This is a genomic window from Streptomyces sp. NPDC044033 (genome assembly GCF_056434425.1).
Genome location: NZ_JBWKFF010000016.1, coordinates 147,710 through 204,357 on the forward strand (window position 1 = coordinate 147,710; position 56,648 = coordinate 204,357).

The window sequence follows — 56,648 nt, forward strand, 5'->3', positions numbered from 1 at the left end:
AGGTCCCTCCTCCCCACAGTTTTCCTCCCCCGTTCTTTTCCCACAACCCGTAGATTCCCCCCTCCCCCTCCTCTTGCGCGTCGGGGGGGGGGGGGGTTTTTTTCTCCCCCCCCCCCCCCCCCCCCCGACGCGCCAGTCCAGCGCGTCTCACTCGTTCTCGCCCGCGGCGTGGGCGTAGAGCTTCAAAACGGGCACGCCGACCTTGTGGCGGGCGCGGGAGGCCCAGTCCCGGTGGAAGAACTCCTCGACCAGGTGCGGAGCGGTGAGGACGATCACCTCATCGGCACCGGTCTCCTCGACGACGGTCCGCAACAGGTCCAGCGGGTGCCCGCCGACGATCTGGCCGACGGCTTCGCTGCCCGATTCGCGCAGCATGTGCAGGGAGTAGTTGAGTGCCTGTGCGGCCGGGCGGGCCGCCTCTTCGCCCTCGGGTTCCTCCGATTCGTGGGCGGCCTGTTCCAGCTCTCCGAGGGCGACGTCGTCGATCGCCCGCAGCAACCGGTCCTCGTCCCCCCTCGGCCGCATGAGGACCACGAACGACATCTGGTCGTCGTGGAGGGATGTGACGAAGTCGACGTCCGTGGCGGTCAGCGGTTGTTCGATCATCAGTACGCTCGTGAACACGGTGGGAGCCCCTCTCCTACGTGGGCCACCGGGCCCAACAGAAACCATCCTGCGCGCGCCTCGTGGGCACGCCTGACTCAATTCTGCCCGCCGGAAGCTAACCGGAACGGGAAATTCCGCTGATTGTCAGATTCGACGGTAGCGGGTGAAAAGGAAGCCGGCCTCCTCCATGACGGATGCGAGGACGAATCGTTCCGGCACCGCGAGCGGCGGCCCGTTCATGATGCGCGGCGCCGCTCCCGCAGCGACCATCGGGGCGAGCGAGAGACACAGTTCGTCGAGTGCCCCCGCCGACGCGAACTGACCGAGTGTTTTCGGCCCCCCTTCCGTCAGCAGCCTGGTGAGCCCGCGCTCCGCGAGCACCCGCTTGACCCGGCCCGGTTCCACCCGCGCCGAGTCCTCCGCCACGACCACCTCCGCCCCCGCCTTGCGTGCCGCGGCCACCCGGTCCGGCGCGGCTCCCGCGCCGGTCAGCACGATGGTCGGCACCAGCGCTTCCGTGAACAGCGGCAACGAGAAATCCAAGTCCAGACCGGCACTGATCACCGCGATCACCGGGGCCGTCGGCTGACCCAGCGCCGCGCGCCGGGCCGCGAACGCCTCACGGGCGCGTGCGGGCCGGTACCCCTCCTGGCGTACGGTCTCCGCGCCCACCACCACCGCGTCGGCGAGCCCGCGCAGCGTGCCGAAGATCCGCATGTCGGCGTCGGAGGAGAGCGGCTGCGACCTGCCGTCGTGGTGGGCCGCGCCGTCCAGCGAGGAGACCATGTTGGCCCGTAGCCAGCCGGTGTCCCGGCCCTCGTCCGGGCGGTCGCCGCGGTCGGCGCTCGCCGGGTCGTCATCGCGGTCGGCCGGATAGGCGTACACGTCCGCCAGCTCGTCCAGACCCCATTGGCGGTTGTCGAGATCGGATGGTTCGTGAGAGGCGGGGAGCAGGCGTCGCATACGCGGCAGTGTGACATGGCTCGCTCACCGCGCCGAGTCCCCGTGCGGAGCGACTAGGCTGGACGGCTGTGTCGCCCTCAACCACGTCCGAGTCCAGCACCTCCCCCGACTCGCCTCCGATAGCCGGTGCGCCGGCCGATGGTGCGCCCATCGCCCTCACCGCCCGTGCACCGCAGGTGCCCGCCGACCGGCTGGTCGCCGAGATGGTGCCGCCGCCGCGCTTCGGGTCCGCGCGCTTCGACACGTACATCCCGGACCCGAACCAGCCGAGCCAGGCCGAGGCCGTAACGGTGCTGAGCGCCTTCGCCGCCGGGCTCGGCGGCGGGGCGAGCCCGGCGGCCGGGGGCAAGAAGCGCTGGTTCCGGCGCGGCGGACCCACCGCGCCCACCGGGCCGCGCGGCGTCTACCTCGACGGCGGGTACGGCGTCGGCAAGACCCACCTGCTGGCCTCGCTCTGGCACGCCACGCCGGCGGCCCCCGAGCACAAGGCGTTCGGCACCTTCGTCGAGCTGACCAACCTGGTCGGGGCGCTCGGCTTCCAGCAGACCGTACGGACGCTGGGCGGCCACCGCCTGCTGTGCATCGACGAGTTCGAACTCGACGACCCCGGCGACACGGTGCTGGTCTCCTCGCTGCTGGGCAGGCTGGTCGAACAGGGTGTCGCGCTCGCCGCGACCTCCAACACCCTCCCCGGCAAGCTCGGCGAGGGCCGCTTCGCCGCCGCCGACTTCCTGCGCGAGATCCAGGGCCTGTCCGCGCACTTCCGCCCGCTGCGCATCGACGGCGAGGACTTCCGCCACCGGGGCCTGCCGCAGGCCCCGGCGCCGTACGACGACGAGACCGTCACCAAGGTGGCGTACCGCACCAAGGGCGCGTCCCTCGACGACTTCCCCTCCCTCCTCGAACACCTCTCAGAGGTCCACCCGAGCCGCTACGGCGCCATGTGCGACGGCCTCCGGGCCGTCTGCCTGACCGGGGTCGAGCCGATCCCGGACCAGTCCACGGCGCTGCGCCTGGTGGTGCTCGCCGACCGGCTGTACGACCGGGAGGTGCCGGTGCTGGTCTCGGGGAAGCCGTTCGACGAGCTGTTCAGCGAGGAGATGCTCAAGGGCGGCTACCGGAAGAAGTACTTCCGCGCCATCTCCCGCCTCACCGCGCTCGCACGCGACGCCAAGGGGCTCGTGGAGGGGTAGGCGTACGGGCAGGGGGCGCCCTCCTCCCCGTACCAGGCCCGTCTCCGATCCGAAGCGCGCACGCGCAGCGGGGTGCGGGCATTCGGGCGCGCAGGCGCTCAGGCGCTCAAGACCCCGCGGCCGTCAGATAGCGGGTGAGCATCGCGACGAGTTCGTTCTCGAACCGCTGGACGTCGATGGGGTTCGGTTCGGCCACGAGATGGTGGACGAGGTGTTCGATCGAGGTGACGGCGAGGCGGGCGGCGGTCTGCGTGTCCTCGACCCGGACCTCGGGGTGACGGTCCAGCAGCGCCTTGGTGTAGTCGACGCTCGCTTCCTCGTATTCGTACACCATCTGAAGCAGTTGAGGTGTGCGGGGAGCCTGTTCGAACAGCACCCGGAGCAGTTGCGGGTGGACAAGGTGGTTGCTGATGGCGGCCCGTACGAACAGACGGAGGATGTCTTCGAGCGATTCGGGCAGCTCACCGGCCCGGTAGCGCTGCACGACGGCCAGGCCGGCATCGAGGTGAGCGGTGGTCAAATCGCCCAGGATGGAGTCCTTGTTCGGGTAGTACTGGTACAGCGACCCGATCGAGACCCCCGCCCGCTCGGCGATCCGGTTGGTGGTGCCCGCGGCGTATCCGTAGTCGGCGAAGACATCGGCGGCCGCCGCCAGGATGCGCTGGCGCGTGAGCTCGGCGCGTACCTGTTTGGGCTGCTTGCGCGGCTGGATCCGCCGCTGGCCGGACGTCATGGCGACTCCCTCGGTGGTACCCCTCGGCGGTGTCCCTCAGTGATGCCCCTCAGAGGTCGAGGGCCGACGACTGCCGCACTAAGCGAGTAATTGCTCAGAATCATGCCGTGGCCTGGCCGGGAATGACAAAACCCGTCCCTCGCCGAGACCCCCGACGAGTCCGCCCCCTACCGCCCGCCGAGGAATCGTCACGCACCGTGCTTCCAGTCGGCCGGAGGCACGTGCTACACACAGGCGCGTCACACTCCTGTCCGCCTGCTCCTGTTCGCTTGCTCCTGTCCGCTCGCTCCTGTCCGCCAGCAGGGAGTCGTCTCATGTCCACTACACGACGTCAGATTCTGGCCAGAACCGGTGCACTGGGTACGGGCATCGCCTTCGCGGGCGCCGTCCCGGAGCTCTTCGCCGGCACGGCCGCCGCGGCCCGCGGCCCCCAGGGGCCCGGCCGGACCGGTTACGGTCCGCTCGTCCCCGACCCCGATGGCCTCCTCGACCTCCCCGAGGGCTTCCGGTACCGCGTCCTGTCGCGGGAGGGCGACCCGCTCCGCTCCGGCGAGGGCAAGGTGCCGAGCCACCATGACGGCATGGCGGCGTTCCCCGGCCGCGGGCGCCACGCGAGCGGCCGCGACCGGCGCGTACACCTCGTGCGCAACCACGAGAACCGCCCCACCGCCGCCCACCGCGTCCCCGCCGTCGACGGCCTCACCTACGACCCGATGGGGATGGGCGGCTGTACGGCCCTCGAACTCGACGCGGACCACCGCGTCCTCGGCGAACGCGTCGCCATCGCCGGCACCTCCACCAACTGCGCGGGCGGCCCCACCCCCTGGCACACCTGGCTGACCTGCGAAGAGAACGAGGAGAAGGCCGGGACCAACGGCTACACCAAGGACCACGGCTTCATCTTCGAAGTCGACCCCTACGATCCGCGCCGCACCGGCGCCGTACCGCTGACCGCCATGGGCCGCTTCCAGCACGAGGCCATCGCCGTCGACCCGGACAGCGGCGCCGTCTACGAGACCGAGGACGCCTTCGACCGGCCCTTCGGCCTCTTCTACCGCTTCCACCCCCACAAGCCGCTCGGCGGCCGGGGCTCGCTGCGCGCCGGAGGCCGCCTGGAGGCGATGCGGGTGCCGGACGTACCCGACCTGTCGGTCGTCCAGGAGCCGGGGACGGTCTTCGACTCCGTCGAATGGGCGCCCGTGCCCGACCCCCTCGCCCGCCACACCCCCGTACGCCTCCAGGACTTCGGCCGCCGGGGCATCACCCACGCCCAGAAACTCGAAGGCTGCTACTGGGGCGGCCGCAGCGTCTACTTCGTCTCCAGCTTCGCCAAGCGCGCCAACGGCTCGGCGGCGGACCACTTCGGCCAGGTGTGGCGGTACGACCCGAAGCGCCGCCGCCTCACGCTCGCCGTCGTCTTCGGCCCCCGTACGGACGTACAGCTGCCGGGCGAATCCCCCGACAACATCACCCTCGCGCCCGGCGGCGGCCTCATGGTCTGCGAGGACGGCGAGGGCGCGCAGTACGTCTACGGGGTGACCCCGGGCGGCGTCGTCTACCCGATGGCGCGCGGACGGCAGAACATCGGCACCCCGGACAAGCCCGAGTGGGGCGAGTTCGCCGGCGTCACCTTCTCCCCCGACCACCGCACGATGTACGTCAACGTCTACACACCCGGCACGACCTTCGCGGTGACCGGGCCCTGGCATCGCTGAGCGGCGACGGGGCGCCGCGGAACGGAGCTGCGCCCCGTAAGCCGGGAGAAGACGGAACAGACCGTCAGGCCGTGCACGCCACTGAGATACGGGCCTGCCGGCCGCGTCAGCTTCCCAGGAACCGCAGGACCGCCAGCACCCTGCGGTTGGTGACGTCGTCCCGGGGCAGCCGCAGTTTGTCGAACACCGCGTTGGTGTGTTTCTCCACCGCGCTCCGGGAGACGAACAGTTGCTGCGCGATGGACGTGTTGGTGTGCCCCTGGGCCATGAGCGTCAGCACTGTTCGCTCGCGGTCCGTCAGCAGGCCGAGATCGTCGGCGTGGCGCGAGCCCGCCAGCGCGCCGGCCCGGAAGCGGCCGTCCACGCGCCGGCTGCCAGCAGGAACAGCGCTCCGCCGCCGAGCATCCCCACGGGGAGGCGGCACCACAGGTAGGCGGCGGCCCGTCGCGGCTCGATGCCGCCCGGGGACTCGGTGGTGCCCGGAGACTCGATGCCGCCCGGAGACTGAGCGGCGCCCGGGGGCTCGGTGGCACCCGGAGACTCGCCGGCTCCGCCGAGCAGGACGGCGACGCGCCGCTGTTCCAGCGCGGCCAGGCGGACCACGGGTCCGGTGGACCGCGCCAACGCCCCCGCGGCGAGAACGGCCGGCACGGCGAGCGCCGAGGCTGCGCCGAGTGCGATGCCGGCAGCGGCGCGCAGGGGCCTCACGCGCGATGCCGGGCGCTCGGGCGACGACGCAGCCGGATCAGGAACCAGCGACCGACGACCAGGACCGCCACCGCCACCAACCCCTTCGACACCCATCCCCCGTACTCCTCCACCAACCGCCAGTTGTCGCCCAGCCAGTATCCCAACAGCTCTGCCAGAGCCGGATGGACCCGCCCCGCGTCGATGGTCGTGATCCAGTACGCCGCGACACCGGTCACGGCAAATGGATCTCCTGGGGTGATCCGCCCGATGGCGGCACAGTCGACACCGCACGCCACGGCGGCACGCTGAAGCGGGCCCGGTCATATCGGTCGGTAGGAATGGACTGGATCAGCCCACCCGCCGAGCCGTCGGCTGATCCCGAAGCGTGCCGGGAGCCACGGACGCCTTCGGACGTGTCGCTCGCTTACGGCTGACCATCGGGGACCCGAGAGGTCTTCCACCCCCCACCAGGTCTTCACCGCTTTGCTCCCATTCAACTTCAGCAACGGCCAACGCGGCAGATGCAGTCCGACAAAGAACATCGATACGTCATCGCCGCACTTTGTCGTGTAGAAGTACTTCTCGGCATCTGTGTAGGTGGCGCCCAGCCCACACTCAAGGCCCATAGTTCCACCGAGCCACGTCAGAGCCAGCTTGTCGCCAACCGGGATCGATGGGACCAGCACGGGGTTGAACCACTGTTCCCCATTCAAGCCGCGCGTGAGCGAGGTTCGTTCAGCCTGGGCAACGACGATGTTGGTAGCGGGGCCGGTCCCGACATTGACCAGCCACCACTTCGGCTCCCCAGTACCGTCTTGCCCGCTCTCCCACATGAACTGAAGAACAGGCATGTGAGACCGGCGGCTGGATGCGTATCCAACGCCCAACGATCCCAGCGAGACAAGAACAGCCAAGATCGAAACTAAGAGTGCCAGCACTGTTGCTCCCCCTACGCGACAACGTTTCCACCGGACATACCCAGGAGCGTGGCCAAACCCCCGGCATCACCCCAAGCCGATGCAGACACGCACTCTTGACAGGACTCTCCCCTCTCGCCGCGGCTGCGGATCCACCCCATACGCGCCACTACGCTCTCAACCACACGCGAGTTCCGCCCCGTTCACGTGCAGGAATCCGCGAACCCGCGCGCTTCCAAGCCGGGCGGGATCGCTTACCACCACGTCTCGGACACCTACATCGCATTGTTCACGCACTACATCCCGTGCGGGGTATGGGAGGCCGTCTACATCATCGAGGGCCTGCTGAAGACCATCAGCGGGGTGCAGCCGACCACCGTGCACGCGGATACCCAAGGCCAGAGCTTCCCTGTCTTTGCGCTCGCCCACCTGCTGGGCTTCGACTTGATGCCCAGGATCAGGAACTGGAAGGAACCGACCTTCTACCAGCCCTCCAAGCAGACGGAGTACGTGCACATCGACGCCCTGTTCGGCGAACCGGGCAAGAACGTCATCGACTTCGACCTGATCGAGTCCCAGTTCCACCACCTGATGCGCGTGGCTACCGAGTGGATTCACTGGCAGTCCGGCACCGCCCAGCTGCTGCCCGGCCTCATCGCCCGCCGTACCCGCGCTCCGCTGTTCCTCATCGACCGCAAAGCCCCGGCCGGAATGCCGACGCCCGACGTGTGCCCGGAGGCCGGCCGAGCCCGGCTCTCCTACCGCCGCGCCGAGGGGAACTTCGAGGAGGACACGGGCTGCCGGCCAACCCCCTCACCTCACCTGACGACATCGAGGACCTGGACGGGTGGACGCTCCACCGGCTACATCACAGTGCCCTGACACACGACGCGGAGGACGGCACCTCGCCCCCGATGCTGCTGGCCCGCTCCCGCCACGCCGCCGTCCACTCCCTGGAGCGGTACGCCCGCCCCGGCGTCGACTCGGTCGCCCGGCACTCGCCGGGCGCGACCCCGCCGCACGTCGCCGCACGTCGCCGCACATAAATCCGAGCGGATCAGGGCTTCAAGATCACCCCGTCGCCCCCTTCGGCGCGTGTCCCGGTCACACCCCTCGTTGGCACGCGGATGGCCGATCGCGCCCTTGAGGATCATCACGCGAAGGCCGGGCTCACCGCGTCCTGCGTCATCAGTCGCCTGCCGGCACAGCCTCCTGCCAGGACGGTCTGCGGCCGTTCCGCTCACGAACGGCGGGAGCTGAGCGCGCAGGCGATCGCCGTGGCCCCGGCGGCGAGCAGGGCGGTCGCCGCCAGTGGCAGCAGTGGTATCGCGACCCGGCCGCTGAGGGAACCGGTGACGAGCCCGGTCACGGCGGCGTTGGCGGGCGAGCCGTCGACCACCAGGACCAGCAGCGCGGCGAGCATCGTCGACGGCACGGCCCAGCCCGTACCGCGCAGCAGCGGCCGGTTGCAGAGTGTGCCCACCGCCGTTCCGAGCAGCGCGCACGCGAGCGCGGTGAGCAGACCGGCCAGGGTCGCGGGCCCGACCTGGACGTCGATCTGACGGTTGGAGCTGCGCGGATCGCTGATGACCGCGACGAGCGCGGTTCCGATCGTCCCGAGGACGACCGAGCACGTGAGCGCGGTGAGCACGCTCGCCAGATGGACCCGGGCGGGGCTCGTCGCGGCGGCGGCGACGTGCCGGGCCGCCGGGGGCTCGTTGGTCACGCAGATCCGTACGAGCCAGGCGGCGACGAACAGCAGCGCGACCCCGGCGTAGCCGAACGAGTCGAGGATCGGCTGTCCGCCCTGCACGCCGATGGCCATGAACAGCGCGTACAGGAGCAGCGGCGGCAGCAGGCGGTGCGAGCGGATGAGGAGCGCGGCCTGGTAGCGGTACAGAGCGGTCATGTGCGGTCGGGCCTCGTGGTCGGGGAGGGGTGCGGCACCGGGGAGGGGTGCGGGGCCGACGAAGGCTGAGGGGGCCTGTGTTCGGGGCCGGGGTGGTCGGCGGCTGCCTGTCCCGGCGGGCCCGCCGAGCCCGCCGCTCCCCCGGCCCGTACGGTCGTCACCCCTCGGATGTGCCAGGCGGGCCGGGCCGTGAGGAGCACGCTCAGCACGGCATCGGAGTGGGTGGCGGAGACGGTGAGCCCGATCGCCCCGTCACGCTCCGGTTCACACGTGGGCGCGCCGGGCAGGTCCCGTGGGAGCGTGGCGTGGGGCGGCCCCTGGACCTCGATGCGTACGCGCGGGCCGACCGCGCCCGCGATCGTATCCGCGCCGTCCCGAACCCCGGGCTCCGCGGCGGCGACCCGCCCGTCGGCCGCCACCCGGTACACCGCGTCGGCCGCGCCCGCCAGCCGCCGCGGGTCGTGGTCGACGAAGACGACGGCGCCGCCCTCGGCGACCCGGTCCCGGACGGCCGCGTCGAGGAGGTCCCGGGCCGTGCGGTCGAGGCCGGTCCACGCCTCGTCGAGGACGAGGAGTTCGGGGGCGGCGAGCAAGGCCTGGGCCACGGCGACCTTCTGGCTGGTGCCCTTGGAGAGCTCTGCCAGGGGCGTACGGGCGTGGGCCCCGGCGCCGAACCGCTCAAGCCAATCGGTCGCGGCGCGCTTGGCCGCGGCACGGCCCAGGCCGTGCACGCGCCCGATCATCGACAGATAGCCGACGGTGGAGAAGGGGAGGGCCGGGGGAAAGCGCTCGGGGACGTACGCGGTGCGCGGGCGGCCGGTGACGCTGCCGGCGCTGGGCGCGTCGATGCCGGCGAGCAGGCGCAACAGGGTGGACTTGCCGGTGCCATTGGCGCCTTCGACCCGCGACAGGGAGTGCCCCGGCACATCGAGGTCGACGCCGCGCAACACCCATGGTCCGCCGAGTCCGTACCGGCGGCCGACCCCTCGCAGCCTCATGTCCGTACCACCCATACCGCCCATACCGCTCTACCGCCCAGTCGGCTCACGCTGCCCTGCCGGTCGACAGTGGCCGGTCAGTTGCTCGTCTTCTCCGGCTTGGCCTCGCTGGGCCGTACGATCACGAACCCCTCCCCCGACAGCATGAGCTGAACCGCCTCGCCCGACCCGCCGCGCAGCATGGAGCCGAGGCTCTGGGAACGGTGCAGGGAGGTCTGGAGGCGGTCGCTCCAGCCGACGACGGCGTCGGTGTCGACGTACACGGGGGACTGCGGGCCGACGGGGATGACGATGGGGGTGCCCTCGCAGATGATGCCGAGCTTGCCGTGGCCGGTGAAGACGGAGTTGAAGAGCCCGCCGCCGGTCATGCCCGCGCCCTTCACGACCGAGATCTCGTAGGAGAGCGTGGGGTCGAAGCACAGGATGTTGCGGCCGTTGACCGTGAGGCCGTCGCCGGGGGCGAGGTCGACTATGAAGCAGTTGGCGGCCTCGTGCGCGAACCAGACCTCGCCCTGGCCGCGGACCGCCATGAGGGCCAGCCCCTCGCCGGTCACGGCGCGCTTGAGGAACTTGCCGACGCCCTGGCCCTGCTTCTCGAACTGGAGGTCCCCGCGGTACGCGACCATGGCGCCCTGGCGTGCGTAGCACTCGCCCTGGACCGCGTACTTGATCGACTTGGCGTTCTGTACGGTCATGCCGGGCGTGGTGGCGGGCTGCGCCATGTGTTCGGCGGCGAAGAGGTCACTGTGCATGGCCAATGATCACCCGGAACCGATGGCTCCGCCAGGGTGCGCGGGGACGGCTGGCAGACTGTACGGATGACCAGTTCCAGCGCCGCGACCAGTCCGTTCCGACACGAGGAGCCGGACCCGGACGCCGCGCCCGAGTACGTGCTCCCCCTCGTCGTCCGGATCGAGAAGTCCGCGCCCCCGGCCCGTACGGACGCTTTGGAGACGGCGGCGCGCGCGGTGCTCACTCTGCTCTCGGACGAGCGCGCGACGGCCGACGACGGCGAATGGGCGCAGGCCATGCGGGACTGGCAGGACACCCGTATCCGCAAGGTGGTACGCCGGGCGCGCGGCGCGGAGTGGCGGCGCGCGGAGACCCTGCCCGGCATCACGGTCCGGGGCCGCGCCGCGGAGGTCCGCGTCTACCCGCCCGTACCGCTGGACGGCTGGCCCAAGGAACTGGTCAAGCTCCAGGTCTCGGGCACGGACCTCGATGACCCGGAGCCCCCGCCCGCCGCCGGCCCCGACGGCCCGGTGCTCTGGTTCAGTCCGGAACTCGACATGTCGGCGGGCAAGGCCATGGCCCAGGCGGGCCACGGCGCCCAGCTCGCCTGGTGGGAGTTGAGCGCCGGGGAGCGCGCCGCCTGGCACGAGGCGGGGTTTCCGCTGTCCGTACGGACAGCGGCGCCGCGCGCGTGGGCGGCCCTGACCAGCAGCGGGCTGCCGCTGGTACGCGATGCCGGCTTCACCGAGATCGCCCCCGGATCCTGCACCGTGGTGGCGGATCACCCGGCGCTGCGGGCCCGGTAGTCGACGACCGGCGGGCGGCGCGCGCCAGGCGACGGGCTGTCAGTACCTCACGGCCCGTGTGGTGATGACGGCTTATCAGGTGGTGACGGCCTATCAGGTGGTGACCGTGGCGACGGGGTCGAGGTTGTAGGTGCGCGCGTAGCCGTTCTCGGTGCCGACGAGGAGTTCGACGACCTCGAAGTAGCGGTCCCAGAACGGGGTTTCGCGCAGCGCGTCGATGAGGAGCTGGTAGGCGTTGTGGTCGTCGGCCTCCCAGACCCAGACGTCGGTGACGCGGGTGGAGTAGAACTCCGTGTCGTAGAAGCGCGACCGAATGCCGGTGGTCCTGGCCTTGACGACGGACATGACCTTGGTGGTGAAGGCGTCCACCCGCTCATGGGGGGTCATGGCAAGCCACTCGGGCATGGTCTTGATGAGCATGAAAGCGGTGACGGGCGGAGCGGTTTCCTCGGCGGACATGAAGGGTGCCTCCAGAGCGGCAGATATTGATGATCACGAAGACCTCGCGGGTCGCGCCGATCGGTACGCACCGGATCGGCACGGATCGGATCAGCACGACCCGGATCGGTATGCCTTCATCCTGCGGAGGATCACCGAGTTGCCACAATGGGAACATCAGCAACGGATTATTGCCTGAAATGGAATTTCGCTGGTGAGCGACGCGCGCAGCCCGAATGTCCCGCACGGCCCGAGCGGTCCGCACGGCCGGACCGGCCCGATTGGTCCGAACCACCCGAACAGCGCGAACAGCGCGAACGGCCCGAAGAGCAGTCCGGAGTCGGCGATGGACGCCAACCTCGCCGTCGCGTTGCACGTCCTGCTGGCCGAGCAGAGCGTCACCCGCGCCGCCGCGCGACTGCACACCTCCCCCGCCGCCATGAGCCGCACCCTGGCCCGCCTCCGCCGGGTACTCCAGGACCCCCTCCTGGTCCGGGCCGGACAGGCCATGGTCCCCACCCCTCGCGCCCAGGCCCTGCGCGACGAAGCCGCCACTGTGGTGCGCGGCCTCGGAGCGCTGCTCTCCCCCGGGGCCGGCGTCGACCCCGCGGCCCTGCGCAGCACCTTCACCCTCCAAGCCGCCGACCTGGTCGGCGCGGCACTGGCCCCCGGACTGCTGCGGCTGGCCCGGCAGGAGGCGCCAGGGGTTTCGCTGCGGTTCCGGGCCGAAGACCTGGAGGCCGGGCCGGCCCTCCGCGACGGCCGGATCGACCTGGAGGTCGGTTCCATCGACCACGTCGACCCCGAGACCCAGGTCGACGAGATGGTCACCCTCCGGATGGCGGCGGCCGTCCGGCCCGGTCACCCCCTCACCGAAAAGCCCCTCACCCCGGCCCTGCTCGCCGCCGCCGAGCACGTCGCGGTCAGCCGCCGCGGCCGGTTCACCGGCCCCCTGGACACCGCCCTCGCCGAACTGGACCTCCACCGGCGGGTCACCGTCGTCCTCCCCAGCCACCTGGCCGCGATGGCCCTCGCCGCCGGCAGCGACGTCGTCTGCCTCATCCCCACCGCGCTCCCCGGCGCCGCCCTCTCCCCCCTCACAGACACCGCCACCGCCCTCGGCCTGCGCCTCCTCGACATCCCGCTGCCCCTGCCGCCGGTGACCATCGGCATGGCCTGGCACCCCCGCCACGCCGCCGACGGAGCCCACCACTGGCTCCGCGACGCCGTCCGCCGAGCACTTCGCGCACCTGGGGCCTCGCCCCCGTGACACAGCCGGTGCGCACAGGCAGACCGAGCCCCACGACGTACGAACCGGGGGCGCCGCCGGGGCACTTGGGGTAATCGGCCCCGCGCGGCAACGTGCTCACCGGAGCGTGCGCCTCCACGATGCCCCTGCCGGCGTCGGCCGCTGTCGGAGGTGGCCCTTGCCGTTGTCTACGAACGCGGTCAGCCGCCCGGGACAAGCGGCGGCGTCAGGGGATGCCGGGAGTGCGGGCGCCCTTGGAGAAGACCTTGCAAGGGTGTCGAATGCCGCGGAGTTTCCCGCGGACTCAGCAGACTCACCGGTCGGCTGATGCCGGTCGCGACGCCCCCGTTCGCAAAGTCAGCCGAGCCCCGGCGCGTACCGGGAATTGCGCCGCCACAATGTCAGTAGGGCGGCCGAACCGGTAGGTGCCGGCCGTGCCGGGCAGATGTCGAAATGGCTGATGCGGCAGGTGTCCGAAGGGACGGCGGAGCCGAGATTGACGGCCGTGCCGTCACCGGCAATGCGCCAGCGCTTGCCCGCGGGAATGGCGGGCAGCGGCCAGGTGCCGGGCTCCATGAGAATCCAGCGGCCGCGCACCGTGCGGTGCCAGGCCGCCGCGCCGCCGCACCGCTTGCAGGCCGTACGGGCGCTGGGCCGGGCGGCCTTGGGGTCGGGGACGGGGGTCGCGGTCAGCGCGGCGTGCGCGATGACATCGAGGACGGTCGGCAGAGTGTCCGACAGCTTCACCGGGTCCCGGCTGGACCCGCACTCTTCTCCATGATGGCCAGAGAACATCGGCTCCCCACCAATCGGCCCGCGCCAACAGGTCTTTCCCACGGATGACTTGTCCGACTCGCTGAACGTGACAGATCTTTCCATCAATAGGCGTTGTATGCGCGTCTCTTGTGCAAAGCCCGGCTGAACGACGGAATCGCGGGAGCTCGGCTTTTGGCGGTCGCCCTCGGCGGTGGCACACTCGGGAACGGAACTTTTACTCACCTGTAGAAGTGCCGCATGGCCGTACGAGGCGAGTGGAGGGAACGACGCGCCCATGGAATCGGATACGGACGGCCCAGCGGGCACGGCAGGCGCGGCGGGCACGGCAGGCACCGCGGGCACAGCAGGCACGACAGGCGCCGCGGGCACGACTCGCCGCCGGGCCAACGGCGCGCTGGAGGGCGAGGTCCTCGCCACCCTCCAGCGGGCCGCCGCGGCGCTCACCCCGGGAGAAGTCCTGGCCCGCCTCGGCGGGGAGCTGACCTACAGCACGGTGGTCACGATCCTCTCCCGCCTCTACGGCAAAGAGGTCCTGACCCGCGCGCCGCGCGGCCGTGCGTACGCCTACGCGCCCGTGGCCGACGAACCGGGTCTGGCCGCGCTCCGCATGCGCAAGGTCCTCGACGCCCGGCCCGATCGCGAGGCCGTGCTGACCCGTTTCGTCCACGACCTGTCCCCCGTGGACGAGGAGCTGCTGCGCCAACTGCTCGGCGCCGGACCGCGCGAGGGTACGGGCCGGGCGGGCGACGCGGAATAGCGGCTCCGGCGTGCCCCTGGGACCGCTCGGCGGGGCGCCCGTGTCAGCCGTCCGTACGCCCTCGTCGCCGCCGGACCGCCAGCGCCGCGCCCGCGCCGCCGAGCACCACGACGCCCGCCGCGACGCCGATCGGCACGGCCGGGGACGACGTGCCCGTATCGGCCAGTTCCTCGGTGTCCGCGTTCTGGGTACGGGGTCCGGGGCCGGCCTTCGTCGATTCAGGCGTTACAGGTGTTACGGGCGCAACCGACGCGATCTTCCGGACGGAGGCGACCGATCCGTTCTCGTTCAGCAGCACCTGCTTGCCGTTGGGATGCTTGAAGTCGAACATGCCCTCCAGCGAGCCGGCCCGTGCGTCGAAGGACGCGTCGCCGATCGGCGCCACCCGCCAGTTCCGCTCGACGAACTTGATGACCGAGGTCTGCTCGGTCTGCGTGTGATCGACCGCGTTGACCTTGCTGTACGGGGAGATGACCAGCAGCGGCTGGCGGGTGCCCGGTCCGCAGCGGTCCGCGTAGCCGCCCGCCGGGGCGGGGCCTCGGCGGCAGGCCGGGGAGTCGACGGCCTTGCCGTTGGAGCCCTTGGCGGAGTCCTTCGAGCCGTTCAACGGCTTGGCGTACGCGTGGTCGTACCAGCCGTCGGAGTCGTCGTACGCGACCACGACCGCGGTGTCCTTCCACTGCGGCGACCGCTGGACGGCGTTGATCTGCCGCACCAGGAAGCGCTGTTCGTCGGTCGGGTCGGAGTAGCCCGCGTGCCCGTCCTGGTAGGAGGGGGCCTTGAGGAAGCTCACCGAGGGGAGGCTGCCCGCCTTGAGGGCGGCGTCGAAGTCGGTGAGGTCGTAGTTGTGGTTGGCGCGCCCGGCGTGGCCGATCTCGGCGACGGACGCGGGCGGCAGGTGGTGCGGGTTCGAGGTCGACCTGTAGTACTGGAACGGCTCGTGGTGCGGGCTGTAGTCGACGACGCGCGCGCCGCCGACGTTGGCGTGCGTGGTGCCGCCGCACGTGGCGTAGTGGCCCTGCTTCCCGTCCCACCGGGTGCTCGGCCGGAAGCCGCCCTGGAACCAGCCCCAGGAGACGTTGCGCTGGTTGAGCCGGTCGCCGATGTTGGCGCCCCGCATCTCGGCGAGGGAGTTCTTGCCGGTGTGGTCGCTGCCCGAGCAGTCGTCGTAGGCCGGGTCGGGGTCGTTGACGATCGTGCCGACGCCCTTGGCGTCCGGGGACTGCACGGCGGACGGGTCGGGCTTCGCCGTCTGCTTCGGGTGCTCGGTGGAGGACTTGGGGTCGGTCGAGACGACGCCGTGGGTCTGGCCGGAGACCAGGTTGAGCGCGCCGGGCGTGGACGGCCCGTACGCCGAGGAGAACGAGCGGTCGTTGAGCGCGTAGTGCTGCGCGTAGTTCCACAGCCCGGTGACGGTGTTCCCGTCGTAGTAGTCCATGACCAGGCCGGGCTCGCCGAAGAGGTTCCCGGAGCACTTTCCGGAGTCGGTGTTCTGCACGTACGCGTCGGCCTTGCCGCCGTCGGCCGCGTACTGCTCGGGCCCGTACGAGTGGTTCTGGTCGCAGGTCATGGCCTGCTGAGGGGTGAGCCGCTTGGGGAGGTACTGGTTGGGGTTCTTCTTGAGCAGCCCGGCGGTGCGCAGGTTGTCGACGTCCTTGGGGGTCCGCCCGGCCGGGGTGAACTTCGTCCCGTCGGTGTTGGCGGCCTTCGGGTAGGTCGCGAAGTAGTGGTCGAAGGAGATGTTCTCGTCGAAGATCACCACCAGGTGCTTGACGGGGGTCGCCGTCGTGCCGCCCGGGTGGTGGGCGGCGGGGGCGGCGGCGCAGGCGGGCGCGGCTCCCCCCAGTACGGTGAGCGCCGCGGCCCCCGCGAGGGTTCCCCAGCGCCGTGCGACCGACCTGTCCCGCCTGCCGTCTGTGCTGGCCATTCGTCTCCGCCCTCCACACTGCGTAAGTGATCACGTGGTACGGAACCGATCCTCCGCACGGCGCGCGGCGGCCCGGCCGATCCACGATGGCACGGCGGTGAACACCGGGTCAGGGAAGCGAGGCCAAACCTTGACCGGGCGTTGACCTGTTGTCCCGCTATCGGCGTCATGCGCTTCGGGCTGCCGGGCTACGGGGCCGCCGAAGCGGCGGGCGGTCTGGGTGAGGGGCTTCCGGGATGCCGGGCCGGCCGGCGGCCCGGCTATCGGGTGAGCAGCGCCCGGCCCAGCCAGTCGGAGGCGTCGCGCACGCCCGGCAGCGCGAAGAAGTAGCCGCCGCCGAACGGCGTGACGTAGTCCACCAGCGGTTCCCCCGCCAACCGCCGCTGCACCGCGGCGAACTGCCGCTCCAGATCCCGCTGGTAGCAGCAGAACAACAGCCCCATGTCGAGGTTGCCGTTGGAATCCAGGCCCCTGTCGTAGTTGTACGAGCGGCGCAGCAGCCGCTGGCCGTCGGTCGTCCGGGTGCGCGGGTTCGCCATCCGGATATGGCTGTCCAGGGGGATCACGTCGCCCTTGGGGTCCCGCTCGTACCGCGGTGCGTCGCTCTCGCGGTCACCATCCAGCGGCGCGCCCGTATCGCGGTTCCGGCCGAACATCCGCTCCTGCTCGGTGAGGGAGACGCGGTCCCAGAACTCCACCAGCATCCGGATCAGCCGGACCACCTGGTAGCTGCCGCCGAGGGCCCACTCGGGTTCGCCGGACGACTTGTCCACCCAGACGAGGCGGCTCATCTCGCGGGCGTCGGACGTCGCGGGGTTGGCGGTGCCGTCCTTGAAGCCCAGCAGGTTGCGGGGCGTTCCGGAGGGGCGCGGCGGGTTGGCGAAGCCGTCGAGGCGCCAGCGGATCTGGAGGGCGCCGCGGGTGTGCCGGGCGAGGTCGCGCAGGGCGTGCAGCACTGTGTCCCTGCTGTCGGCGCACAGCTGCACGCTCAGGTCGCCGTGGCACCAGTCCGCGTCCAGGTCGTCGTCGGGGAATGAGGGCATGGCGCCCAGGCGGCGCGGCGCCCGTCCGCGCAGCCCGAAGCGGTCGTCGAAGAGGGAGGCGCCGACGGCCACGGTCACGCTGAGGCCGCCGGGCGGCACCTGGGGGCCGAGGATGCCGGAGTCGGTGGGCGGGGCGGTGATGCCGGCGGGGCCGGGGGTGCCGCCCGAGGTGAGGAACCGGGACCGGTCCGTGAGGGTGCGCAGCAGGTCCGTCAGTTCGCGCCGGTTCTCGGCGGTGACGTCGAAGGAGACGTACGCGGTGCCGGCCCGCGGCGGGGTGAGGATGCCCGCTTGGTGCGCGCCGTGGAAGGGCGGCCGGGCGGCGGGCCGCTCGTCGACGGCGGGGCCTGGGGCCGGGTCTGGGGCGGGGGCGGGGGCGGCTTGGTCGAGGGCTGCGTGGGGAGCGGCCGCGACCAGGCCCGCACCGGCCACCGCGCCGCCGAGCCCGGCCGCCGCGCCGCGCAGGAAGCCGCGCCGCCGTACGTCCGTCATGATCTCCTCCGTACGTCCGTCATGACGTCCTCCGTACGTCGCAGAGCGCCGCGACGTTCGCGAGCCGCTCCACCAGTTCGCTCATTTCGGCGTTCACCTTCTCGCGCGGCGCACGGCCGAGCCGGTCGAGGGGGGTCCAGCGGCCGTCGTGGTCCTGGGCGTCCAGCACTCGCTGGGTACGGTCCAACTTGCCGTACAGAGAGGGCAGTTCCGGGTACCGGGTGGTGAGGACGGGGCGCAGCCGGGCGAGGACGGCCCGGGTGCCGTCGAGGTTGGCGCGGGCGGTGGCGAGGTTGCTGCCACTGCCGTAGTCGGTGCGTCCGGTCAACTCGAACTGCACGGTGTTCTCCAGGATTTCGTGGGCCCGCAGACCGAGGTCCTGCGGGTCCATCCGCGCCTGTGACCAGGCGTCGCGCAGGGCGCGCGCGTCGGCCACCAGCCGGTCGGCGAGGGGGCGCAGCCGGGCGGTGGACTCGCCGTGCCAGAGGCCGTGCTCGATGCGGTGGAAGCCGGTGAAGTCCTTGTCGCGCAGGCCGCCGGGCAGGCCGGCGGTGGTTCCGTTGATCGCCTTGTCCGCGTCGCCGAAGGCGCCGTAGGCGGCGCCCATCCGCTCGTAGACGAGGTGCGCGGACAGCCATGCCGTACGGGCCTCGGCCCGGTCCCCGCCGTCGACCGCCGAACGCAGCCGCTCCACCCCGCTCACCAGGTCGCCCGTACGGTCGCCGACCCAGCGCTGGTAGTCGAGGGTGGGCGGGATCAGGTCGTGCTGAGTGACGGGCACGGCGGCGGGCCCCGAACGGCCTTGGCCCGCGCCATGGGGGCTGCTGGGGGCGGCATTGCCGGACCCGCTGGTACCGCTGGTGCTGCTGGTTCCGCTGGCGTCTCCAGCCCCGCTGGTTCCGCTGGTGCTGCTGGTTCCGCTGGCGTCTCCGGTCCCGACTGCGTCACTGGGCTCACTGGTCTCACTGGGTTCACTGCTGCCTCCGGTCCCGGCGGTCCCGGTGATGCGCACGGTGGGGCCGGTGACGGCGTCGGCGTCGTCCGGGAGGCAGGCGAAGGCGTACGAACCGGCGCCCAGCCGCACCGGCAACCGGCGGGTGGTCCCCGGCCCCAGCCCCTCGACCTCGCCGTAGACCGCTCCGGTCCGCGGGTCCTTGAGGTACGCCTCGGCGGCGGTGTCGGAGGTGTTGTGCAGGTCGAAGACCTGGGTCCCGGGGCTCGGGTCCCGCCATCCGCGCCCGCAGTGGCCCGGCGAGATCTCGACGGCGGTGTGGCGCAGACCGTCGGCGGACGCGGTCACGGTCGGGTGCGGGCGGGGCCGGTCCAGGGCTCCGGACCCCCAGACGGCGAGGGCCACCGCCGCGGAGGCGAGCAGCCCGCCGCTCAGGGCACGGTGCTGAAGAGACATTGGGCCCAAACGTGCCACACCGAGCCTCCGATTGATCATGCGACGCCAGGGCGCCGGACGGCGCATGGCAGCCCACCGCGCGGGGCCGGTACGGGCGGGGCCGCGCGGCGGCGAGGTGGCACGGCGGCGTCCTCGTCACGGGCGAACCGGCCGCCTCGCCGGCGCGGCGGCGCGACGTACTTGTGCGCCGGGCGGAATTGGTCAGCCCGAGCCTAAGCAACGCAAGGGCCCCGAACGCCCGTCCGAGGTCCACCGCGACCAGAATTCGCCCGCACTTCACCGCCCCGTCGACCGGGCGGCCCCCGAACGGGCCCGCCCCTCCCATTCCCACCCAACCGGTTCACCGCCCGCCCATCACACGTTCAGCCACGTCCGGCGGTTGCGGGCGACTGTGTAGACGCGCTCAACGCGCTCCGGATGGAGCACCCCGCCCAGCTCGCCGAGCCGGGCCACATCCTGCTCCCGCAGCACCCATATCCCCCGTGGTGCGGAGGCCACCTCGATCCTGGCCGCCGCCACGAGCACGAGCACGGGCCGCACCTCGGGCTCGAAGCCGCAGCCGCGCGCCAGCGCGAACGCGGCGCGCGCCGCCTCGCGCCGTGCCGCACGGAGGTACGGACGCGGCTGCCGTTCCCGGCCCACGCGCACCCCGTCGTCGCTGACCCGGACCGCCGCCCGCCGGAGCAGCTGGGCCTGGACGCAGAACACTCCTCCGGGGCCGATCAGCAGGTGGTCGACGTCGGCCTCCCCCGGCATGGGTATGGAGTGCACCACCCGCCAGCCGCCGACCGTCAGCTCCTCCAGCGCGGCACCGACGAACTGCTCGCCCTCCAGGCTGCGCCGCCAGTCGTCCTCCTGCGGGTGACGGCCCAGCAGACGCGCTGCCATGAGGTGCCCGGGACCGGCACGGGACGCGTCGAGCCGCGCCCGCAGCGCCTCCCCGGGCCGGTTGGGCGCAAGATCGTCATCGGGTGCCAGGAACAACCGCTCGGGGTCGTCCCCCTTCCACGGCATGCTCCACACATCGCCCACCCGCCCATGGCAGCAGCAGCGTGCCACTCGGGACAAGCGTTTGCGTGATTTTCGGCAGAAGTGCGGGAACCAGCCCAAACGGCCATGCGTTGGACGACATGAGACCCCGCACCATCCCCCCGGCTGCGGGGTCTCACCAGGCCCGGCGCGCGGCTCACCGCTCCGCCCGATGTACGGCTCACCGCACCCCCCGGCGGCCTCCCTCTTCGCCCGACGCACGGCCCCGCCATACCACCCGGCGCACGGCTCTTCACACGGCCCGGCACATGGCTCGCCTCTCCGCCCGGCACGCGGCCTCCCACTCCACCTGGTGCACACCCCGGCCCGCCACCCGACCCGCAGTCCATCCCTCCACCCGGCGCCCGGCGCAAGCCTCCGGATACACGGCCCGGCGCACGGCTTCCCCGACCAACCGGCACGCGACCTCCCACACCACCAAGCGCACACCCCGGCCCGCCGCCCGGCGCACGGCCCGCCCCCATCGCCCGACCGGCGACCCGCCCCTCCACCCGGCGCACGATTCACACCTCTCACACGTCGCGGTACGCGCCCCGGCACCTGACTCGCCCATCCGCCCGGTGCGCGGCTCACCCCAACGCCCCCGGCGCGACCCGCCCCGCCGCCCGACCGGCAGCCCGCCCCCGCCCCCGCCCCCGCCCCCGCGCCCAGCGGAAGGGCTCCGCGTCTCAGTGCGCCACACGCGCCCCTTGGCACAGCGCCCGTCACCACCCCCCAGGCCGAAAGCTCAAATCGGCCTCTGAATCCCCCGGCCGACGGGTTGCCGACCCCGCCACGGGCACATGACCTTCGCAGACGACGGACGGACGCGCGGAGCGCGAGGGGGACCGTATGGAGCGCCTCGGAACGGGGATCGGCTGGCGGCCGGAGATCGCCGGAGCCATCGCCCGGCTGCCCGGCGTCGACTGGGTCGAGGTGGTGGCGGAGAACATCTGCCCCGGCGAGTTGCCCGACGCCCTGCGGGCGCTGCGCGAGCGCGGTACGACCGTCGTCCCGCACGGTGTCTCGCTCGGCCTCGGCGGCGCGGAGCGCCCGGCCGCCGGCCGGCTGGCCGCGCTCGCCGAGCGGGCCGGGGCGCTGGGGGCGCCGCTGGTCACGGAGCACATCGCGTTCGTACGGGCCAAGGGGCCGGGGGCCGCGGCGTCGGCGACCGGCGCGCCGGGGCTGGAGGCCGGGCATCTGCTGCCCGTACCGCGCACGCGCGACGCGCTCGACGTGTTGTGCGAGAACGTCCGGATCGCCCAGGACGCCCTGCCCGTGCCCCTGGCGCTGGAGAACATCGCCGCACTGGTCAACTGGCCGGACGAGGAGATGACAGAGGGTCAGTTCCTGGCCGAGCTGGTGGCCCGGACGGGCGTACGGCTGCTCATCGACGTCGCCAATCTTCACACCAACCACATCAACCGCGGCGAGGACCCGGCCACGGCGCTCGACGAACTCCCGCTGGAGGCCATCGCCTACGTGCATGTGGCGGGCGGCATCGAACGCGACGGCGTCTGGCACGACACCCACGCCCACCCCGTGACCGGTCCGGTCCTCGACGTCCTCGCCGAACTCCGGGCCCGCATCGCCCCACCCGGCGTCCTCCTCGAACGCGACGACAACTTCCCCACCTCGGACGGGCTCGCGGCCGAACTCGCGGAGATACGCGCGGTACTCGAAGCGCCCAACGGCCAGGCCACCCACGTACGCGCCTCCCCTCCTCGCGTGCACGCCGCCCCTCACGCGCGCGCCGCCCCCCGCGTACGCACCGCCTCGAACGGCCCCGCACCGGCGGCGGCCGCACGCCCGTACCCACCGCCACGGCCCGCGCCCGGCCCCCGACGTCAGTTCGCGGCCGGGGGCGACAGCGGCACCCGCCCCGCGCGCCGACGGCTCGCCCTGGCCCAGACCGCCCTGCTGTCCGCGCTGGTCGCCGGCGCGCCCGTACCGGCGGGCTTCGACGAGCAGCGGCTGCGGGTGCAGTCGGAGGCGCTGGCGGCGAAGCGGGCCGACGTGGTGGCGAAGGTCGCGCCGGAGCTGCCGGACCTGCTGGGCGACGGCTACCGGCCCGCGTTCCTCCGCTACGCGCGGACGCGGCCCATGACCGGCGGCTTCCGGCGCGACGCGCTCTCCTTCGCCGAGCACCTGCTGGCCTCGGACGAGCCGCGGGACCGCACGGTACGGAGGGAGTTGGACCGCTGGTGGCGTGAGCGGTCCGGACCCGAGCCGCTCCCGGCCGGCCGGGCTTCCCTGCTGGCGGCCCAGCTCACAGGCCGGTTGGCGGCCCGGCCGCGGCGGACCGTCCGCCGCGTCCCACGAGCGGACTGACCCACACCGGCACCGACGACGCCCCCACCCGTACCGGTCCCACCCGCACCTCTCTCCTCCCATAGCCAAAAAACCAGCCAACCTAGCAGCCGTCCCGTCCCGCGAGGGCGCTCTTGGCCCAGCAGTGACGCGGCACACACCTGCCCGCGAACCGGCTGTTCCGACCCCAACTCTCAGGCCGGGGCCGTGATCCGCGCCCCTCCCCCTGGGCCGGGTTCGCCGAAAAAGCCGGACGATCAACGCGAAACGCATACCGTGCGGTGCCGCACCAGGAGGCACCATGCGATCCCTCACCGGCACCGGACTGGTCGTCACCGCGCTGGCGGCGACCGTGGCCGCACTGCTCTTCCCCATCTGGTCGTACCGCGACCGCCTCGGCACCGGGGCCACCGACCTGACCGCCGGCTCCGTGACCACGCGGTACGGTCCGCTCTCCCCGCTCGACCGCGACTTCGTCGACCGGGTGCGGCTGGCGGGGCTCTGGGAGCTGCCCGCCGGGCAGCAGGCCGAGGAGCGCGGCACCACCGCCGCCGTCCGCCGCGCGGGCGAGCATCTCGTGACGGGCCACACCTCGCTCGACGACCATGTGCGCCGAGTCGCCGACCAGTTGGGCCTCGACCTGCCGAACCAGCCCAACGCCCAGCAGCGGGGGTGGCTGACGAAGCTCGGCGCTGCGCGCGGCGGCACGTACGACCGCGAGTTCGCGAACATCCTGCGGCTCGCCCACGGCAAGGTCTTCACCCTCGTCGCCCAAGTGCGGGCCACCACCCGCAACACCCTCGTGCGCGGTCTCGCCGACGACGCGAACACGACGGTCCTGGACCACATAGGGGTCCTGGAGGACACCGGCCTGATCGACTTCGACGCCATCGCCGAACAGACCCTGCGCTCCGCACCGCCGCCCACCGGCCGGCCCACGCCGGCACGGCCGCCCTCCACCCCTTCGACTTCCGACACGCCGTCCCCCTCCCCCACCTATTCCCTGCCACCAGCCGCCACCCGCCCCGAGCAGTCACCCGAGGAGAAGTGAGCCCCCATGCCCGCCACTCACCGCCGCCGTCTCGGCGCCACGCACCTCATCGTCATCGCCCTCATCGCGCTGTTCGGTTCGGCAGGCACCTTCCTCGCCGTCACCGACAACGCCTCCGCCCACCCCTCTCCCCCCGCCAACGACCAAGGCTCTCTCCCACCGACGTCACCCAGCGTGACATCCCCCACTGACAATGCCCCTCCGGACCGGAGCGGCGGCCAGACCGCGGGCCGCGAGAACCAGGGGCAGGACCAGGCCGAAGGCCGAGGTCAGGGCCAGGACCAGAGTCAGGAACAAAGTCAGGAACAGAGCCGGGATCCGGGCCGGGACCAGAGCCGGCGACAGGGGCAGGGCGCGGACCGGAGCCACCAGCACGCAGGCCCCGCCGACTCCGACTTCGTCGACATCCGCGGCGTCCGGCCCAATGTCCGGACCCCCCGTGACCAGCGCTCCGCGTCCACCGGCAGCTTCACCAGCCGGTGCGGGCGCAACGAGGACGGCCACCGCAACCCCGACAACTTCATCGTCACGCCCGGTGTCCGCAATGGCGCCCATCACCTGCACGACTACGTCGGCAACCGCTCCACCGACGCCTTCTCCACCGACGCCTCGCTGAGCGCCGCGGGCACCACGTGCGACCGCGGCGACAAGTCCACGTACTTCTGGCCCGTACTGCGCCAACTCAGCGGCGGTGCCGACACCGGCCAGGACGGCAACACCGGCCGCGTCCTGACCCCGGCCTCCGTCAGCCTCACCTTCCGCGGCAACCCGGCTGCCAAGGTGACCGCGATGCCGAAGACGCTGCGCTCGATCACCGGTGACGCGAAGGCGTTCACCAACGGCACCGCCAACGCCCGCGCGCAGTGGACCTGCACCGGCTTCACCGACCGGGTGCTGACCGACAAGTACCCGCTGTGCCCGCGCGGCAGCCAGGTCGTGCGCCAACTCGACTTCCCCAGCTGCTGGGACGGCCAGAACACCGACAGCGCCGACCACCGCACCCATCTCGCCTTCCCGGACAAGAACACGGGCCGCTGCCGGAGCGGTTCCAAGGCCGTGCCGCAGCTCCGCATGACGCTCACCTACAAGGCGCCGCAGGGGACGGACTTCGCGGTCGACAGCTTCCCGGAACAGCTTCGCAAGCCGGTCACCGACCACGCGGACTTCGCCAACTTCATGCCCGGCGCGCTGATGGACTCGGCCGTACGCTGCATCAACTCCGGCCGCCGCTGCGGCTAAACCAGGTCACCGCTGCGGCTGCCACCCCCGGCCATCGCGGCACCTGACCACTACCACCGCCGTGCCCGACCCCGGCCATCGCGGCACCTGACCACTACCGCCCGCCGCTACGCCTGACCCAGGCCATCGCTTCGGCTGATCACGGCCGCCGTCGCGGCCGGATCAAGCCATCGCCGCGGTCCACTCCGGCCACGGCATCGGCTGCCCCCAGGCACCGCCCAGTCACCACCCAGCCGCCGCCCACACAGCCCACCTCGATCGTCGCCGCGGCGGACTCCGGTCCGCCGCGGCCGACTGCCCTCCCCTCGCCGCGCCCCCTCCCACCCCTCCCCCCAGTTGAGACAACGGTCCCAATTCCTGCCCGGCCATGGCGCATTAGCCCCCTCATCGAGTAAAAAAGGCCGCCATGTGGGTTCTCTTCCTGCTTGTCGCCTGGGGCGCGGCGTTCCTCACCTGCGCCCGCCTGTGTCTCATAGCGTCCGCCGCCGCCCAGGCCCCGGGCTCCCCCACGGAGCCCGGGGCCGACGCCGGGGCCTGGCCCCTGACCCTGTACGAGGCCGCCTTCCTGGCCGGCGGGCCGCACCGGGTCACGGACCTGGCCCTCGTGTCGATGTCCCGGCAGCACCGGCTGCTGCTCGCGCACACCGGCTGGGCGACCGTCGTCGACCCCGTGGGCCACGACGACCTGGAGCGGTCGGTGATCACGGCGATCGGCCCCGAGGGGCAGTCGCGCGTTCCGGCCATACGGGCCGCGCTCACCGCCGCCGACTCGGTGCTGACCCTGGCCGAACGGCTCACCGCGGCCGGGCTGGCGGTGAGCCCGGCGGACCGTACGAACGTGTCCTCGGCGATCCGCCAGGTGCGGGGCGCGTGCGCGCTGGTGCTGTGCACCGCGGTCGCGGCGCTGCTGATCGTGCCGCCGGAGTCGAGCGCGGGGCCGGTGGCGGCCTGGTTCGCGCTGCCTCTGGTGCTGACGGCCGGCTGCCTGGCCATCGTCCGCTACGAGATCCGGCCGTACACCCATTGGGCCTCTCCGGCCGGGGCCCGCGTGCTCGGCCGGATGGACGTACCCAAGGCCGGGCACGCCGTCCGCGAGGACGGCACGGCCGGCGACCGGTCGTTCCTGACCGCGCTGGCCGTACGCGGCCGGGCGGCACTCGCCGATCCGCAGCTGCGCGCCGCCCTCGCCGAGAACCTCCGGGGCCCCCGCGACTGACCGCCCCCGCCCCTTCGGCGCTCGGCGGTTCGGGGGCATCGGCGCCGACACCGGGCCCCAGTGCTTTACTTCGCCACACACCGAGCCGAATATCCCTTTTGTCAGATAATGCGCGAAGGGATGGTCAGTGAGAGCAGCAGCCCTGTACGGCACCGTCGGATCGTTGATCCTCTCGGCACTCGCCGCCGCACCGGCCGGCGGAGCCACCGCCGCCGCGCCCCCGGACGGCATGGCCCAGGCACGCGGCGTCGCCATCGCCGCCCGGCAGGCCGCGGCGCGCGGCATCGCCTTCGGCCGCTGCGCGCCCGTCGAGAAGCTGCCCGCCGCCGTCGAGTGCGGCACGGTCTCCGTACCGCTCGACTACGCCCACCCCGACGGCCGGCACATCGACCTCACCGTCAGCCGCGCCCGTGCCGCCGGCCGCCCGGCCGAGCGCCAAGGCTCACTGATCTTCAACCCGGGCGGGCCGGGCGGCTCCGGCATGGTCTACCCGACGCTCAAGGACAGCCCGGCCTGGCGCAAGGCGGCACGGGCGTACGACTTGGTCGGGTACGCGCCGCGCGGCGTCGGCCGCTCCGCCCCGATCTCCTGCCAGGACCCGGCGGAGTTCACCAAGGCCCCCACCCAGTCCCCGCGCCACCCGTCGGACGCCTTCAAACGGCACAAGGCGGCCCAGGCCCGCGCGTACGCCCGAGGGTGCGCGCGCCGGGCCGGGAGCGCGCTGCCGCACTTCACCAGCCTCAACAACGCCCGCGACCTCGACGTGCTGCGCGCCGCGCTCGGCGACGCGAAGCTCAACTTCGTGGGGGCGTCCTACGGCACGTACTTCGGCGCCCTGTACGCGACCCTCTTCCCCGGCCATGTGCGGCGCGTCGTCTTCGACAGCGTCGTCGACCCGGACCCGCGGCAGATCTGGTACCGCAGCAACCTCGACCAGGCGTCCGCCTTCGAGGTCCGCTGGGGTGACTGGAGCCGCTGGGTGGCCGGGCACCACAGGCACTACCGGCTCGGCCGCACGCCGGAACGGGTGCGCGCCGCGTACGAGACGGTCCACGAGCGGCTGGCCCGCGAACCGGCGGGCGGCAGGGTCGGCCCGGACCAGCTCCAGGCCGCCTTCCTCAACGTCGGCTACAGCGACACGTTCTGGGCTCCGAGGGCCCATGCCCTCGCCGAATACCTCCGCGGCAACCCGAAGCCGCTCATCGCCGCCGCCGCGCCCGACCCGGCGACCGCCCAGGCCGACGAGAACGAGAACGCCGTCTACACGGCCGTCGAGTGCAACGACGCGAGCTGGCCGCGCGATTGGCGCGTCTGGGACCGGGACAACACCCGGCTCGCGCGCAGCGCGCCCTTCGAGACGTGGGACAACGCGTGGATGAACCTGCCGTGCGCGTACTGGCCGGCCCATCAGCAGCGCGCCGTGGACATCAGGGTGAAGGGCGGCGGCGCGCTGCCGCCGACACTGCTGCTCGCCGCCGAACGGGACGCGGCGACGCCCTACCCGGGGGCGCTGGAACTCCAGCGCCGACTGCCCGGCTCGGCGCTGGTCACCGAGCGGGCGGCGGGCACCCACGGCATCGGCGGCGGTCCGAACCAGTGCGTCAACCGCCACCTGGAGACCTATCTGCTCACCGGAAAGACCCCGGCGCGGCGCGTGTACTGCGCGCCGCGCCCGGAGCCGGCGCCCGTTCCCTGAGGACGGACGTTCCCTGAGGACGGACGTTCCCTGAGGGCTCCCGTTCCCTGAGGGCGGACGGTCAGGCCAGACCGGCGACCAGCTCGGCCACCGGCTTGCGGCGGCCGGTGTAGAAGGGCACCTCTTCGCGCACGTGCATACGGGCCTCCGACGCGCGCAGGTGGCGCATCAGGTCGACGATGCGGTGCAGCTCGTCGGCCTCGAAGGCGAGCATCCACTCGTAGTCGCCGAGGGTGAACGCCGGGACGGTGTTGGCGCGGACGTCCGGGAAGCCGCGGGCCATCTTGCCGTGGTCCGCGAGCATGCGGCGACGGTCCTCGTCGGGCAGCAGGTACCAGTCATAGCTGCGCACGAAGGGGTACACGCTGACGTACGCGCGGGCCTCCTCGTCGGCGAGGAACGCCGGGATGTGCGACTTGTTGAACTCCGCGGGGCGGTGCAGCGCCATGTTCGACCACACCGGCTCCAAGGCGCGCCCGAGCTTCGTGCGGCGGAAGAGGTTGTACGCCTCCTGGAGGGCGTCCGAGGTCTCCGAGTGCCACCAGATCATGATGTCCGCGTCGGCCCGCAGCCCGGACACGTCGTACGTGCCGCGCACGGTGACGTCCTCGGCGGCGAGCTGTGCGAACAGCTCGTCCACCTCGTCCGCGTAGCCGGTGCGGTCCTCGGGCAGGACGTCACGCAGCTTGAAAACCGACCACAGGGTGTAGCGGATGACCTCGTTGAGGTCCTTGGCCTTCTTGCCGGCGTTCGGAGTCTTGTCAGGTTCAGCAGTCATGTCCCTATTCTCGCTCGCCGCCCTGGACGCCGGTCGGCAGGGTGGCGAGCAGTTCGTCGGCGGCCCGGTGGGCGCTGGAGACGCAGGCCGGAATGCCCACTCCGTCGTAGACCGCGCCGCAGACCCGCAGGCCGGGGAGGGCCGCGACGTGTTCGCGTACGCGCGCCACGCGGCCGAGATGACCGACCGGGTACTGCGGCAGCCCGCCGTCCCACCGGGTGACGCGGCTCTCCAAGGGGGCGGCCGAGAGGCCCACCGCCTCGCCGAGGTCCGCGAGCGACATCCCTACCAGTTCGGAATCCTCACGCTTCAGATCCTCCTCGTCCTCAAACCGCCCGATCGAGGTACGCAGCACGAAGACGTCCGGGTCCGCGTCTGCGATCCAGCCCCACTTGCGGCTCGCGAAGGTGGACGCCTTGATCTTGTGCCCGTCGACGGGCGGCACCAGGAAGCCGCTGCCGTCGGGCAGCACGTCCGTGTCGGAGCGGCGAAAGGCCATGGTGACCAGCGCCATGGAGGCGTATTCGACGGCGGCGAGTTCCGCGGCGGCGGCCGGGGACGCGTCGGCGAGCAGCGCGGACGCGGCGGGCGCGGGGGTGGCGAGCACGACGGCGTCGGCCTCCAGCACGCTGTCGCCGGTGACGGCCGTCCAGCCCGTGGCGGTGCGGGTGAGCCGGCTCACGGGAGCGTCGGTGCGGATGTCCGCGCCCTGGGCCCGTACCGTCTCGGCGACGGCCAGGGGCAGCCGTCCGATGCCGCCGTCGATGCCCATGAAGACCGGGCCCGGGGCCCCGTCCGGCTGCTTGGCGGCGGCGCGCGCCTGGATGTCCCGTACGCCCTCGGTCAGGGAGCGGTGGGTGCGGGCGGCCTCGAAGAGCTGGGGGACCGCCGCGCGCATGGAGATCTGATAGGCGTCGCCCGCGTACACGCCGCCCAGCAGCGGCTCGACGAGGCGGTCCACGACCTCGCGGCCGAGCCGTCGCGCCACGTACTCCCCGACCGCGACGTCCTCGCCGACCTCCATGCGGGGCAGCTCGCCGTCCTCGGCGATGCGCGCGAGCCCCTCGTCCGAGATGACGCCGGACGCGGCGAGCGGCGCGAGGTCGCCGGGCACGCCCATGACGTGCCCCTTGGGCATGGGCCGCAGGCCGCCGCGGGTCCACAGGGCGGCGCTCGCCGTGGCCGGCGGCTGGAGCCGGTCGCCCAGCCCGGCCGCGCGGGCCAGCTCGACCCCTTCAGGCCGCCGCGCGAGCATCGATTCGGCGCCGAGGTCCACGGGGACGCCCGCGATCTCGCCCGCGTGCAGCTTCCCGCCGAGCCGGCCGGAGGCTTCGAGCACGGTCACCCGCGCACCGCCCACCAGGAGCCGGTGGGCTGCCGCCAGCCCGGAGATGCCGCCGCCGATGACGATCACGTGGCCCTTGGGCGTGTGCGCTGTGCTCATGGCCCCACTCTCTCAAACGGCCTTCGCGCCCCCGGAACGAGTCCCGGCCACCACCGCGTCCGGATGTTTCCGGGCCGTCCCACGGCGAAAGGGGCGGGGGCCGCCGACAAGCGGAACCCCCGCCCCTTTCGCCGTGGGACAAGTCGCCCCGCCCCTGGACCGCGGGCCGGGCTGCTGACGGATGGCCGAGGAATGGCCGGCGAATGGCTGTGGGCTACTTCTTGAAGCCGTAGTCCATGAGCTTCTTCGCGTCCGCCGTGCGGTTGGCCACGGAGGAGGAGGTGAGGACGGTGCCGATGACCGTCTTGCCGCCCCGGGTGGCGGCGAAGACCAGGCAGTACTTGGCCTCCGGGCCGGAGCCGGTCTTGACGCCGATGGTGCCCGAGTAGCCGCCGAGCAGGTTGTTGGTGTTGGACCACGACATGTAGCGGTAGCCGCCGTTGGCCATGGTGACCTTCTGCTTGGTCGCCTTCGTCTTCACGACCGTACGGAAGGTGGAGTACTTCATCGCGTTGGAGGCGAGCTTCGTCAGGTCGCGCGGCGTCGAGTAGTTGGCGCCGCCGCCGATGCCGTCGAACGAGTCGAAGTGCGTGTTCTTCAGCCCGAGGCTCTTCGCGGTGGCGTTCATCTTGCCGATGAACGACTTCACGCGCGCGGGTCGGGTGGACCCGCTGCCGAACTTGTCGGCGAGCGCGTACGCCGCGTCGCAGCCGGACGGGAGCATCAGCCCGTACAGCAGCTGCCCGACGGTGACCTTGTCGCCGACGATCAGACGGGCCGACGAGGCGTTCTTCGAGACGATGTAGTCGCTGTACGCCTTGTCGACCCTGACCTTGGCATTCAGGTTGAGGTTCTTCTGCCCGAGCACCACCCGGGCCGTCATGATCTTGGTAGTCGAGCCGGTGGAACGGCGGGTGTCCGCGGCTTTGCCGAAGAGCGCCTTCCCGTTGCCGTTGTTCATCACGAAGCCGCCCTTGGCGACGATCGTGGGTGTGGCGGTTCTGGTAGCGGCCTGCGCGGGAGCGGCGAGCGCCCCGGTAGCGGCCACGGCCCCCGCGGTGACGGCCACGGCCGACACGCGACGCAGATTCTTCATGCCGATCATCAAGGTGAACACTCCAAATGCCCCTGACCTACAGTCATATGAGGGTACTGCCGTCTCGTAGGGCCTACGCGCGGGGATATAACTCCCGGTGCGCTCCGCACGCTTCCCGGTGCGGCCTTCACGCTCCCCGGCGCCCTCCTCACACTTCCCGGCCCGGCCCGCGCGGCTGCACTTTACGCCGTAGACGCGACCGGACGGCACGCTGGGTGACGGGCCCGAGCTCCTCCAGAGCCCCGGCCAGGGCGGCAATTTGCTCCAGCGCGCCCAGGGCGCGCTCCGCGCCGTCGGCATCCACGCCCTCGTACAGCTCCAGGCCCACGAAGGAGGCGGCGACGGCCCGTGCCAGCCCAGGCGCGTCGACGAACTCCGCCAGCGGGGTGCCCGCCAGCACCCGGCCCAGCACCTGCTCGATCTCCGTGATCCACAGGCCGAGCCCGGCCGCGGTGGCGGGCGCGAGGCGCTCGTGGGTCTGGGCGCCGGCCAGCAACTGGGCAAGGACGGCGACATGGCCGCCGGCGCGCTCCTCGGCGTGCAGCTCGCGGGCCAGTTCCAGAAGGCCGCCGAGCGTGGCGACCTCGGCGAGGCGGTCGCGGTAGAGGTCAACGCGCTGCTGCGCGCCGTGGCGGCAGGCGGCGGCGAGAAGTTCGTCGACAGTGCCGAAGTGGTAGAAGACGAGGGCCTGGTTGACGCCCGCCGCGGCGGCGACGGAGCGCGCGGACGTCTTGGCGATGCCCTGCTCGGTGAGGGTCCTCAGCGCCCCGTCGAGCAGCTTGACGCGGGTGTCCTGGCTCATGCGCGAGGCTCTTCCCGAGCGGGGCTCATGCGCGAGCCTCTTGCTGTGCGGGGCTCATGCGCGGGCCTCTTCCCGTACGGGCCGCAGCCCGGCCGGCACGCCGTGCTCGGCGGTGCTCACGTACTCGGCGGTGAAGGAACCGCGGTAGCCGAAGAGCGGCCCGAAGCGCCGGTTGACCACGCTGACCTGGACACGGAAGCACTCCGCGGCCTCGTCGTAGAACTCGCGGAGCGTCGCGTCGCCGCCGATACTCTCGGGCACACGGGCGTCGACGCGTCCTTCGCGGAAGCGCAGCGCGCCGGAACGTACGACCAGCGCCCCTGTGCGGTCGGCCGTGAAATACAGGTCGGTGGCGAGGTGCTGGTGGCTGCCCAGGTAGTCGACGATGGTGCCGCGCTGCGGGCTGAAGATCATCGTGGCGTCGAAGCGGTGCTCCCGGCCCGGGAAGCGGAAGGTGCGTACGAACGTCACCGTCTCGCGGCCGTAGGAGTCGAGGTACGGGAAGTTCTCGATGGTGAAGGGGATGTTCCGGCCCGCCCGCGGTACGAGGACGTTCCGGCTGCCGCCGAGCGCGAGGAAGGGCCGCACGAAGCCGCGTCCGTGCCGGACCTCCTCCATCACGCCCCGCCCGACGCACGCCTCGCCGCTGTCCAGCCCGACGGAGAAGCGGCGCTGGAGGCGGGGGTGCAGCCGGTCGAAGTCGGCGCCGAGGGCGCGTTGGAAGATCGAGGTCACGAGGGCCGCTCCAGGCGTTCGAGGGCACGGGGGCGGCATCCGACTCCCGGCCCCACCGCTCAGATTTGAGCGACCGCTCAAACCTAGAAGGTTTTGAGTGGTCGCTCAAGTCGCCTCCGCCGCACGGCCGTAGAGCCACCGGCGCCATTGACAGCTCTCCGTGCGAGGCCGAGACTCGGCACGAGCCGATCATGAACAAAGATTCACTGGGCGAACACCGAACTGGGCGCATCCCGGGCTGAGCCACCCCCGGACCGAGCCACCGCCAGCCCGAGCCAACACCGGACCGAGCCAACCCCAGCCCGAGCCACCGCCGAACCGAGCCAACACCGACCGCGCCGCGCCGCCCACCCCAGGCCGCGGGAAGGGACCCGAAGACCCCATGGCAGCCTCTCCCGCCGCCGACCTCCGCGACGTCTACATCGTCGATGCCGTCCGCACCCCCGTCGGCAAGTACGGCGGCGCGCTCTCCTCGGTGCGCCCCGACGACCTCACCGCACACGTCCTGCGGTCGCTCGTGGACCGCTCCCCCGCGCTCGACCCGGCCCGCGTCGACGACGTGCTGTTCGGCAACGCCAACGGCGCGGGCGAGGAGAACCGGAACGTCGCTCGGATGGCGGTGCTGCTCGCCGGGCTCCCCGTCACCGTGCCCGGCGCGACCGTCAACCGGCTGTGCGCCTCGGGACTTGAGGCCGTCGTGCAGGCGTACCGGGCCATCGCGCTCGGCGACGCGTCGGTGGCCGTCGCGGGCGGCGTCGAGTCGATGAGCCGCGCCCCCTGGGTCCTCCAGAAGCCGGAGCGCGCCTTCCCCGCGGGCAATCAGCAGCTGTACTCGACGACCCTGGGCTGGCGGATGACCAACCCTGACATGCCGCCCCAGTGGACGGTCTCGCTCGGCGAGGGCGCCGAACTGGTCGCCGACAAGCACGGCATCACCCGGGACCAGCAGGACGCCTTCGCGTTCGCCAGCCACGAGAAGGCGGCGCGGGCATGGCGGGAGGGCGCGTACGACGCCGAGGTCGTAGCGGTGCCCGGCGTGGACCTCGGCCGCGACGAGACGATCCGCGACGCCACCTCGCCGGCCTCGCTCGCGAAGCTGAAGCCCGTATTCCGCAAGGACGGCGGCACGGTCACCGCCGGCAACTCCTCCCCCCTCAGCGACGGCGCCGCGGCCCTCCTGCTGACCGACGAGGAGGGGCTGCGGACCGTCGGCCGCGAGCCGCTCGCGCGCGTGCGCGCCAGTGCGGTCACCGGCATCGAACCGCACCACTTCGGCCTCGGCCCGGTGGAGGCCGTCCAGCGGGCCCTCGCCAGGGCGGGCCGCGGCTTCGCGGACCTCACCGCCTTCGAGCTCAACGAGGCGTTCGCCGCACAGGCGCTGGGCTGCTTCGCCGAGTGGCCGGACCTCGACACCTCCGTCGTCAACCCGCGCGGCGGCGCCATCGCCATCGGCCACCCGCTCGGCTGCTCCGGCGCGCGCCTGGCCGGCTCGGTCGCCCACCAACTGGCCGCGGCGGGCTCGGGGACCGGTGTGGCGGCACTGTGCATCGGGGTAGGGCAAGGGCAGGCACTCGTACTGGAACGGTGACCACCAAGGGAGTTGACCGCAGATGGCGATATCCGCAGCCGCCCGGGACGGAGCCGGCCGGCAGCGCGCCGAGGCCGACGAGCCGCAGCCGGCGCACTTACCGCGGGGCCCGCGCCCGGCCCCGTACGACGCTCTCGACACCATCACCCCGTACACGGGAGCGCCCGAACGCCACCCGCGCAGGCCCCTGGCCCCGGTCCGGCTCGACCCCGACGACGTCGAGCTGACCGGCCCCGTCTTCGGCGCCGCCGACGTCGACGGGCTCGACTCCGACCTCACCCGGCAGCATCTCGGAGAGCCGATCGGCGAGCGCATCACCGTCTCCGGCCGGGTCACGGACCGCCGGGGCCGGCCGGTGCGGGGCCAGTTGGTGGAGATCTGGCAGGCGAACGCGGCCGGCCGGTACGCCAATCAGCTCGACCGGCACCCGGCACCGCTCGACCCCAACTTCACCGGCGTCGGCCGCTGCCTGACGGACGACGGGGGCGGCTACCACTTCACGACCGTCAAGCCGGGCGCCTACCCCGAGGGCGTCCAGCCCAATGTGTGGCGCCCCGCCCATGTGCACTTCTCCCTCTTCGGCGCGGCCTTCACGCAGCGCCTGATCACCCAGATGTACTTCCCCGGCGACCCGCTCCTCGCCTACGACGGCCTCTGGCGGTCCGCCGTCGACGCGGGCAACGACCACCGGCTCGTCGCCGCGTACGACCCCGCCCTGTCCGTGTCCGGCTCCTCCCTCGGCTACCGCTGGGACATCGTCCTCGACGGCCCCGCCGCCACCTGGACCGAGGCGCGCCGATGACCCTGCTGGAGCCGACGCCCGCCCAGACCCTCGGCCCCTTCTACGGCCACGCGCTGCCCTTCCCGCGCGGCGGCGAGATCGCCCCGGCCGGGCACCCGGACACGATCACCGTCCACGGACACCTCTACGACGGCACAGGCGCGACGGTGCCCGACGCGCTCGTCGAGTTCTGGCAGGCCGGGCCGTCCGGCTCGCTCGCCGGGGCGCCCGGCACCCTGCGCCGCGACCGGGCGAGCGGCGTGCCGCTGGGCCGCGACGGAGCGGAGTTCACCGGCTTCGCGCGGGTGGCGGCCGACGGCGGCGGCCACTTCGCGCTGCGCACCCTCGCGCCCGGCCCCACCGCCCGGCGCACCGCTCCCCACCTCGCCGTCTGCGTCCTGGCCCGCGGCCTCTTCGGCCCGCTGCACACGCGCCTGTACTTGCCCTCGCCCCGGCTCGCCGCCGACCCGCTGCTCGCGTCCCTGCCGCCCGAGCGGGCCGCGACGCTCATCGCCGTCCCCGAGACCGGCGACCGGGCCCGCCACCACAGCTACCGCTTCGACATCCGGCTCCAGGGCGGCGGCGAGAGCGACCGGGCGGGCGAGGAGACCGTCTTCCTCGACTTCCGGCACCCCTCCGACGCGCTGTGAGCGGTCCCCGCCGTCGCCGCACTCGTCCGTCTTCTCCGATCATCGGCCGAACAAGGCTTAGCGTGGGCAGCCGTACGTACCGGCGAAAGGAACCGACTCCATGGCGGCGCAACGGCTGGTGGTCATCGGGGGCGACGCGGCGGGCATGTCCGCGGCCTCCCAGGCGCGCAGGCTCCAGGGACCGGACGAGTTGGAGATCACCGCCTTCGAGCGCGGCCACTTCACCTCGTACTCGGCCTGCGGCATCCCCTACTGGGTGGGCGGCGAGGTCGACGGCCCCGACGCGCTGATCGCCCGCTCCCCCGAGGCGCACCGCGAGCGCTCCATCGACCTGCGGATGCGCACCGAGGTGACGGAGATCGACGTGGCGGGCCGGCGGGTCCGGGTCCGCGACGTCGATACGGACGCGGCGGCGGGCGGCACCGAGCGCTGGCACGGCTTCGACAAGCTGGTGATCGCCACGGGCGCCCGGCCGGTGCGGCCGCCGCTGCCCGGCATCGACGCTCCGGGCGTGCATGGCGTGCAGACCCTCGACGACGGCCAGGCGCTGCTGGATTCCCTCGGCGCGCTGGAGAAGACGGAGGGCCGCCGCGCGGTGGTCGTCGGCGCGGGCTACATCGGCGTGGAGATGGCCGAGGCGCTGATCCGCCGCGGCTACGCGGTGACGGTCCTCAACCGCGACGAGCAGCCGATGCCGACGCTCGACCCGGACATGGGCGCGCTGGTGCACGAGGCGATGTGCGGGCTGGGCATCGAGACGGTGCGGGGCGCGACGGTCACCAAGATCCTGACCGGCGAGGACGGCCACGTACGGGCGGTGGCCACGGAGGACGACGAGTACCCCGCGGACGTGGTGGTGCTGGGCCTCGGGGTGCGCCCCGAGACCGAGCTGGCGCGCGCGGCCGGGCTGCCGCTGGGCCCCTCGGGCGGGCTGCTCACCGATCTGTCGATGCGGGTGCGCGGCCAGGAGGACATCTGGGCGGGCGGCGACTGCGTGGAGGTACTGGACCTGGTCTCGGGCCGCACCCGGCACATCGCGCTGGGCACGCACGCCAACAAGCACGGCCAGATCATCGGCGCGAACGTCGGCGGCGGTTACGCGACGTTCCCGGGCGTGGTCGGCACGGCGGTCTCCAAGGTGTGCGATCTGGAGATCGCCCGTACGGGCCTGCTGGAAGCCCAGGCCAAGGCCGTCGGGCTGCGGTACGTGAGCGTGACGATCGAGTCGACGAGCCGTGCGGGCTACTACCCGGGGGCGCGGCCGATGCACGTGAAGATGCTCGCGGAGCGCCGTACGGGCCGGCTGCTCGGCGTGCAGATCGTCGGCCGGGAGGGTGCGGGCAAGCGCGTGGACATCGCCGCGGTCGCGCTCACCGCCCGGATGACGGTGGAGGAGATGACCGCGCTCGACCTCGGGTACGCGCCGCCGTTCTCGCCCGTGTGGGACCCGGTCCTGGTGGCCGCCCGCAAGGCGACGGCGGCGGTCGCGGCGGACGTGCAGGCGTCCTGAGGGCCGCTCGCGGAGGCGGCCTCCCGCAGTCCGGCGCCCCGGCCTCCCGCGGCATGACCGGCGTCCCGCTCCGCCGGGGCGCCGGGACCGGCTTCCCGAGCGCGTACGGCAAGGGGCCGGGTATCTGCGCCTGACCGGCTTCGGCCACGCCCGCGGGCCGTCGGCGGGCCCTGGTCACGGCCAGGTCACCGGCCTCGGCGCACCCGCCCCCGGCGGGCCCCGGTCACAGCCAGGCCACCCGGCACACCCGCTCCCCGGCCTGTTCGGAGCAGGCCGGGGAGCGGGGCCGGGGTCACTGACCCGCGGTGTGCTCGTGCACGTACTCGACGACGGCGGTCAGCGCGCCGGGGTCGGTGTTCGGGGGCACGCCGTGGCCGAGGTTGAAGATGTGGCCGTCGAGGCCGCGGGCGGCGTCGAGCACCTCGCGGGTCTTGGCCTCGACCGCCTCGCGCGGGGCGAAGAGCACGGCGGGGTCGAGGTTGCCCTGGAGCGCCTTGCCGGGGCCCACGCGCCGCCGGGCCTCGTCCATCGGGACCCGCCAGTCGACGCCGACGACGTCCGCGCCCGCCTCGCCCATGAGGCCGAGGAGCTCGCCGGTGCCGACGCCGAAGTGGATGCGCGGCACGCCGTACCCGGCGACGGCGTCGAAGACCTTGGCGGAGGCCGGCATGACGGAGCGGCGGTAGTCGGCGGGGGCGAGCGCCCCGACCCAGGAGTCGAAGAGCTGCACGGCCGAGGCGCCCGCCTCGATCTGCACCTTGAGGAAGGCCGCGGTGATGTCGGCGAGGCGGTCCAGCAGGTCGGCCCAGAGCTCGGGGTCGCCGTACATGAGCGCCTTGGTGTGCTCGTGGTTGCGGGACGGCCCGCCCTCGACGAGGTAGCTGGCGAGGGTGAACGGCGCGCCCGCGAAGCCGATGAGGGGGGTCGTGCCCAGCTCGCCGGTGAGGGCCGTGATGGCCTCGGTCACGTACCGCACGTCGTCCGGTTCGAGCGGGCGCAGCCGCGCCAGGTCGGCGCGGGTGCGGATCGGCTGCTCGACGACGGGCCCGACGCCGGGCTTGATGTCGAGGTCGACGCCGATGGCCTTGAGCGGTACGACGATGTCGCTGAAGTAGATGGCGGCGTCCACGCCGTGCCGGCGCACCGGCTGCAGGGTGATCTCGGTGACGAGGTCGGGCCGCATGCAGGAGTCGAGCATCGCGGTGCCCTCGCGGAGCTTGCGGTACTCGGGCAGCGAGCGGCCCGCCTGCCGCATGAACCAGACCGGCGTGTGCGGTACGGGCTCACGGCGGCACGCCCGCAGGAACGCGGATTCCTTGACGGAAGGGGCGGAAGGCGCCGCCTCGCGGCCGGTCTGCTGCTGGCCTTCCGGCCTCTGGGACGCACTCATGCCCCAAATCTTCGCACGGGCCGAACGAGTGACCCGCCCATTGGGTGTCCCTCCCCGGAAGAAGGGCTCGTTCCGCCTAGTCTTCCGGGCATGGCTGCGGCGCAGGGACACCTCTCGGAAGGTCCGGACGGCGCGGACGGGGAGAGCTCCCCGTCCGCCTTCCGGCAGGCGGTTGCCGGACTGCAAGGAGTGCGGCTCAGGCCGGAGATCGAAGTCGATCCGACGCCACCGCCCCAGCGGCTCGCGCCCTATTCGTACGCGCTGGAGGCGGCGGTCGTCGTGGACGAGGAGGAGCTGGCGGACGGCCGGCTGATCCTGCTGCACGACCCGACGGGCCACGAGTCGTGGCACGGCACCTTCCGGCTGGTGACGATCCTTCAGGCGGATCTGGAGCCGGAGATGGCGGACGATCCGCTGCTGCCGGAGGTGTGCTGGTCGTGGCTGACGGGCGCGCTGGAGGCGCGGCGGGTGCCGTACGGGGCGCCGGGCGGCACGGTGACGCGGGCGAGCTCGCACTACTTCGGGGGGCTCGCGGACCGGGCGCCGTCGACGCGGATCGAGATCCGGGCGTCGTGGTCGCCGGCGGCCGTCGACGGCGTGCCGGACACGGCCGCGCACCTGTCCGCGTGGTGCGATCTGCTCTGCCAGATCGCCGGGCTGCCGCCGGGGGGCCCGGTGGACGCGGGGGTGGTCTCGTTGCCGCAGCGGCGCGGACCGCAAGGACGATGATCGATCAACCGTCCGATTTGCCCGAATTGTTACTCATCAATTCGTGATCATTCTCTAAAGCCGGGCCAGGTTGCTGCCGAAGGACCTTGTGACCCTTCCGAAGCGATCACTCCGGCTTCCCCCCAAGCCGGCACCGTCCCGCCACTCCCCCAGGAGGCCTGGTGTCTGTTCTTCTAGAGCAACCTTCGAGCCTGGTCGCCTACCGCCCGAACAAGCCGACGGCCATGGTCGTCGTGGCCGACCCCCGAGTCCGCTCCACCGTCACCCGCCACCTGTGGGCGCTCGGTGTGCGAGACGTCATCGAGGCGTCGTCCATCGCGGAGGCCCGCCCCCGCGTCGGCAACCCGCGCGACATCTGCGTCGCCGACGTCCACCTCCCCGACGGCTCCGGTCTCACACTGCTCTCCGAGACCCGCGCCGCGGGCTGGCCCAACGGGCTGGCGCTCTCCGCCGCCGACGACATCGGGGCCGTGCGCAACGCGCTCGCCGGCGGCGTCAAGGGCTATGTAGTCACCGGCACCCGCACCAACCTCGGGGTCCCCGGCCGCCACGGCCACCCCCCGATCGGCTCCGCCGCCGCGGCCCGTATGCACCGCCGCCCGCCGGGCGCCCCCGGCCACCCCGGCGGCTACCGCGAGCTCTCCGGCCGCGAGGTCGAGGTCTTGAGGCTGGTGGCGGAGGGCCAGTCCAACAAGGCCATCGGCGTCTCGATGGGCCTGTCCGCACTCACCGTCAAGAGCCACCTCGCCCGCATCGCCCGCAAGCTCGGCACCGGCGACCGGGCCGGAATGGTCGCCGTCGCGCTGCGCACCGGCATCATCCACTGACCCGCCCCGACCAAGCGCGCCCGCCGACGGAACGTTCCGTCGGCGGGCGCTTCCCATACACAGATACCCTTGACCGGTGACCGACGCCCAAGAGACCGCAGAAGAAATGACACTGCGAACCACCGGGGGCGCTCCCCCGGACGACGTCGATTCGGCGCCGATCCCCTTGTTGGAGCCACGCGAGGGCATGCCGCCCGTCGTGGCCGACGCCGACGCGCTGGCCGGAGTCGTCGCCGCCTTCGCGGCGGCCACCGGCCCGCTCGCCGTCGACGCCGAACGCGCCTCCGGCTACCGCTACGGGCAGCGCGCCTACCTCGTCCAGCTGCGCCGCGAGGGCGCGGGCACCGCGCTCATCGACCCGGTCGGCTGCCCCGACCTCAGCGCCCTCGGCGCGGCCGTCGCCGACGCCGAGTGGATCCTGCACGCCGCCACTCAGGACCTCCCCTGCCTCCGCGAAATAGGCATGACGCCGACGCGGCTCTTCGACACGGAGCTCGCGGGACGGCTCGCCGGATTCGCCCGGGTGGGGCTCGGCGCGATGGTCGAGAACGTACTCGGCTACGCCCTGGAGAAGGGGCACTCCGCGGTCGACTGGTCGACCCGGCCGCTGCCCGACCCGTGGCTGCGCTACGCCGCGCTGGACGTGGAGCTCCTCGTCGACCTGCGCGACGCGCTGGAGGAGGAGCTGACCCGGCAGGGCAAGCTGGAGTGGGCGCACCAGGAATTCGCGGCCATCGCCGCCGCGCCGCCCGCGCCGCCGCGCAAGGACCCCTGGCGCCGCACCTCCGGCATGCACAAGGTCCGCCGCCGGCGGCAGATGGCCGTGGTGCGCGAACTGTGGACCGCCCGCGACCAGATCGCGCAGCGCCGCGACGTCTCGCCGGGCAAGGTGCTCGGCGACAGCGCGATCATCGAGGCCGCGCTGGGCACCCCGCCGAACGCGCACGCCCTGGCGGCGCTGCCCGGCTTCGGCCACCGGATGGGCCGCAAGCAGCTCGAACAGTGGCAGGCGGCCGTAGACCGGGCCCGCGCCCTGCCGGACGGCGAACTCCCGCAGCCCGGCCAGGCCCTGACCGGCCCCCCGCCGCCGCGCGCCTGGGCCGACAAGGACCCGGTGGCGGCCGCCCGGCTGTCCGCCGCACGCGCGGGCGTCTCGGACCTCGCCGAGCAGCTGAACCTGCCGCAGGAGAACCTGATCACCCCGGACACCGTGCGGCGCCTGTGCTGGGAGCCACCGGCCAACCCGACACCGGAAGCGGTCGCCGCCGTCCTCACCGGCCACGGCGCGCGCCCCTGGCAGATCGAGCAGGTCACCCCGGTCCTCACCGAGGCACTGCGGGCCGAGGTGGAGTGACGCCTTCTCGCCCCACGTCCCCCGCCCCCCGGCTCGCCCGGTGGGCGGGGGTCTTTTTTCGGCCGGGTGCTGTGTGACCTTCGCCGCTTGGGCCAAGGGGGCTGGGCAGCCTGGTTACCCGCAAGTAGCATGGCGGTGGGAGCCAACGCCGTGCCCCGGCTCGGCACGGCTGTGCCCTCGTAGCGCCCGTACGCAACTGGAGGAGAGCCAACGTGCCTCGTACCGCTAGGGACGTCGTCTTCGTCGACGGTGTCCGCACCCCGTTCGGCAAGGCGGGCCCGAAGGGCATTTACCACGAGACCCGCGCCGACGACATGGTCGTCAACTGCATCCGGGAGCTGCTGCGCCGCAACCCGGACCTGGACCCGGGCCGTATCGACGAGGTCGCCCTCGCCGCCACGACGCAGATCGGCGACCAGGGCCTGACCCTGGGCCGTACCGCCGGCATCCTGGCCGGTCTCCCCCAGTCCGTGCCGGGCTTCTCCATCGACCGGATGTGCGCGGGCGCGATGACCGCCGTCACCAGCATCGCGGGCGGCGTCTCCTTCGGGGCGTACGACATCGCCGTCGCGGGCGGTGTCGAGCACATGGGCCGGCACCCGATGGGCGAGGGAGTGGACCCCAACCCGCGCTTCGTCTCGGAGAAGCTGGTCGACGAGTCCGCCCTCTTCATGGGCATGACGGCGGAGAACCTGCACGACCGGCTGCCGCACATCACCAAGGAGCGCGCCGACGAGTACGCGGTCCGCAGCCAGGAGAAGGCCGCGAAGGCGTACGCCGACGGCAAGATCCAGGCCGACCTGGTGCCGGTCTCCGTGCGCCGCACCAACGCCGAGGCGGGGGAGACCGGCTGGGGGCTGGCCACCGTCGACGAGCCGATGCGGCCGGGGACGACGCTGGCGAACCTGGCGTCGCTCAAGACGCCGTTCCGCCCGCACGGCCGGGTCACCGCCGGCAACGCCGCCGGACTCAACGACGGTGCCACCGCCTCGCTGATCGCCGCCGAGGACGTGGCGCGCGAGCTGGGCCTGCCCGTGAAGATGCGGCTGGTCGCGTACTCCTTCGCGGGCGTCGAGCCCGAGGTCATGGGCATCGGCCCGGTCCCGGCGACCGAGAAGGCGCTCGCGCAGGCGGGGCTGTCGATCGACGACATCGGCCTGTTCGAGATCAACGAGGCGTTCGCGGTGCAGGTGCTCTCGCTCCTGGACCACTACGGCATCGCCGACGACGACCCGCGCGTCAACCAGTACGGCGGGGCCATCGCCTTCGGCCACCCGCTGGCCTCCTCCGGCGTGCGGCTGATGACGCAGCTGGCGCGGCAGTTCGAGGAGCAGCCCGACGTCCGTTACGGCATCACCACCATGTGCGTCGGTTTCGGCATGGGTGGCACCGTGATCTGGGAGAACCCGCACTTCGAAGGGGCAGGCAAGTGACGACCACCGCTGAGCTGTTGCAGGGCGCGGCCGAACTGTTCCCGGACGAGGTCGTGACGCGGGCGCACGTCCGCCACCTCGATCTGCCGGGCGGCGCGGGCAGGTTCGCGCTCATCACGCTGGACAACGGCCTGGACCACACCAAGCCGACCACCTTCGGCCCCCAGTCGCTGGCGCATCTGGACGCGGCCATCGACCAGGTGGAGAAGGAGGCGGCGGACGGCACGATCACCGGCGTCGGCATCACCGGCAAGCCGTTCATCTTCGCGGTCGGCGCCGACCTCAAGGGCGTCGAGCTGCTGAAGCGGCACGAGGACGCGTACGCCATCGGCAAGGGCGGCCATGACGTCTTCAAGCGGCTGTCGTCGCTGGCGGTCCCCACCTTCGCGTACTACAACGGCGCGGCGATGGGCGGCGGCGTCGAGGTCGGCCTGCACTGCACGTACCGCACCGTCTCCAAGGCGCTGCCCGCCTTCTCGCTGCCCGAGGTCTTCCTGGGCCTCGTACCGGGCTGGGGCGGCTGTGTGCTGCTGCCGAACCTGATCGGCGCGGACCGCGCGGTCTCCGTCGTCATCGAGAACTCGCTCAACCAGAACCGCCAGCTCAAGGGCGCGCAGGTCTTCGAACTCGGCATCGCCGACGCGCTCTTCGAGGGCGCGGACTTCCTGGAGCAGTCGCTGATCTGGACCGCGTCGGTCCTCGGCGGCACCACCGAGGTCGTACGGGCCGAGGTGGACCGCGGCGAGGCGTGGGACCAGGCCGTCGCGCGAGGCCGGTTCATCGCCGACTCCAAGGTGCACGGCGCGGCCCCGGCCGCGTACCGCGCGCTCGACATCATCGCGGCGGCCAAGAACGGCGACCTGCGGGCCGGCTTCGAGGCCGAGAGCCAGGCGCTCGCCGACCTGATCATGGGCGGGGAGCTGCGCAGCGGCATCTACGCCTTCAACCTGGTGCAGAAGCGCGCCAAGCGCCCGGCCGGGGCCCCGGACAAGTCCCTCGCCCGCCCGGTCACCAAGGTCGGCGTGGTCGGCGCCGGACTGATGGCCTCGCAGCTGGCGCTGCTCTTCGCGCGCCGTCTGGAGGTGCCGGTCGTGCTGACCGACATCGACCAGGAGCGGGTGGACAAGGGCGTCGGCTACGTCCACGGCGAGATCGACAAGCTGCTCCTCAAGGGCCGCGTCAACCAGGACAAGGCCAACCGCCTCAAGGGCCTGGTCTCCGGCTCGCTGGACAAGGCCGCGGCCTTCGGCGACGCGGACTTCGTCATCGAGGCCGTCTTCGAGGAGATGGGCGTCAAGCAGCAGGTGTTCGCGGAGGTCGAGGCGGCCGTCCCGGCCCACGCGATCCTCGCCACCAACACCTCCTCGCTCTCCGTCAGCGAGATGGCGTCGAAGCTCAAGCACCCCGAGCGGGTCGTGGGCTTCCACTTCTTCAACCCGGTCGCGATCCTGCCGCTGCTGGAGATCGTCCGGGCGGAGCGGACCGACGACGCGTCGCTGGCCACCGCCTTCGCGGTCGCCAAGTCGCTGAAGAAGACGGCCGTGCTGGTCAAGGACGCCCCGGCGTTCGTCGTCAACCGCGTGCTGACCCGTTTCATGGGCGAGGTCCAGAACGTCATCGACGAGGGCACGCCCATCGAGGTCGCCGAGAAGGCCGTCGAGCCGCTCGGGCTGCCGATGTCCCCGCTGGTGCTGCTGGAACTGGTGGGACCGGCGATCGGGCTGCACGTCTCCGAGACGCTGCACGGCGCGTTCCCGGACCGCTTCACGGTCTCACCGAACCTGGCGGCGGTCGTGAAGGCCGGCAAGCGCGGGTTCTACGTGCACGACTCCGGGAAGCCCGAGCTGGACCCGGAGGTGCTGTCCCTCCTCAAGCAGGGCGATACGGTCCTGACCGAGCAGGAGGCGCGCGACCGCGTCCTGGACGCGGTGGCGCAGGAGATCGGCTTGATGCTGGACGAGGGCGTCGTGGCCGAGGCGCAGGACATCGACCTGTGCCTGATCACCGGCGCGGGCTGGCCCTTCCACCTGGGCGGCGTCACCCCGTACCTGGACCGCGAGGGCGTCTCCGAGCGGGTCAACGGCAAGCGCTTCCTGGCCCCGGGCGTCGCGAGCGTGCCCGCGTAGCCGGGAGCCGGATCGTACGAGCGTGTGGCGGGGCCCCTTTGGCGAGGGGTCCCGCCACACGGCGTTCGAGGGGATGTCGGCGGGCGTCAGAGCCGCTTGGCGCTGCGCAGCCCCTTCCCGTAGTAGCCGGGGCCGTCGAGGCGCGAGTCGCCGCCCGCGTCGCCGAGGGTGGGCCCGTTGCTCTCCTCCCGGCTGGAGACGAAACGCGGATGCCCGTCGGTGTCGAGGCCGAGGTAGATGCCCGAGTGGTCGAGCCGTCGGCCCGTGCGCCGGTCGATGTCGAAGAAGACCAGGTCACCCGGTTGCAGCGCGTCCAGTTCGGTGGGGCGGCCGCGGCGGTTCGCGATGACGGAGACCCCGGGGCCGACGGTGGCCATGCCGTTGGCCGTACGAGGCAGGCCCGCGCCCTTGTGGTCGGAGCCGAGCAGCGGGTACCCGGAGCGGTAGCCGTAGACGAGCCGCACATAGCCGGAGCAGTCGACGGAGCCGTACCGGACCCTCTCGGGGGCGGCGGTGCCGGAGTCGGGGAAGGTCCACCGCTTCCCCAGGTACTGGTAGAAGTCGGACTGCTCCAGGCGCAGGTCCCGGCCGTGCGTGCCCTTGGGGTTGAGCGGGCCGAAGGACGCGCCGCCCGCGTAGCGGAGCCCCTTGGCGTCCTTCTTGGCCTCGGCCCCGCGCACGTACTGCATGGAGACGTCGAAGACGTCCGGCGCCCGGCTGCCGTGGTAGGTGCGCAGCCAGTCGGTGAACCACTTGGCGCGCTCCTGGCCGGGCTTCCAGGCCCGGGGCAGCAGCCGCACCCAGCTGTCGGTGACCACCGTGGACTTGGTGGCGCGCGGCTCGGAGAACGTACGGCCGGGGCCGGTGAGCACGGCGGTGCGGGCCCCGTCGGTGAGAGTGGCCAGGACGGCGCCCGAGCTGTCGCGCACCACGGTGCGGCCGGGGCCGGTGAGCCGGTCGTAGCGGTAGCCGGACGTGCCGCCGACGAGGGCGGACGGGAGGCGGGTGTGGCGGGCGGTGGGGTCCGGGGACTCGGCCGCCGTGGGGTCGGCGTGGAGTTGGTAGGTCAGGGCGCCGGCCGTGACGGCGAGGGCGCAGAGGGCGGCGAGCGGGAGCCGGCTCTTGATGCGGGCTGCCATGGGTATGAGGGCCTTTCGTCGGCGCGAGGTCGTCTCAGCGGGTCGTCTTGTACGGCGCTCGCTTGCACGGCGCTTGTACGGCGGGGAGGTCAGACGCTCGGGAGCGCGCCGAGCAGCACGCCCGCGGTCAGCACCACATACGCGCCCAGCGTGACCGTGGCGGTCGAGACCAGAGTGGCGCGGGGCGGCTGGCGGACCAGCTGGTAGGCGATGAGGCCCGGGACGATGTAGCCCAGGGTCTGGTGCGCGAACAGCATCGGGAACTGCTGCTGGAGGATCAGGTACAGCGTGGCCTGGAGCAGGACGCCGCACAGTACGACCGCCGCGAACAGCCGCTTCCCGTACAGGATGACGGCGCCTTGCAGCACCCGGGTGGAGATGTAGGTCAGCACGGTGACGCCGAGGACCATCGCGAAGAGCCGGACGTCGCCGACGAGGGTCAGCGCCAGCCAGCCGGGGGTGATCATCCCGCCGGGCGAGAGGTTGGTCGTCAGGTAGCAGACGAGCGAGAAGAGCAGCCCCAGGGCGATGCCGATGGCGGCCATGTCCGGGGTGAGTTCGACGGGGGTCACGGGGTGGTGTCTCCAGTGCGGGAGCTGTGGGGGGTGCGCTGGACAGGGATGTGGGAGGAGGCGCCCGTACGGGCCTCGGCGGACTCGGCGTCCGGCAGCAGGGCGAGCCGTTCCAGGAGGTGTTCGCCCTGGCCGTGGATGTTGCCGACGGCCACCAGGGAGGCGTCGCCGGGCATCGCGTCGAGGAGCTGGGCGAGCAGTTCGTCGGGGTCGCGGCTGTCGCCGCCGAGGTCGACGACGCGGCCGTTCCAGTGGGCGGGGATGCCGTCCCGGGCGCTCCTGGTGGGGTGGCCGATGAGGAAGACGGTGTCGGGGTCGAGGTCGGGGATGATCGCGCCCATCTGGCCGTTGCGTTCGACGCGGTCGGGCCGGCAGTTGATGACGACGTGCAGGGGCCGGTCGATCGCGCCGAGGCCGAGCAGCTGGCGGACGTTCATCAGCGTCGACTCGGGGTCGTTGGCGGCGAAGACGTTGGCGAAGGAGAGCCGGTGGCCGCTGGGCGTGCGGTACTTCTCGACCGAGAGGACGCCGGGGTCCGGCGGCGCGTCGTACATGCCCTGGAGCGCCGTCGCGCGCTCCACGCCGAGGAGTTCGGCGACGGCCACGGCGATGGCGACGTTCTCCTTGAAGGTGAACCAGCTGAAGCCGCGCAGCTCCTCGTCGGAGACCGTCTCCGGGTCGGCGACGATCAGCTCGCAGTTCCGCGCGGCCGCCTCCTCGCGCAGGATGTGCAGCCGGTCCCGTTCGGCGGTCACGCAGATGCCGCCGACGGGCATGGAGCGGCACAGCGAGCGGGCCACGTCGTCGAGGGTGGGGCCCATCTCGGCGAGATGGTCCTCGCGGACGTTGCAGAGCACGCCGATGGTGGAGCGGATCAGCTTGGTCTGGTTGACCTCCTGGAGGGCCGGCATCACCGCCATGCACTCGATGACCAGCGCGTCCGGCCGGTAGGAGGCGGCGCGACGGACGATGCCGATCTGCTCGACGACGTTGGCGATGCCGAACTTGCGGTAGACCGGCTCCTCCGTGGCGTCCGGGTGGATGAAGCGGGCGGCGGTGCCGGTGGTCTTGGCGACGGTGGTGAGGTCGCCGCCGCGCAGCGCGCCCGCGCACAGCCGGGTGATGGAGCTCTTGCCGCGGATGCCGTTGACGAGCACCCGTTGAGGTATCGCTTCGAGGGCCGCGTAGTGCCGGCGCTGTTCGACGATGCCCGCGACGAGGAGGGTGAGGGAGGCGATGAGGAAGACGCTGTAGAGGAAGAGCATGTCCCTGCTTGTCAGTTGCCCTGGAGGACGGTGGAAAGGGGGCGTTCGGCGTCCGCGCCATGGCGGTCGGCGTCCGCGAGCCGCTGTCTGATGAGTTCGAGGGAGCGGGCGAGCGAACCGACCTCGTCGTGGTGGCGCGGGTAGATCACGCTCGTACGGTCGCCCGCCGCGAGCGCCGCGGCCAACCGGTCGACGGCGCGCAGCGGCCGGATCACGGTCAGGTGGAGCCAGCCGAGGCAGAGCAGCGCGGCGGTGAAGGCGAGCAGCCCCACGAGGATCGCGCGCCGCTGTGTCTCGTACGAGGCCAACGGCAGCCAGGACAGCGGCTTCTGGGTGACGACGCGCCAGCCGAGGCCGTCCACCGGCGCGGTGCCCTTGACGGGCGCGGCGGCGGTGAGCGTACGGGCCTTGTGGCCGGGCTGCGCGCTGAAGGCGATGAAGCCCTGGTTGGAACCGATCACCCGGTTGTGGGCGTCGACGAGCCAGGACCGGCCGAGTCCGGGGCGGCTGAGCAGCCCGTTGAAGGCCGCGGGCTGGAACTCGCCGACGAGCCGGCGCCCGCCCTCCCCGTAGGGGACGACGGCGGCGGAGACCGGCACCTTGCCGCCGTGGTTGAGCTGGACGACGGTGGGCTCCGCGCTCTTCGCGTTCCTCGCACCGCCGAGGACCGCCTTGCGGTCGACGCCGCCCTTCGCGGTGCCGGAGCGCAGCAGGATCTCCCCGTCCCCGTCCATGAGGTACAGGGCGCTCCACTCGGGGTGCTTGGGCAGCAGCGCGTCCATGACCTCGCCGGTGCGGGCACCGCCCGCGGCGCCGAGCCGGGCGACCGAGGACAGGTCGGCGATCCCCTCGCCGAGGGTGCGCCGGACGCGCTCGGAGGCCGCTTCGGTGCGGTACCGCTGGTCCTGGGCGGTCTGCGCGGGTACGGGGCCCCGGCCGTCGGCGAGGTTGAGTACGGGCAGCGCCACCGCCCAGGCGGTGATGAGGGCAGCGCAGCACAGGGCCGTCACCCGCAGCCCGCCGCGTACCGGCTTCGCGGCCGAGGGCTCGGGCCGCTCGCCGAGGAGCTGGCGGCGCAGCGCCTCCAGCGCCCTGCCGATCCGGGCGGACTCGCCACGGCCGGGCACGTCCACGGGCCGGTCCAGGCTGCCGCGTACGAGCCGGGCGGCCTCCATGTCCAGCCCGCGCAGGGGCCGTTGGACGCGGCGTACGAGCCACCAGGCGACGGCGAGGCCGATCACCAGGAGCACGACGGCGGCCAGCGGGCCGAGGAACCGGTCGCTGCCGACGGCGGTGCCGGAGGGTACCGGGACGGTGGTGGCGACGGAGAGCCCGAGGCGCTGGACGCGGTCGCCGCCGGGGACGTCCGCGCGGCCGACGGCGAAGTAGCGGTCGCCGTCGCGGCGTACGGGCCCGGCGTCGCTCGCGGCGAGCTTGCGCACGCCGGAGTTGTCGGCCTGGTCGCCGGAGGCCGCGATGACGCGTCCGCCGGGGCCGGTGACGAAGGTGGTGCGGTTGTCGCGCTCGGCGGGCAGCCGCAGCGTGCCCGCGGCGACGACCAGCTGTTCCGCTCCGTTCGGCCCGTCGAGGTAGGCGAAGGAGAGCAGCCGGGGCGCGCCGGAGTCGGCGGTCACCAGCCGGGGCCGGAGGCTGTCGTCCGAGCGCCCGTCGAACTTGTCGAGCGGTACGGTCTCGCCGCGCGCGGCGAGCAGCCGGCCCGTCTTGGGGTCCACGACCGCGAGTCCGCGCCACTTCCGATAAGCGGCACTGAGTGAACTCAGCACCGATTCGGGAGGTTTTGGTGAATGTTGTTCGAGTATTGCTACGGCATCTCGAAGATCGTCTGTGTTCTGTTCGAGAGAAGAGCCGAGAGAACGCGCCGCATCGGTCGCGACATGCTCCTGGGACTCGACGATGGCCCGCGAGACGGAGTGGTCGTCGGAGCTACCGACGGTAAGAGAGGTAAGGGCGGAAATTGCCACCAACAAGGCCAACAACGCCGCTATTGGTGGCTGTACGCCACCGAGCAACGGCATATTCGCGCGCTTGCGCCGGGCCTGTGGCGGTCGAGGGGCAGCCCCCGCTGCCTGCATGGCATCGCTCCTGGTCAGGGAAGTTCGGCACGCCAGTTCATGAATTGGCGAGCATCGTATCTCATGATTAACAGCATTCGCGGAGGCCGACCATCCGCCCGAAACACAAACCCGGTATCGCCACATAGAGTTGACATGTTGTTTTACCAGCGTTGACACACGGTTCTCATAAATCCGACACAAGAGATTGTGGATTGGATCAACCCGGGTCCCGGCCGTGACAATTCGCCCGCCAAGACCGCCTACGCTGTATCTCCATGCAATTCCGCGCAGTCAAGTCACTCCGCCGACGACCCGCCGCCCTCATCACGTTTTCCCTCCTGTGTGTGGCGGGGGTCCTGGCGATCATCACCGCGCTCCTCATATCCCGCTCGACCCCGGCACGGCCCGTGCAGCACCTGACCGAGGAGGTCGGCGACTATGTGTCGGGCTTCCCCCGCCACGGCGGCTACCGCACCCCGACCGCCGACCAGCGGGACGCGCTCGGCGACGGCGTCGCCAAGGTGCTCGACGGCAAGCTCGACAAGGCCCGCGAGCGCCTCTCGGCCGTCGACTACACCGTCCGCACCGCCCGGCTGGCGGGCACGGACCGCACGGTGGCCGAGATCACAGAGAAACATCGGACGGGCCGCGGCTGGGGCCGCGTCTACATCGACCTCGATCGGCGCGTCCGCTGGAGCGTCCAAGTCCCGCACCCGCGCTCCGACTTGCACACCGAACTGATCGGCGCCGGCCTCTTCGCCCGGACGCCCGGCGGCATCATGGTGCTCGCCGGAGCCCCCCGCGACGCGGGCAAGGGCGTCTCGGCAGACATGGCCCACCGGCAGGACTCCGTCTTCGACACGATCTGCACCGGGCTGGTCGCCCGCCACGTCCCCGCGATCCAGGTGCACGGCTTCGCCGACGACAGCTCACCGGACCACGACATCGTGCTCTCCCCCGGCCCCGACGAAGCCGACGCGGACCCCGCCCGCCAGGCCGCGAAGAAGCTCTCCACCGCCGGGTTCGCCGTCTGCCGCGCCTGGTCCCAGGACTGCGGCCGCCTCGAAGGCACCACCAACGTCCAGGCGCAGACCGCCGCCGACCACGGCGTCACCTTCCTCCACGACGAGAACAGCCGCGAACTCCGCGACTCCGCCAAGTCCCGGGCCCGGCTGGTCGCGGCGCTGAGCGAGATCGCGCGTTCGTGGATGAAGGGGTGAAGGGTGAAGGGGTGAATAGCGTGAGGAGGGAGTGAGGCCGGGGGCGGCAGGGCGTACGGGACCGCCTGGGCGTACGGCACGGGCAGGGCGGACGTACGGACGTACGGTGAAGCCTCCTGCCGCCCCCGCCGAAGCAGCCGTCAGGCCGGGGTCCAGGCCCCCAGCGCCAAGCCCGGCTCATCCTCCTTCTGCCGGGCCACGCGCAGCCCGCCGTCGGCCGCGATGGCCGCCAGCACCACGCGCCCCCGCGCGTCCAGCGCCAGCGCGGGCACGCCCACGCACTCCCCGCCCGTCTCCGACCAGAACGCGCCCGCGGTCTCGTCCCCCGTCGGATACGCGGCGACGGCCACCCGGCCGACGGCGGTGCGCTGGGCGAGCACCGTGCAGTCGTGGCCGTCGATGGCCGTACGGAGCAGGGCGACCGGACCCGTACCGGCGCCGCCGCCGAGCGAGCCCACGACGCCGTCCGGCTCGCCCTCGGCACCCGCCCGCCAGGCGCGTACCTCGCCGTCCTCGGCGTCCCGCCAGAAATGGGTGACGCAGGTCTCGCCCGTCGCTGCGGACGCCGCGGAATCCACCGCCGCGGCCGCCGGCACCGCCTCGGCCCGCTTCAGGTCGCCGCCCGGCTTCTCCTGGCTCCACCGGTGCGCGCCGTCGCGCGCGGGGGCGATCACGTCGACGCGGCCGTCACCGGTCGCGGCGGCGGAGAGCCCTTCGAGCAGGTCGTAGCCCTTGAGGTCCATCCAGCCGCCCCAGGAACCCTTGGCGTCCTGTCTGCGCCCGCACACGCCTCCCCCGGCGTTGCGCAGGAAGACGTGCAGGGCGCCGGAGTCTCCTACGACCGCCGCCGGCAGACCGATCTGCTCCGCCTTGCGCCAGTTGCCGCCGTAGGGCGTGCCCAGGGCCCGCCACATCGTCGGCGGCCGGCCGGGCTGGAACTGCGTGGCGTGCACGACGTCCGTCGTGACCTCGCCGTCGTCCTTCGTCTGCCGCCGCAGCCCCACCAAGTGCGCGTAGCCGTCGGGCCCTTGGGCCACCGACAGATAGGGCAGCAGCCCCGGCGCGGCCAGCAGTTCGGGGCCGGTCCAGGCGGGGCCGCCGGGGCGCTCCTCGGTCCAGCGGGCGATGCCCTCCGCTCCCGGGGCGTAGGCCGTGAGCCGGCCGTCCGTACCGCGCAGCAGCCAGCCGGTGGTGGGGGTGTGCATGACTCGCCGCCAACCTTCCTGAAGAACGAATTCCGCGGTGCGCGGCACTGTCCGGCACACAAACCGATGGCCATCGACAATATCACTGGGCCCCGTGGCGCCTTCCGCCCGCGATCGCCTCCCGTCCCGGCGCCCGCACCCGGCGCGTGCGACCCTGTTGCCATGCACACCCTGCTGATCGTGGACGCGGCGAACGTCGTCGGGTCGGTGCCCGACGGCTGGTGGCGCGACCGCCAGGGGGCCGCCGAGCGGCTGCGCGACCGCCTCGCCCCCTACGCCGCGGACGGCCTCCCCGGCGCCGCCCTGGAGCCCCCGCTGGAGATCGTCCTCGTGGTGGAGGGCGCGGCCCGCCGGGTCGCCTCCGTGCCGGGCGTACGGACCGACGCGGCGGACGGCAGCGGGGACGACCGCATCGTGGAACTGGTCGCGCACCGGGCGGACGGGCGGCGCTGCGTCGTGGTGACGGCCGACCGGGAGCTGAGGGCGCGCGTGGCGGCGCTGGGCGCCGAGGTGGCCGGGCCCCGAACCGTACGACCCGAAGCCGGGCAGACCGACGCCGGACGGCGGGACGCCGGACAGACCGAACCCGGACAGGCCGACCCCGGACGGCAGGCCAGCTCGTAGTCCGGCCTGCGTGACGGCTCGTAGTCCGGTCGGAGCGGCGGCTCGTGGCCCGGCCGGCGTGACAGCTACCGCTTCTCCCGCGCCCGCACCCGGCTGTGCCGCTGCCCGTACACGAAGTAGACGACGAACCCCAGCACCATCCACGCCCCGAACCGCAGCCAGGTCTCCGCGGGCAGGTTCAGCATCAGCCACAGCGAGGCCAGCACGGACAGCACGGGGACGAGCGGCACCAGCGGGGTGCGGAACGAGCGCGGCACGTCGGGACGGGTCCGGCGCAGGATGATCACGCCGAGCGCGACCACGACGAAGGCGAAGAGAGTGCCGATGTTGACCAGTTCGGCCAGCACGTCGATCGAGGTGAACCCGGCGACGGCCGCGACGACGAGGCCGAGCGCGATCGTCGAGCGGTACGGCGTGCCGAACCGCGGGTGCACGCGCGAGAAGACCGTGGGCAGCAGCCCGTCCCGGCTCATCGCGAAGAACACCCGGCTCTGGCCGAGCAGCAGGATCATGCAGACGGAGGTCAGGCCGACCACCGCGCCGAAGCTGATCAGACCGGCCCAGAAGGGGTGCCCGACCGCCTTGAAGGCGTCGGCGAGCGGCGCGTCGACCGTCAGTGAGCTGTACTTCTGCATGCCGGTGACGACCACCGACACGGCCACGTACAGCACGGTGCAGATGGCGAGCGAGCCGAGGATGCCGCGCGGCACATCGCGCTGCGGATTGCGGGTCTCCTCGGCTGCGGTGGCGACGATGTCGAAGCCGATGAAGGCGAAGAAGACCACGGCGGCGGCCGAGAAGATGCCCATCACGCCGAAGTTGGACGGCGCGAAGCCGAACATCAGCTGGGCGAGCGGCGCCGCCAGCCCGTCGCCGCCGCTGCTGGGCTCGGTGGGCGGGACGAAGGGCTTGTAGTTGTCGCCGTTGATGAAGAAGGAGCCCACGATGACGACCACCAGCACCACGGCGACCTTGACGCCGACCACGATCGACGTCACCCGCGAGGACAGCTTTATCCCGACGATGAGGATGCCGGTCAGCAGGAGCACCAGCAGGCAGGCGAACAGATCGAAGCCGAAGTGCCCGCCGCCCGCCCCGGACAGCACGTCCGGCACCCGCCAGCCCGCCGTCTCCAGCAGCGAGCGCACATAGCCGGACCAGCCGACGGCGACGACGGCGCAGCCGAGCGCGAGCTCCAGGATCAGGTCCCAGCCGATGATCCAGGCGGGGAGTTCGCCGAGCGAGGCGTACGAGAAGGTGTACGCGGAGCCCGCGACCGGGACGGTCGAGGCGAACTCGGCGTAACAGAGCGCCGCGAGCGCGCACACCAGGCCGGCGACGACGAAGGCGAGGGCGACCGCGGGGCCCGCCGTCTCCTTCGCGATCTTGCCGGTCAGCACGAAGATGCCGGTGCCGATGACCACGCCGACGCCGAAGACCGTGAGGTCGAGGGCGGAGAGCGACTTGCGGAGCGCGTGCTCCGGCTCCTCGGTGTCCTGGATCGACTGCTCGATCGTCTTGGTCCGCAGAACGCCGCCCCGGGCCCCTTTGCCCCCCTCTCCCGTCTCGCCCCCCTTGCCGCCTCCGCGCGCCGTATCCCCCGACGTACCACTCATCGCCGCACCTCCGCCTGCTCGGCCGTCACCCACCCTGAACTGGGCGAGTCTCCGCAATGTTCGGGGCCATGCCTAGCGCCCCACGGCCTGGAGCCGCGGGATTCACCCGAAGTGACGCGGGGGCGGGTATGCCGGGTGTCCCCCAGAACCGCTCGAAGGGGGACCCGAGGGCCGGATCGGGGGGACGGTGCGCGTACGGGAGGGGGCGGCCGGCCCCATGCATACGGGCCCGTGCAGCAGAGCCCCTTACCGCCGATCACGGAGGACGGCCGGTCCCGCCCGACGGGCCGCCCCCCGGAGCGCGCGGCGCCCGCCCATGCGAACGCGCCCGCCCATGCGAACGCGCCCGCACGGACCAGGTCCATGCGGCCGCGGCCGTACCGCTGTGCGTACCGGCGTCGCTCAGTCGCGGGCCGTCTCCGCCGCCCTCGGGGCGGCGTCGGCCTGCTCGTACTTGCCGTCGATCTTCGCGACGAGCCCCGTCACCTGGCGGGCGATGTCCGGCGCCGTCAGCCCGATCTCCGCCATGACCTCCTTGCGGGAGGCGTGGTCGAGGAAGCGCGGCGGGATGCCGAAGTCACGCAGCGGCAGGTCCACGCCCGCGTCGCGCAGCGCCTGCGCGACGGCCGAGCCCACGCCGCCCGAGCGGCTGTTGTCCTCGACGGTGACGACGACGCGGTGCCGCTCGGCGAGCGCCGGCAGCGCCTCGTCGACCGGCTTGACCCAGCGCGGGTCGACGACGGTCGTCGAGATGCCCTGCTTGTCGAGGAGGGCGGCGATCTCCAGGCACATCGGGGCCAGCGCGCCGACGGAGACCAGGAGCACGTCCGGCCGCTCGGTCGGGTCGGTGGGCTCGCGCAGGACGTCCATGCCGCCGACCCGGCCGACGGCCGCCACGGCGGGGCCGACCGCGCCCTTGGAGTAGCGCACGACGGTCGGCGCGTCGTCGACCTCGACGGCCTCCCGCAGCTGGGCGCGGACCTGGTCGGCGTCGCGCGGCGCGGCGATCCGCAGGGTGGGGACGCACTGGAGGATCGACATGTCCCACATGCCGTTGTGGGACGCGCCGTCGGAGCCGGTGACCCCGGCCCGGTCCAGGACGAAGGTGACGCCGCACTTGTGCAGCGCCACATCCATCAGGATCTGGTCGAAGGCGCGGTTGAGGAAGGTGGCGTACACCGCGAAGACCGGGTGCAGCCCGCCGGTGGCGAGCCCGGCCGCCGAGACGGCGGCGTGCTGCTCGGCGATGCCGACGTCATAGACGCGGCCCGGGAACTCCTTGGCGAACTTCGTCAGGCCCACTGGCTGGAGCATGGCCGCCGTGATGGCGACGATGTCCTCGCGCTCGTGGCCGAGCTTGACCATCTCCTCGCCGAAGACGGAGGTCCAGTCCATGCCGGACTCGGCGATGGGCAGGCCGGTGTCGGGGTGGATGGGGCCGATGCCGTGGAAGTGGTCGGCCTCGTCCTCCTCGGCCGGCTGGTAGCCGCGGCCCTTCTCGGTGAGGCAGTGCACGATGACCGGGCCGCCGAACCGCTTGGCGCGCTGGAGCGCGGACTCCAGGGCCTCCATGTCGTGGCCGTCGATCGGGCCGAGGTACTTCAGGCCGAGGTCCTCGAACATGCCCTGCGGGGCGATGAAGTCCTTGAGGCCCTTCTTCGCGCCGTGCAGGGTCTCGTACAGCGGCCGGCCGACGACCGGGGTGCGCTCCAGGAGGTCCTTGCCGCGGGCGAGGAACCGCTCGTAACCGTCGGTCGTACGGAGCGTGGCGAGGTGGTTGGCCAGGCCGCCGATG

Annotated in this window: 49 protein-coding genes and 2 pseudogenes (1 of these 51 cut by a window edge); 23 read left to right on the plus strand and 28 right to left on the minus strand. The window is 72.5% G+C overall.

The features are described 5' to 3' along the window. Positions 1-147: 147 nt before the first annotated feature. Complete coding sequence (locus tag AC07AB_RS26435) at positions 148-624, minus strand: indole-3-glycerol phosphate synthase (RefSeq protein WP_478571414.1); 477 nt, start codon at positions 622-624, stop codon at positions 148-150. Positions 625-750: 126 nt separating this feature from the next. Further along, positions 751-1,569: a pyrimidine reductase family protein gene (locus tag AC07AB_RS26440; protein ID WP_478571416.1), complete on the minus strand. Its 819-nt coding sequence runs from the start codon at positions 1,567-1,569 to the stop codon at positions 751-753. Between the two features lie 68 nt (positions 1,570-1,637). Here AC07AB_RS26440 and zapE point away from each other — a divergent pair, with 68 nt between their 5' ends. Further along, positions 1,638-2,762, plus strand: a complete 1,125-nt coding sequence (gene zapE, locus AC07AB_RS26445) for a cell division protein ZapE (RefSeq protein ID WP_478571418.1) — start codon at positions 1,638-1,640, stop codon at positions 2,760-2,762. A 106-nt stretch (positions 2,763-2,868) separates the two neighbouring features. On the opposite strand, the gene AC07AB_RS26450 is transcribed toward zapE, so the two are convergent. After that, positions 2,869-3,495, minus strand: coding sequence for a TetR/AcrR family transcriptional regulator (locus tag AC07AB_RS26450; protein WP_478571421.1), 627 nt, complete (start codon positions 3,493-3,495; stop codon positions 2,869-2,871). Positions 3,496-3,809: 314 nt separating this feature from the next. Between AC07AB_RS26450 and AC07AB_RS26455 the strand changes: the two genes are divergently transcribed. Beyond that, positions 3,810-5,210 (plus strand): alkaline phosphatase PhoX, encoded by a 1,401-nt coding sequence (locus AC07AB_RS26455; RefSeq protein WP_478571423.1) that lies wholly within the window; start codon positions 3,810-3,812, stop codon positions 5,208-5,210. Positions 5,211-5,316: 106 nt separating this feature from the next. Here the strand turns inward: AC07AB_RS26455 and AC07AB_RS26460 are convergent, their stop codons facing one another. From AC07AB_RS26460 to AC07AB_RS26470, 3 genes are read right to left on the minus strand one after another with little or no spacing between them, the layout of a single operon-like run. Further along, complete coding sequence (locus AC07AB_RS26460; protein ID WP_478571426.1) at positions 5,317-5,490, minus strand: LuxR C-terminal-related transcriptional regulator; 174 nt, start codon at positions 5,488-5,490, stop codon at positions 5,317-5,319. Positions 5,491-5,507: 17 nt separating this feature from the next. Continuing rightward, positions 5,508-5,918 (minus strand): hypothetical protein, encoded by a 411-nt coding sequence (locus tag AC07AB_RS26465; RefSeq protein ID WP_478571429.1) that lies wholly within the window; start codon positions 5,916-5,918, stop codon positions 5,508-5,510. Continuing rightward, on the minus strand, positions 5,915-6,136 hold the full coding sequence (locus AC07AB_RS26470) for a hypothetical protein (protein WP_478571432.1): 222 nt from the start codon (positions 6,134-6,136) through the stop codon (positions 5,915-5,917). The genes AC07AB_RS26465 and AC07AB_RS26470 overlap by 4 nt, the downstream gene beginning before the upstream one ends. Before the next feature lie 924 nt (positions 6,137-7,060). Between AC07AB_RS26470 and AC07AB_RS26475 the strand changes: the two are divergent. Together AC07AB_RS26475 and AC07AB_RS26480 are read left to right on the plus strand one after the other, a co-directional pair. Next, positions 7,061-7,417, plus strand: a pseudogene (locus AC07AB_RS26475) (Tn3 family transposase); the annotation flags it as partial. Positions 7,418-7,731: 314 nt separating this feature from the next. After that, positions 7,732-7,863, plus strand: a complete 132-nt coding sequence (locus AC07AB_RS26480; RefSeq protein ID WP_478571435.1) for a PmrA — start codon at positions 7,732-7,734, stop codon at positions 7,861-7,863. 194 nt (positions 7,864-8,057) lie between these two features. Here the strand turns inward: AC07AB_RS26480 and AC07AB_RS26485 are convergent, their stop codons facing one another. The 3 genes from AC07AB_RS26485 to AC07AB_RS26495 form a co-directional block, all read right to left on the minus strand. Beyond that, positions 8,058-8,726: an ABC transporter gene (locus AC07AB_RS26485; protein ID WP_478571437.1), complete on the minus strand. Its 669-nt coding sequence runs from the start codon at positions 8,724-8,726 to the stop codon at positions 8,058-8,060. Then, positions 8,723-9,724, minus strand: a complete 1,002-nt coding sequence (locus tag AC07AB_RS26490) for an ABC transporter ATP-binding protein (protein ID WP_478571440.1) — start codon at positions 9,722-9,724, stop codon at positions 8,723-8,725. Before AC07AB_RS26490 ends, AC07AB_RS26485 begins: the two co-directional genes overlap by 4 nt. Positions 9,725-9,801: 77 nt before the next feature. Further along, positions 9,802-10,476: an AIM24 family protein gene (locus tag AC07AB_RS26495; protein WP_478571442.1), complete on the minus strand. Its 675-nt coding sequence runs from the start codon at positions 10,474-10,476 to the stop codon at positions 9,802-9,804. Positions 10,477-10,542: 66 nt separating this feature from the next. Between AC07AB_RS26495 and AC07AB_RS26500 the strand changes: the two genes are divergently transcribed. Further along, positions 10,543-11,262: an aminoacyl-tRNA hydrolase gene (locus AC07AB_RS26500; RefSeq protein WP_478571445.1), complete on the plus strand. Its 720-nt coding sequence runs from the start codon at positions 10,543-10,545 to the stop codon at positions 11,260-11,262. A gap of 93 nt (positions 11,263-11,355) precedes the next feature. On the opposite strand, the gene AC07AB_RS26505 is transcribed toward AC07AB_RS26500, so the two are convergent. Continuing rightward, positions 11,356-11,721 carry a darcynin family protein gene (locus tag AC07AB_RS26505; RefSeq protein WP_478571447.1) on the minus strand — a complete coding sequence of 122 codons (366 nt, stop codon included), beginning with the start codon at positions 11,719-11,721 and terminating at the stop codon, positions 11,356-11,358. A 325-nt stretch (positions 11,722-12,046) separates the two neighbouring features. On the opposite strand from AC07AB_RS26505, the gene AC07AB_RS26510 reads away from it, so the two are divergent. Continuing rightward, positions 12,047-12,970 (plus strand): LysR family transcriptional regulator, encoded by a 924-nt coding sequence (locus AC07AB_RS26510; protein WP_478571613.1) that lies wholly within the window; start codon positions 12,047-12,049, stop codon positions 12,968-12,970. Between the two features lie 336 nt (positions 12,971-13,306). Here AC07AB_RS26510 and AC07AB_RS26515 read toward each other — a convergent pair whose 3' ends face one another. Further along, the gene (locus tag AC07AB_RS26515; RefSeq protein ID WP_478571450.1) at positions 13,307-13,696 is read right to left on the minus strand and encodes a DUF6083 domain-containing protein; all 390 of its coding nucleotides are present in this window, start codon (positions 13,694-13,696) and stop codon (positions 13,307-13,309) included. Positions 13,697-14,000: 304 nt separating this feature from the next. Here AC07AB_RS26515 and AC07AB_RS26520 point away from each other — a divergent pair, with 304 nt between their 5' ends. Continuing rightward, a complete protein-coding gene (locus AC07AB_RS26520) occupies positions 14,001-14,483 on the plus strand; it encodes a BlaI/MecI/CopY family transcriptional regulator (RefSeq protein ID WP_478571453.1) in 483 nt (160 codons plus the stop codon). A 43-nt stretch (positions 14,484-14,526) separates the two neighbouring features. Here AC07AB_RS26520 and AC07AB_RS26525 read toward each other — a convergent pair whose 3' ends face one another. The 4 genes from AC07AB_RS26525 to AC07AB_RS26540 form a co-directional block, all read right to left on the minus strand. Further along, positions 14,527-16,410, minus strand: a complete 1,884-nt coding sequence (locus tag AC07AB_RS26525) for a phospholipase C (RefSeq protein ID WP_478571455.1) — start codon at positions 16,408-16,410, stop codon at positions 14,527-14,529. Between the two features lie 260 nt (positions 16,411-16,670). Then, entirely contained in the window at positions 16,671-17,945 is a 1,275-nt protein-coding gene (efeB, locus tag AC07AB_RS26530) for an iron uptake transporter deferrochelatase/peroxidase subunit (RefSeq protein ID WP_478571457.1), read from the minus strand. 19 nt (positions 17,946-17,964) lie between these two features. Beyond that, positions 17,965-19,353, minus strand: a complete 1,389-nt coding sequence (locus AC07AB_RS26535) for an EfeM/EfeO family lipoprotein (RefSeq protein ID WP_478571459.1) — start codon at positions 19,351-19,353, stop codon at positions 17,965-17,967. 354 nt (positions 19,354-19,707) lie between these two features. Beyond that, on the minus strand, positions 19,708-20,367 hold the full coding sequence (locus AC07AB_RS26540; protein ID WP_478571461.1) for a nuclease-related domain-containing protein: 660 nt from the start codon (positions 20,365-20,367) through the stop codon (positions 19,708-19,710). Positions 20,368-21,234: 867 nt separating this feature from the next. On the opposite strand from AC07AB_RS26540, the gene AC07AB_RS26545 reads away from it, so the two are divergent. From AC07AB_RS26545 to AC07AB_RS26565, 5 genes are all read left to right on the plus strand, one after another. After that, positions 21,235-22,713, plus strand: a complete 1,479-nt coding sequence (locus tag AC07AB_RS26545; protein ID WP_478571464.1) for an MbnB/TglH/ChrH family RiPP precursor modification enzyme — start codon at positions 21,235-21,237, stop codon at positions 22,711-22,713. A 280-nt stretch (positions 22,714-22,993) separates the two neighbouring features. Beyond that, a complete protein-coding gene (locus AC07AB_RS26550; protein WP_478571466.1) occupies positions 22,994-23,743 on the plus strand; it encodes a DUF4142 domain-containing protein in 750 nt (249 codons plus the stop codon). A 6-nt stretch (positions 23,744-23,749) separates the two neighbouring features. Beyond that, entirely contained in the window at positions 23,750-24,982 is a 1,233-nt protein-coding gene (locus AC07AB_RS26555) for a DUF1996 domain-containing protein (RefSeq protein ID WP_478571469.1), read from the plus strand. 406 nt (positions 24,983-25,388) lie between these two features. Further along, positions 25,389-26,198 (plus strand): TIGR04222 domain-containing membrane protein, encoded by an 810-nt coding sequence (locus tag AC07AB_RS26560; RefSeq protein WP_478571471.1) that lies wholly within the window; start codon positions 25,389-25,391, stop codon positions 26,196-26,198. 127 nt (positions 26,199-26,325) lie between these two features. After that, positions 26,326-27,894: an alpha/beta hydrolase gene (locus AC07AB_RS26565; protein WP_478571473.1), complete on the plus strand. Its 1,569-nt coding sequence runs from the start codon at positions 26,326-26,328 to the stop codon at positions 27,892-27,894. 61 nt (positions 27,895-27,955) lie between these two features. Here AC07AB_RS26565 and hemQ read toward each other — a convergent pair whose 3' ends face one another. The 5 genes from hemQ to AC07AB_RS26590 form a co-directional block, all read right to left on the minus strand. Next, complete coding sequence (gene hemQ / locus AC07AB_RS26570) at positions 27,956-28,672, minus strand: hydrogen peroxide-dependent heme synthase (RefSeq protein WP_478571475.1); 717 nt, start codon at positions 28,670-28,672, stop codon at positions 27,956-27,958. Between the two features lie 4 nt (positions 28,673-28,676). Further along, entirely contained in the window at positions 28,677-30,116 is a 1,440-nt protein-coding gene (hemG, locus tag AC07AB_RS26575; protein WP_478571478.1) for a protoporphyrinogen oxidase, read from the minus strand. A gap of 214 nt (positions 30,117-30,330) precedes the next feature. Next, on the minus strand, positions 30,331-31,221 hold the full coding sequence (locus AC07AB_RS26580; RefSeq protein ID WP_478571616.1) for a D-alanyl-D-alanine carboxypeptidase family protein: 891 nt from the start codon (positions 31,219-31,221) through the stop codon (positions 30,331-30,333). Between the two features lie 139 nt (positions 31,222-31,360). Then, the gene (locus tag AC07AB_RS26585; protein ID WP_478571481.1) at positions 31,361-32,014 is read right to left on the minus strand and encodes a TetR/AcrR family transcriptional regulator; all 654 of its coding nucleotides are present in this window, start codon (positions 32,012-32,014) and stop codon (positions 31,361-31,363) included. Positions 32,015-32,068: 54 nt separating this feature from the next. Then, positions 32,069-32,749 carry a DUF4166 domain-containing protein gene (locus tag AC07AB_RS26590; RefSeq protein WP_478571484.1) on the minus strand — a complete coding sequence of 227 codons (681 nt, stop codon included), beginning with the start codon at positions 32,747-32,749 and terminating at the stop codon, positions 32,069-32,071. Between the two features lie 382 nt (positions 32,750-33,131). Between AC07AB_RS26590 and AC07AB_RS26595 the strand changes: the two genes are divergently transcribed. From AC07AB_RS26595 to AC07AB_RS26610, 4 genes are all read left to right on the plus strand, one after another. Continuing rightward, on the plus strand, positions 33,132-34,337 hold the full coding sequence (locus AC07AB_RS26595; RefSeq protein WP_478571486.1) for a thiolase family protein: 1,206 nt from the start codon (positions 33,132-33,134) through the stop codon (positions 34,335-34,337). A gap of 22 nt (positions 34,338-34,359) precedes the next feature. Beyond that, a complete protein-coding gene (gene pcaH, locus AC07AB_RS26600; protein ID WP_478571489.1) occupies positions 34,360-35,139 on the plus strand; it encodes a protocatechuate 3,4-dioxygenase subunit beta in 780 nt (259 codons plus the stop codon). Next, on the plus strand, positions 35,136-35,768 hold the full coding sequence (gene pcaG, locus AC07AB_RS26605) for a protocatechuate 3,4-dioxygenase subunit alpha (protein ID WP_478571491.1): 633 nt from the start codon (positions 35,136-35,138) through the stop codon (positions 35,766-35,768). The genes pcaH and pcaG overlap by 4 nt, the downstream gene beginning before the upstream one ends. A 100-nt stretch (positions 35,769-35,868) precedes the next feature. Further along, on the plus strand, positions 35,869-37,278 hold the full coding sequence (locus AC07AB_RS26610; protein ID WP_478571493.1) for an FAD-dependent oxidoreductase: 1,410 nt from the start codon (positions 35,869-35,871) through the stop codon (positions 37,276-37,278). 292 nt (positions 37,279-37,570) lie between these two features. Here AC07AB_RS26610 and hemE read toward each other — a convergent pair whose 3' ends face one another. Continuing rightward, on the minus strand, positions 37,571-38,668 hold the full coding sequence (gene hemE, locus AC07AB_RS26615; RefSeq protein WP_478571496.1) for a uroporphyrinogen decarboxylase: 1,098 nt from the start codon (positions 38,666-38,668) through the stop codon (positions 37,571-37,573). 90 nt (positions 38,669-38,758) lie between these two features. Here hemE and AC07AB_RS26620 point away from each other — a divergent pair, with 90 nt between their 5' ends. The 5 genes from AC07AB_RS26620 (at position 38,759) to AC07AB_RS26640 (ending at position 45,137) form a co-directional block, all read left to right on the plus strand. Continuing rightward, on the plus strand, positions 38,759-39,397 hold the full coding sequence (locus AC07AB_RS26620) for a DUF3000 domain-containing protein (RefSeq protein WP_478571498.1): 639 nt from the start codon (positions 38,759-38,761) through the stop codon (positions 39,395-39,397). Between the two features lie 161 nt (positions 39,398-39,558). Continuing rightward, positions 39,559-40,224, plus strand: coding sequence for a LuxR C-terminal-related transcriptional regulator (locus tag AC07AB_RS26625; protein WP_478571500.1), 666 nt, complete (start codon positions 39,559-39,561; stop codon positions 40,222-40,224). 76 nt (positions 40,225-40,300) lie between these two features. After that, positions 40,301-41,578, plus strand: a complete 1,278-nt coding sequence (locus AC07AB_RS26630; protein WP_478571502.1) for an HRDC domain-containing protein — start codon at positions 40,301-40,303, stop codon at positions 41,576-41,578. 212 nt (positions 41,579-41,790) lie between these two features. Continuing rightward, entirely contained in the window at positions 41,791-43,011 is a 1,221-nt protein-coding gene (locus AC07AB_RS26635) for a thiolase family protein (protein WP_478571505.1), read from the plus strand. Continuing rightward, entirely contained in the window at positions 43,008-45,137 is a 2,130-nt protein-coding gene (locus AC07AB_RS26640; protein WP_478571508.1) for a 3-hydroxyacyl-CoA dehydrogenase NAD-binding domain-containing protein, read from the plus strand. The genes AC07AB_RS26635 and AC07AB_RS26640 overlap by 4 nt, the downstream gene beginning before the upstream one ends. An 86-nt stretch (positions 45,138-45,223) precedes the next feature. On the opposite strand, the gene AC07AB_RS26645 is transcribed toward AC07AB_RS26640, so the two are convergent. The 4 genes from AC07AB_RS26645 to AC07AB_RS26660 form a co-directional block, all read right to left on the minus strand. Further along, positions 45,224-46,276: an NlpC/P60 family protein gene (locus tag AC07AB_RS26645; RefSeq protein WP_478571510.1), complete on the minus strand. Its 1,053-nt coding sequence runs from the start codon at positions 46,274-46,276 to the stop codon at positions 45,224-45,226. An 89-nt stretch (positions 46,277-46,365) separates the two neighbouring features. Continuing rightward, positions 46,366-46,848 (minus strand): poly-gamma-glutamate biosynthesis protein PgsC/CapC, encoded by a 483-nt coding sequence (locus tag AC07AB_RS26650; RefSeq protein ID WP_478571512.1) that lies wholly within the window; start codon positions 46,846-46,848, stop codon positions 46,366-46,368. After that, positions 46,845-48,113 (minus strand): poly-gamma-glutamate synthase PgsB, encoded by a 1,269-nt coding sequence (gene pgsB / locus AC07AB_RS26655; RefSeq protein WP_478571513.1) that lies wholly within the window; start codon positions 48,111-48,113, stop codon positions 46,845-46,847. The genes AC07AB_RS26650 and pgsB overlap by 4 nt, the downstream gene beginning before the upstream one ends. 11 nt (positions 48,114-48,124) lie before the next feature. After that, positions 48,125-49,846, minus strand: coding sequence for a HAMP domain-containing protein (locus AC07AB_RS26660; protein ID WP_478571516.1), 1,722 nt, complete (start codon positions 49,844-49,846; stop codon positions 48,125-48,127). Positions 49,847-50,463: 617 nt separating this feature from the next. Here AC07AB_RS26660 and AC07AB_RS26665 point away from each other — a divergent pair. Beyond that, a complete protein-coding gene (locus AC07AB_RS26665) occupies positions 50,464-51,408 on the plus strand; it encodes a hypothetical protein (protein ID WP_478571519.1) in 945 nt (314 codons plus the stop codon). Between the two features lie 140 nt (positions 51,409-51,548). On the opposite strand, the gene AC07AB_RS26670 is transcribed toward AC07AB_RS26665, so the two are convergent. Beyond that, positions 51,549-52,613: a PLL family lectin gene (locus tag AC07AB_RS26670; protein WP_478571520.1), complete on the minus strand. Its 1,065-nt coding sequence runs from the start codon at positions 52,611-52,613 to the stop codon at positions 51,549-51,551. 162 nt (positions 52,614-52,775) lie between these two features. Here AC07AB_RS26670 and AC07AB_RS26675 point away from each other — a divergent pair. Continuing rightward, positions 52,776-53,153: pseudogene (locus tag AC07AB_RS26675) on the plus strand (PIN domain-containing protein); the annotation flags it as partial. 149 nt (positions 53,154-53,302) lie between these two features. Here the strand turns inward: AC07AB_RS26675 and AC07AB_RS26680 are convergent. Together AC07AB_RS26680 and dxs are read right to left on the minus strand one after the other, a co-directional pair. After that, complete coding sequence (locus tag AC07AB_RS26680) at positions 53,303-54,853, minus strand: amino acid permease (protein WP_478571522.1); 1,551 nt, start codon at positions 54,851-54,853, stop codon at positions 53,303-53,305. Positions 54,854-55,255: 402 nt separating this feature from the next. Continuing rightward, positions 55,256-56,648, minus strand: partial view of a 1-deoxy-D-xylulose-5-phosphate synthase gene (gene dxs, locus AC07AB_RS26685; protein WP_478571619.1) — the 3' portion only. It continues 536 nt past the right edge of the window; the window shows 1,393 of its 1,929 coding nt (coding positions 537-1,929); its start codon lies beyond the right edge, outside the window — the gene reads right to left on this strand; the stop codon is at positions 55,256-55,258.

Excerpts from the sequence above, each read along its gene's own strand:
- AC07AB_RS26510 (WP_478571613.1), top strand. The coding sequence starts at position 12,047 with ATGGACGCCAACCTCGCCGTCGCGTTGCACGTCCTGCTGGCCGAGCAG.
- AC07AB_RS26505 (WP_478571447.1), bottom strand. The coding sequence starts at position 11,721 with ATGTCCGCCGAGGAAACCGCTCCGCCCGTCACCGCTTTCATGCTCATC.
- AC07AB_RS26520 (WP_478571453.1), top strand. The coding sequence starts at position 14,001 with ATGGAATCGGATACGGACGGCCCAGCGGGCACGGCAGGCGCGGCGGGC.
- AC07AB_RS26550 (WP_478571466.1), top strand. The coding sequence starts at position 22,994 with ATGCGATCCCTCACCGGCACCGGACTGGTCGTCACCGCGCTGGCGGCG.
- hemE (WP_478571496.1), bottom strand. The coding sequence starts at position 38,668 with ATGAGTGCGTCCCAGAGGCCGGAAGGCCAGCAGCAGACCGGCCGCGAG.
- AC07AB_RS26525 (WP_478571455.1), bottom strand. The coding sequence starts at position 16,410 with ATGGCCAGCACAGACGGCAGGCGGGACAGGTCGGTCGCACGGCGCTGG.
- AC07AB_RS26610 (WP_478571493.1), top strand. The coding sequence starts at position 35,869 with ATGGCGGCGCAACGGCTGGTGGTCATCGGGGGCGACGCGGCGGGCATG.
- AC07AB_RS26495 (WP_478571442.1), bottom strand. The coding sequence starts at position 10,476 with ATGCACAGTGACCTCTTCGCCGCCGAACACATGGCGCAGCCCGCCACC.
- AC07AB_RS26535 (WP_478571459.1), bottom strand. The coding sequence starts at position 19,353 with ATGTCTCTTCAGCACCGTGCCCTGAGCGGCGGGCTGCTCGCCTCCGCG.
- pcaG (WP_478571491.1), top strand. The coding sequence starts at position 35,136 with ATGACCCTGCTGGAGCCGACGCCCGCCCAGACCCTCGGCCCCTTCTAC.
- AC07AB_RS26555 (WP_478571469.1), top strand. The coding sequence starts at position 23,750 with ATGCCCGCCACTCACCGCCGCCGTCTCGGCGCCACGCACCTCATCGTC.
- AC07AB_RS26560 (WP_478571471.1), top strand. The coding sequence starts at position 25,389 with ATGTGGGTTCTCTTCCTGCTTGTCGCCTGGGGCGCGGCGTTCCTCACC.
- AC07AB_RS26645 (WP_478571510.1), bottom strand. The coding sequence starts at position 46,276 with ATGGCAGCCCGCATCAAGAGCCGGCTCCCGCTCGCCGCCCTCTGCGCC.
- AC07AB_RS26440 (WP_478571416.1), bottom strand. The coding sequence starts at position 1,569 with ATGCGACGCCTGCTCCCCGCCTCTCACGAACCATCCGATCTCGACAAC.
- AC07AB_RS26485 (WP_478571437.1), bottom strand. The coding sequence starts at position 8,726 with ATGACCGCTCTGTACCGCTACCAGGCCGCGCTCCTCATCCGCTCGCAC.
- pgsB (WP_478571513.1), bottom strand. The coding sequence starts at position 48,113 with ATGCTCTTCCTCTACAGCGTCTTCCTCATCGCCTCCCTCACCCTCCTC.
- AC07AB_RS26580 (WP_478571616.1), bottom strand. The coding sequence starts at position 31,221 with ATGATCGGCATGAAGAATCTGCGTCGCGTGTCGGCCGTGGCCGTCACC.
- AC07AB_RS26665 (WP_478571519.1), top strand. The coding sequence starts at position 50,464 with ATGCAATTCCGCGCAGTCAAGTCACTCCGCCGACGACCCGCCGCCCTC.
- AC07AB_RS26500 (WP_478571445.1), top strand. The coding sequence starts at position 10,543 with ATGACCAGTTCCAGCGCCGCGACCAGTCCGTTCCGACACGAGGAGCCG.
- AC07AB_RS26455 (WP_478571423.1), top strand. The coding sequence starts at position 3,810 with ATGTCCACTACACGACGTCAGATTCTGGCCAGAACCGGTGCACTGGGT.
- efeB (WP_478571457.1), bottom strand. The coding sequence starts at position 17,945 with ATGACGGACGTACGGCGGCGCGGCTTCCTGCGCGGCGCGGCGGCCGGG.
- AC07AB_RS26680 (WP_478571522.1), bottom strand. The coding sequence starts at position 54,853 with ATGAGTGGTACGTCGGGGGATACGGCGCGCGGAGGCGGCAAGGGGGGC.
- hemG (WP_478571478.1), bottom strand. The coding sequence starts at position 30,116 with ATGAGCACAGCGCACACGCCCAAGGGCCACGTGATCGTCATCGGCGGC.
- AC07AB_RS26585 (WP_478571481.1), bottom strand. The coding sequence starts at position 32,014 with ATGAGCCAGGACACCCGCGTCAAGCTGCTCGACGGGGCGCTGAGGACC.
- AC07AB_RS26490 (WP_478571440.1), bottom strand. The coding sequence starts at position 9,724 with ATGAGGCTGCGAGGGGTCGGCCGCCGGTACGGACTCGGCGGACCATGG.
- AC07AB_RS26620 (WP_478571498.1), top strand. The coding sequence starts at position 38,759 with ATGGCTGCGGCGCAGGGACACCTCTCGGAAGGTCCGGACGGCGCGGAC.
- AC07AB_RS26595 (WP_478571486.1), top strand. The coding sequence starts at position 33,132 with ATGGCAGCCTCTCCCGCCGCCGACCTCCGCGACGTCTACATCGTCGAT.
- hemQ (WP_478571475.1), bottom strand. The coding sequence starts at position 28,672 with ATGACTGCTGAACCTGACAAGACTCCGAACGCCGGCAAGAAGGCCAAG.
- AC07AB_RS26450 (WP_478571421.1), bottom strand. The coding sequence starts at position 3,495 with ATGACGTCCGGCCAGCGGCGGATCCAGCCGCGCAAGCAGCCCAAACAG.
- AC07AB_RS26480 (WP_478571435.1), top strand. The coding sequence starts at position 7,732 with ATGCTGCTGGCCCGCTCCCGCCACGCCGCCGTCCACTCCCTGGAGCGG.
- AC07AB_RS26545 (WP_478571464.1), top strand. The coding sequence starts at position 21,235 with ATGGAGCGCCTCGGAACGGGGATCGGCTGGCGGCCGGAGATCGCCGGA.
- AC07AB_RS26670 (WP_478571520.1), bottom strand. The coding sequence starts at position 52,613 with ATGCACACCCCCACCACCGGCTGGCTGCTGCGCGGTACGGACGGCCGG.
- pcaH (WP_478571489.1), top strand. The coding sequence starts at position 34,360 with ATGGCGATATCCGCAGCCGCCCGGGACGGAGCCGGCCGGCAGCGCGCC.
- AC07AB_RS26540 (WP_478571461.1), bottom strand. The coding sequence starts at position 20,367 with ATGCCGTGGAAGGGGGACGACCCCGAGCGGTTGTTCCTGGCACCCGAT.